Source organism: Ectopseudomonas composti (assembly GCF_001567565.1).
Lineage (GTDB): Bacteria > Pseudomonadota > Gammaproteobacteria > Pseudomonadales > Pseudomonadaceae > Aquipseudomonas > Aquipseudomonas composti_A.
The window spans coordinates 57,672-115,342 of the sequence record NZ_LSSW01000024.1 but is presented as its reverse complement, the minus strand read 5'-3'; the positions used below and the strand labels follow the sequence as shown (position 1 = coordinate 115,342).

Annotated in this window: 47 protein-coding genes (2 of these 47 cut by a window edge); 20 read left to right on the top strand and 27 right to left on the bottom strand. The window is 63.0% G+C overall.

What is annotated here, in order from left to right; all coding sequences use genetic code 11:
* The 6 genes from speB to PCLY_RS12500 all read right to left on the bottom strand — a co-directional run.
* A protein-coding gene (gene speB / locus PCLY_RS12525) for an agmatinase (protein ID WP_061239799.1) crosses the window boundary here: on the bottom strand, positions 1–447 show its 5' portion. Its footprint begins 513 nt before the window's first position; only the first 447 of its 960 coding nucleotides appear in the window; its start codon is at positions 445–447; the stop codon falls past the left edge of the window.
* A gap of 146 nt (positions 448–593) precedes the next feature.
* The gene (locus PCLY_RS12520) at positions 594–1,316 is read right to left on the bottom strand and encodes a class II aldolase/adducin family protein (protein WP_061239796.1); all 723 of its coding nucleotides are present in this window, start codon (positions 1,314–1,316) and stop codon (positions 594–596) included.
* Complete coding sequence (locus PCLY_RS12515) at positions 1,313–2,827, bottom strand: amino acid ABC transporter permease/ATP-binding protein (protein ID WP_061239795.1); 1,515 nt, start codon at positions 2,825–2,827, stop codon at positions 1,313–1,315. The genes PCLY_RS12520 and PCLY_RS12515 overlap by 4 nt, the downstream gene beginning before the upstream one ends.
* Before the next feature lie 125 nt (positions 2,828–2,952).
* The gene (locus tag PCLY_RS12510) at positions 2,953–3,759 is read right to left on the bottom strand and encodes an ABC transporter substrate-binding protein (RefSeq protein ID WP_061239791.1); all 807 of its coding nucleotides are present in this window, start codon (positions 3,757–3,759) and stop codon (positions 2,953–2,955) included.
* A 55-nt stretch (positions 3,760–3,814) separates the two neighbouring features.
* Positions 3,815–4,855, bottom strand: a complete 1,041-nt coding sequence (locus PCLY_RS12505) for an isopenicillin N synthase family dioxygenase (RefSeq protein WP_061239788.1) — start codon at positions 4,853–4,855, stop codon at positions 3,815–3,817.
* Between the two features lie 9 nt (positions 4,856–4,864).
* A complete protein-coding gene (locus tag PCLY_RS12500) occupies positions 4,865–5,707 on the bottom strand; it encodes a sugar phosphate isomerase/epimerase family protein (protein WP_061239784.1) in 843 nt (280 codons plus the stop codon).
* A 418-nt stretch (positions 5,708–6,125) separates the two neighbouring features.
* On the opposite strand from PCLY_RS12500, the gene PCLY_RS12495 reads away from it, so the two are divergent.
* From PCLY_RS12495 to PCLY_RS12485, 3 genes are all read left to right on the top strand, one after another.
* Positions 6,126–7,019, top strand: a complete 894-nt coding sequence (locus PCLY_RS12495; protein WP_061239781.1) for a LysR family transcriptional regulator — start codon at positions 6,126–6,128, stop codon at positions 7,017–7,019.
* Between the two features lie 117 nt (positions 7,020–7,136).
* Positions 7,137–8,702 carry a PAS domain-containing methyl-accepting chemotaxis protein gene (locus tag PCLY_RS12490; protein WP_061239777.1) on the top strand — a complete coding sequence of 522 codons (1,566 nt, stop codon included), beginning with the start codon at positions 7,137–7,139 and terminating at the stop codon, positions 8,700–8,702.
* An 85-nt stretch (positions 8,703–8,787) separates the two neighbouring features.
* Positions 8,788–9,381 (top strand): tRNA-uridine aminocarboxypropyltransferase, encoded by a 594-nt coding sequence (locus PCLY_RS12485; RefSeq protein ID WP_061240054.1) that lies wholly within the window; start codon positions 8,788–8,790, stop codon positions 9,379–9,381.
* A gap of 147 nt (positions 9,382–9,528) precedes the next feature.
* Here the strand turns inward: PCLY_RS12485 and PCLY_RS12480 are convergent, their stop codons facing one another.
* The 3 genes from PCLY_RS12480 to PCLY_RS12470 form a co-directional block, all read right to left on the bottom strand.
* Complete coding sequence (locus PCLY_RS12480; protein ID WP_061239774.1) at positions 9,529–10,887, bottom strand: HlyD family type I secretion periplasmic adaptor subunit; 1,359 nt, start codon at positions 10,885–10,887, stop codon at positions 9,529–9,531.
* Between the two features lie 12 nt (positions 10,888–10,899).
* Complete coding sequence (locus PCLY_RS12475; protein WP_156458596.1) at positions 10,900–13,050, bottom strand: type I secretion system permease/ATPase; 2,151 nt, start codon at positions 13,048–13,050, stop codon at positions 10,900–10,902.
* 87 nt (positions 13,051–13,137) lie between these two features.
* Positions 13,138–14,493, bottom strand: coding sequence for a TolC family outer membrane protein (locus tag PCLY_RS12470; RefSeq protein WP_061239769.1), 1,356 nt, complete (start codon positions 14,491–14,493; stop codon positions 13,138–13,140).
* 446 nt (positions 14,494–14,939) lie between these two features.
* Here PCLY_RS12470 and PCLY_RS12465 point away from each other — a divergent pair, with 446 nt between their 5' ends.
* Together PCLY_RS12465 and PCLY_RS12460 are read left to right on the top strand one after the other, a co-directional pair.
* Positions 14,940–24,425, top strand: coding sequence for a retention module-containing protein (locus PCLY_RS12465; RefSeq protein WP_061239767.1), 9,486 nt, complete (start codon positions 14,940–14,942; stop codon positions 24,423–24,425).
* Between the two features lie 69 nt (positions 24,426–24,494).
* The gene (locus PCLY_RS12460; protein ID WP_061239765.1) at positions 24,495–24,836 is read left to right on the top strand and encodes a hypothetical protein; all 342 of its coding nucleotides are present in this window, start codon (positions 24,495–24,497) and stop codon (positions 24,834–24,836) included.
* Positions 24,837–24,908: 72 nt separating this feature from the next.
* On the opposite strand, the gene lapD is transcribed toward PCLY_RS12460, so the two are convergent.
* From lapD to PCLY_RS12440, 4 genes are all read right to left on the bottom strand, one after another.
* Positions 24,909–26,855 carry a cyclic di-GMP receptor LapD gene (lapD, locus tag PCLY_RS12455; protein WP_061239762.1) on the bottom strand — a complete coding sequence of 649 codons (1,947 nt, stop codon included), beginning with the start codon at positions 26,853–26,855 and terminating at the stop codon, positions 24,909–24,911.
* Between the two features lie 10 nt (positions 26,856–26,865).
* Positions 26,866–27,546: a cysteine protease LapG gene (gene lapG / locus PCLY_RS12450; protein WP_061239760.1), complete on the bottom strand. Its 681-nt coding sequence runs from the start codon at positions 27,544–27,546 to the stop codon at positions 26,866–26,868.
* A 155-nt stretch (positions 27,547–27,701) separates the two neighbouring features.
* Entirely contained in the window at positions 27,702–28,100 is a 399-nt protein-coding gene (locus PCLY_RS12445) for a YbaN family protein (protein WP_061239757.1), read from the bottom strand.
* 15 nt (positions 28,101–28,115) lie between these two features.
* Positions 28,116–28,700, bottom strand: coding sequence for a UPF0149 family protein (locus PCLY_RS12440; protein ID WP_061239755.1), 585 nt, complete (start codon positions 28,698–28,700; stop codon positions 28,116–28,118).
* A 355-nt stretch (positions 28,701–29,055) separates the two neighbouring features.
* Between PCLY_RS12440 and recQ the strand changes: the two genes are divergently transcribed.
* The 4 genes from recQ (at position 29,056) to PCLY_RS12420 (ending at position 35,381) form a co-directional block, all read left to right on the top strand.
* The gene (gene recQ / locus PCLY_RS12435) at positions 29,056–31,188 is read left to right on the top strand and encodes a DNA helicase RecQ (protein WP_061239752.1); all 2,133 of its coding nucleotides are present in this window, start codon (positions 29,056–29,058) and stop codon (positions 31,186–31,188) included.
* Positions 31,189–31,288: 100 nt separating this feature from the next.
* The gene (locus PCLY_RS12430) at positions 31,289–32,449 is read left to right on the top strand and encodes a GGDEF domain-containing protein (protein ID WP_061239749.1); all 1,161 of its coding nucleotides are present in this window, start codon (positions 31,289–31,291) and stop codon (positions 32,447–32,449) included.
* A 132-nt stretch (positions 32,450–32,581) separates the two neighbouring features.
* Positions 32,582–33,013 carry a MarR family transcriptional regulator gene (locus PCLY_RS12425; protein WP_061239745.1) on the top strand — a complete coding sequence of 144 codons (432 nt, stop codon included), beginning with the start codon at positions 32,582–32,584 and terminating at the stop codon, positions 33,011–33,013.
* Positions 33,014–33,293: 280 nt separating this feature from the next.
* Positions 33,294–35,381: a FimV/HubP family polar landmark protein gene (locus PCLY_RS12420; RefSeq protein WP_463439812.1), complete on the top strand. Its 2,088-nt coding sequence runs from the start codon at positions 33,294–33,296 to the stop codon at positions 35,379–35,381.
* A gap of 54 nt (positions 35,382–35,435) precedes the next feature.
* Here the strand turns inward: PCLY_RS12420 and PCLY_RS12415 are convergent, their stop codons facing one another.
* Complete coding sequence (locus PCLY_RS12415; RefSeq protein ID WP_061239739.1) at positions 35,436–37,622, bottom strand: patatin-like phospholipase family protein; 2,187 nt, start codon at positions 37,620–37,622, stop codon at positions 35,436–35,438.
* A 71-nt stretch (positions 37,623–37,693) separates the two neighbouring features.
* On the opposite strand from PCLY_RS12415, the gene PCLY_RS12410 reads away from it, so the two are divergent.
* A complete protein-coding gene (locus PCLY_RS12410; protein ID WP_061239736.1) occupies positions 37,694–37,975 on the top strand; it encodes an Rdx family protein in 282 nt (93 codons plus the stop codon).
* Positions 37,976–37,994: 19 nt separating this feature from the next.
* Here the strand turns inward: PCLY_RS12410 and PCLY_RS12405 are convergent, their stop codons facing one another.
* The 3 genes from PCLY_RS12405 to PCLY_RS12395 form a co-directional block, all read right to left on the bottom strand.
* The gene (locus tag PCLY_RS12405; RefSeq protein ID WP_061239733.1) at positions 37,995–38,846 is read right to left on the bottom strand and encodes a DMT family transporter; all 852 of its coding nucleotides are present in this window, start codon (positions 38,844–38,846) and stop codon (positions 37,995–37,997) included.
* A complete protein-coding gene (locus PCLY_RS12400) occupies positions 38,843–39,178 on the bottom strand; it encodes a tRNA-binding protein (protein WP_061239730.1) in 336 nt (111 codons plus the stop codon). Before PCLY_RS12400 ends, PCLY_RS12405 begins: the two co-directional genes overlap by 4 nt.
* A gap of 160 nt (positions 39,179–39,338) precedes the next feature.
* Complete coding sequence (locus PCLY_RS12395; protein ID WP_061240051.1) at positions 39,339–40,085, bottom strand: helix-turn-helix transcriptional regulator; 747 nt, start codon at positions 40,083–40,085, stop codon at positions 39,339–39,341.
* A 134-nt stretch (positions 40,086–40,219) separates the two neighbouring features.
* Here PCLY_RS12395 and PCLY_RS12390 point away from each other — a divergent pair, with 134 nt between their 5' ends.
* Positions 40,220–41,038: a UDP-2,3-diacylglucosamine diphosphatase gene (locus tag PCLY_RS12390; protein ID WP_061239727.1), complete on the top strand. Its 819-nt coding sequence runs from the start codon at positions 40,220–40,222 to the stop codon at positions 41,036–41,038.
* Positions 41,035–42,075 (top strand): glycosyltransferase family 4 protein, encoded by a 1,041-nt coding sequence (locus PCLY_RS12385; RefSeq protein ID WP_061239724.1) that lies wholly within the window; start codon positions 41,035–41,037, stop codon positions 42,073–42,075. The genes PCLY_RS12390 and PCLY_RS12385 overlap by 4 nt, the downstream gene beginning before the upstream one ends.
* Positions 42,076–42,161: 86 nt before the next feature.
* Here PCLY_RS12385 and PCLY_RS12380 read toward each other — a convergent pair whose 3' ends face one another.
* From PCLY_RS12380 to PCLY_RS12370, 3 genes are all read right to left on the bottom strand, one after another.
* Positions 42,162–43,550, bottom strand: a complete 1,389-nt coding sequence (locus PCLY_RS12380) for an adenylate/guanylate cyclase domain-containing protein (RefSeq protein ID WP_061239722.1) — start codon at positions 43,548–43,550, stop codon at positions 42,162–42,164.
* Positions 43,551–43,708: 158 nt separating this feature from the next.
* Positions 43,709–44,296 (bottom strand): HD domain-containing protein, encoded by a 588-nt coding sequence (locus PCLY_RS12375; protein ID WP_061239719.1) that lies wholly within the window; start codon positions 44,294–44,296, stop codon positions 43,709–43,711.
* Between the two features lie 43 nt (positions 44,297–44,339).
* Entirely contained in the window at positions 44,340–44,657 is a 318-nt protein-coding gene (locus tag PCLY_RS12370) for an Mpo1-like protein (RefSeq protein WP_061239717.1), read from the bottom strand.
* Positions 44,658–44,791: 134 nt separating this feature from the next.
* Between PCLY_RS12370 and PCLY_RS12365 the strand changes: the two genes are divergently transcribed.
* Positions 44,792–45,805, top strand: a complete 1,014-nt coding sequence (locus tag PCLY_RS12365; RefSeq protein ID WP_061239714.1) for an AraC family transcriptional regulator — start codon at positions 44,792–44,794, stop codon at positions 45,803–45,805.
* A 14-nt stretch (positions 45,806–45,819) separates the two neighbouring features.
* On the opposite strand, the gene PCLY_RS12360 is transcribed toward PCLY_RS12365, so the two are convergent.
* A complete protein-coding gene (locus PCLY_RS12360; protein WP_061239711.1) occupies positions 45,820–47,274 on the bottom strand; it encodes a TrkH family potassium uptake protein in 1,455 nt (484 codons plus the stop codon).
* A 3-nt stretch (positions 47,275–47,277) separates the two neighbouring features.
* On the bottom strand, positions 47,278–48,732 hold the full coding sequence (locus PCLY_RS12355) for a TrkH family potassium uptake protein (RefSeq protein WP_061239708.1): 1,455 nt from the start codon (positions 48,730–48,732) through the stop codon (positions 47,278–47,280).
* Positions 48,733–49,026: 294 nt separating this feature from the next.
* On the opposite strand from PCLY_RS12355, the gene PCLY_RS12350 reads away from it, so the two are divergent.
* Positions 49,027–49,398 (top strand): YkgJ family cysteine cluster protein, encoded by a 372-nt coding sequence (locus PCLY_RS12350; protein WP_061239704.1) that lies wholly within the window; start codon positions 49,027–49,029, stop codon positions 49,396–49,398.
* A gap of 170 nt (positions 49,399–49,568) precedes the next feature.
* Positions 49,569–50,129 (top strand): nitroreductase family protein, encoded by a 561-nt coding sequence (locus tag PCLY_RS12345; RefSeq protein WP_061239701.1) that lies wholly within the window; start codon positions 49,569–49,571, stop codon positions 50,127–50,129.
* A 12-nt stretch (positions 50,130–50,141) separates the two neighbouring features.
* Here PCLY_RS12345 and PCLY_RS12340 read toward each other — a convergent pair whose 3' ends face one another.
* From PCLY_RS12340 to PCLY_RS12320, 5 genes are all read right to left on the bottom strand, one after another.
* Entirely contained in the window at positions 50,142–51,470 is a 1,329-nt protein-coding gene (locus PCLY_RS12340) for a sensor histidine kinase (RefSeq protein ID WP_061239699.1), read from the bottom strand.
* A 63-nt stretch (positions 51,471–51,533) separates the two neighbouring features.
* Positions 51,534–51,941 (bottom strand): Spy/CpxP family protein refolding chaperone, encoded by a 408-nt coding sequence (locus tag PCLY_RS12335; RefSeq protein ID WP_061239697.1) that lies wholly within the window; start codon positions 51,939–51,941, stop codon positions 51,534–51,536.
* A 137-nt stretch (positions 51,942–52,078) separates the two neighbouring features.
* Positions 52,079–52,756, bottom strand: a complete 678-nt coding sequence (locus PCLY_RS12330) for a response regulator transcription factor (protein WP_061239695.1) — start codon at positions 52,754–52,756, stop codon at positions 52,079–52,081.
* 3 nt (positions 52,757–52,759) lie between these two features.
* Positions 52,760–53,140: a hypothetical protein gene (locus PCLY_RS12325; protein ID WP_061239693.1), complete on the bottom strand. Its 381-nt coding sequence runs from the start codon at positions 53,138–53,140 to the stop codon at positions 52,760–52,762.
* Between the two features lie 216 nt (positions 53,141–53,356).
* Positions 53,357–53,656, bottom strand: a complete 300-nt coding sequence (locus PCLY_RS12320) for a YciI family protein (protein WP_061239692.1) — start codon at positions 53,654–53,656, stop codon at positions 53,357–53,359.
* A 276-nt stretch (positions 53,657–53,932) separates the two neighbouring features.
* On the opposite strand from PCLY_RS12320, the gene PCLY_RS12315 reads away from it, so the two are divergent.
* From PCLY_RS12315 to scpB, 5 genes are all read left to right on the top strand, one after another.
* Entirely contained in the window at positions 53,933–54,799 is an 867-nt protein-coding gene (locus tag PCLY_RS12315) for a PHP domain-containing protein (protein WP_061239690.1), read from the top strand.
* 13 nt (positions 54,800–54,812) lie between these two features.
* Positions 54,813–55,439: an L-threonylcarbamoyladenylate synthase gene (locus PCLY_RS12310; protein ID WP_061239688.1), complete on the top strand. Its 627-nt coding sequence runs from the start codon at positions 54,813–54,815 to the stop codon at positions 55,437–55,439.
* A 71-nt stretch (positions 55,440–55,510) separates the two neighbouring features.
* Positions 55,511–56,725 carry a tryptophan--tRNA ligase gene (locus tag PCLY_RS12305; protein WP_082768070.1) on the top strand — a complete coding sequence of 405 codons (1,215 nt, stop codon included), beginning with the start codon at positions 55,511–55,513 and terminating at the stop codon, positions 56,723–56,725.
* Positions 56,726–56,739: 14 nt separating this feature from the next.
* The gene (locus PCLY_RS12300) at positions 56,740–57,564 is read left to right on the top strand and encodes a segregation and condensation protein A (protein WP_061239684.1); all 825 of its coding nucleotides are present in this window, start codon (positions 56,740–56,742) and stop codon (positions 57,562–57,564) included.
* Positions 57,561–57,671, top strand: the start of a protein-coding gene (gene scpB / locus PCLY_RS12295) for an SMC-Scp complex subunit ScpB (protein ID WP_061239682.1). It continues 699 nt past the right edge of the window; the window shows 111 of its 810 coding nt (coding positions 1–111); its start codon is at positions 57,561–57,563; its stop codon lies beyond the right edge, outside the window. Before PCLY_RS12300 ends, scpB begins: the two co-directional genes overlap by 4 nt.

Below are 57,671 nucleotides of genomic sequence, written 5' to 3'. Positions count from 1 at the left end.
CACCAGTCCGATCTTGCCGTGTTTCTTGTGCAGCGCACGCAGGATCGGCAGGGTAATGGTGTGGTCGCCGCCCAGGGTCAGCGGCTTGATGCCGAGTTCGGCGATCTCGTCGTAGGCCTCTTCGATGATGCGCACGGCGTCGAGCAGGTTGAAGGTGTTGATCGCCACGTCGCCGATGTCGGCCACGTTCAGCGAGTCGAACGGCGCGGCGCCGGTGGCCATGTTGTAGGGGCGGATCATTACCGACTGGGCGCGAATCTCGCGCGGGCCGAAGCGGGTGCCGGAGCGCAGCGAAGTGCCGATGTCCAGCGGCACGCCGACGAAGGCGACGTCGAGCTGGCGCTTTTCCTCGGGGCTCTGGATATGCGGCAGGCGCATCATGGTGGCGATGCCGCCGAAGCGCGGCATCTCATTGCCGCCCAGGGGCTGGTGGAAGGTCTTGTCCATGGCTAGGCCTCAGGCTCGTTCTGGTTGTGGTCGGAGTCTTGACCGGCCAGGCGCTGGGAAAAATCGGCTGGGGCAAAAACTTACTTCAGGATTGTTTGAAGTAAGGCTGTAAGCCCCGGTTCATAAGGGTTGGCAGGGTGTGCTCATCAGTCGCGGTAGCTGGGGTCGAGGCGATCGAGCTTGCGCAACCAGGCCTGCCACAGCAGCTGGCGCTGCCATTCGGCGCCCTGTAACTGCTCGCAGGCGTGCTGCGCCAGGTGCGTGGGAATCTCGCTGCACGGCTGGCCAGCGCCGGTGGCGGCAAGCTGGATCTCGCAGGCGCGGTTCAGGTAATGCATGACGTAGAAGGCATCGGCGACGCTGGTGCCGACGCTGAGCAGGCCATGGTGGCGCAGCAGCAGGGCGATGTTGTCGCCCAGCGAGGCCTGGATGCGCGTGCGTTCGTCCAGGTCCAGCGCCACGCCTTCATAGGCGTGGTAGCCCAGGCGTCCGTGGAACTCGGTGCTGATCTGGTTGAGCTGCAGCAGGCCGGAATCCTGCGCGGCCACCGCCATGCCCGCCAGGGTATGGGTGTGGATCACGCAGTGGGCATCGTCGCGCGCCATGTGCACGGCGCTGTGGATGGTGAAGCCGGCGACGTTGTAGTCGGCGTGGCCCTCGACCACCTGACCGTGCATGTCCACCACGATCAGATCGCTGGCGCGAATCTCCTCGAAGAACAGGCCGAACGGGTTGATCAGAAAGCGCGGCTCGCCGTCGCCCGGCAGGCGCACGGAAAAGTGCGTGTAGAGGGTGTCGTCCCAGCCGAACAGGGCCGCCAGGCGATAGGCCGCGGCCAGGTCGCGGCGCAGGGTGGCGATGTCGTTCATGCGTTCTCCAGGCCTATGAAGCGGCGTACGCGTTGGTGGTCGCCGCTGCGGATGGCCTCGGGCGCGGCGTCGAGCTGAACCTGGCCGTTTTCCATGAACAGCACGCGGTCGGAAATCGACAGGGCGAAGTCCATCTCGTGGGTGACGATCAGCATGGTCATGCCTTCGCGGGCCAGATCGCGGATCACCGCGAGCACGTCGCCCACCAGCTCCGGGTCGAGCGCCGAGGTGGGCTCGTCGAACAGCATGATCTCCGGCTTCATAGCCAGGGCGCGGGCGATGGCTACACGCTGCTGCTGGCCGCCAGAGAGCTGGTGCGGATATTTGTCGGCATGGGCCAGCAGGCCGACCTTGTCGAGCAGCGCCAGGGCCTGGCGACGCAGTTCGGCGGTATCGCCCAGGCCGTGGTAGCGCGGCGCGAGCAGCACGTTGTCGACGATGGTGCGATGGGGGAACAGGTTGAAGCTCTGGAACACCATGCCGATGCGCCGCACGCCTTCGCGCTGGCGGCGGTTCTCGGGGCGGTCGCCGGCCAGGATAAAGCTTTCGCCGAACAGCACGATCTCGCCTTCGTCGATGCTTTCCAGGCCGTTGACCGTGCGAATCAGCGAGGTCTTGCCGGAGCCGGACGGGCCGATGATGGCGATCACTTCGCCAGGCTGCACGCTGAGGTCGATACCCTTGAGTACGTGGTGGTTGCCATAGTGCTTGTGGATGTTGCTCAGGTGCAGCGCCGCCGGGGTGCCGGGCTGACGAGCCTGGCGGCTGCCGGCGCTCACCTCTGGCAGGCTGCTGCGCAGCTCGGTCACCTGGGCGTCAGCGAGGGTGTCGGGTTTGCGCCGGGCCAGGTCGAGATGGCGTTCCAGATACTGCAGGCCCCAGCCGAACAGGCTGACGATCAGCACGTAGTACACGGCCACGGCGCCGAGGGTTTCCAGCACCAGGAAGTTCTGCGCATAGAGGCGCTGGCCGACCAGCAGCAGCTCGCTGAGGGAGATCACCGAGACCAGCGAGGTCAGCTTGACGATGGTGACGTACTCGTTGGTCAGGGTTGGCAGGGCGATGCGAAAGGCCTGCGGCACCACGATCAGCCGCTGTGCGCCGAGTCGGCCGATGCCCAGCGCACGGGCAGCCTCGCGCTGCCCCTTGGCTACAGAAAGCAGGCCGCCGCGGTGAATCTCCGCCATGTACGCCGCTTCGGTCAGCACCAGGGCGAACAGGCCGGCGTAGAACGGATTGGACAGCACCTTGCCACTGGCCGGGACCAGCTGCGGCAGGTTGTAGACGAAGATCAGCAGTACCAGCAGCGGCACGCTGCGAAAGAACCAGACGTAGGTTGCTGCCGGCGCGCTGAGCCAGCGGCTGCTGGCCTGCTTGGCGCTGGCCAAACCGAAGCCCAGCACCAGGCCGAGCAACCAGGCCAGGCTGCTGAGTTTTACCACCGTCCAGCACGCGGCCCAGAAGGCCGGCATGGAAAACAGGGAGAAGAAATAGCTCCATTCGAACGGCATATGGGGCACCTGCGACTCAAACCGAAAAAAGGCCACTGGCCGGAGCGAGCGCCGGTCAGCGGGGTGAAGCGTTCATGTCATGCAGCGCCCGTGGGTGAGCCATATGGCTCATCCACGGGTTGGTTTCACGCTTCTTCCAGGTTGTATTTCTTCAGCAGCTCGCTGTACTCGCCGCTGGCCTTGAATTCGTCCAGCGCGGCTTTCAGGGCGTCGAGCAACTGTTTGTTGCCCTTTTTCACGTAGATGCCCAGCACCTGCGGGTAGATCGAGCCCTTGGAGCTGATGGCGATGCGGCCCCGGGATTTTTCGACGATCAGCAGCGAGGCAGCGTCTATCTCCAGGTGCGCCTGGATATGGCCGGAGAGCAGCGCCTGGGAGGTTTCCGAGGTGGTTGGGTACTGGTTGATGGTGATGGCGCCGGCGCCCTGTTCCTTGCAGTAGCCGTCGGAAACCTTCTGCAGCGCCGGAATCCACGAGGTGCCCTGTTGCAGGCCGACGGTCAGGCCGCATAGCTCTTCGGGCGTCGCCGGTTTCTTCTCGGCGTCGCTGCGCACCATGATCGCTGCGCCGGTCTTGGCGTAGGGGATGGCGTCGGCCTTCTCCAGGCGCTCGGGGAGGATGTACATGCCGGAGATGATGGTGTCGAAGCGGCCGGCGTCGAGGCCGAGGATCAGGTTGGGAAAGGTGATGTCGCTGAAGCTCGCCTCCAGGCCCAGACGCTTGGCCAGGGCGGCCGACACTTCCGGGTCGAAGCCCTTCACCTGGTCGCCTTCGTAGTATTCGAACGGTGGGTAGGTAATTTCCATGCCCACCTTCAGCTCGCCGCTGGCGATGGTCTTGGGCGTTTCGGCGGCGTGGGCGCTGGTGAACAGGCCAGCGAGGGTGCAGGCCAGAGCCAGGGCGGTGCTGCGCAGCGGGGTAGGGTTTGCCATTGTGCGTATCTCCGGATCAGTTTTTTGTGTTGGCAGAGGGGCTTCTTAGGGAAGGTCACAGCGCGCTCGGCTGGTGCTTCAGGTGGCCGAAGCTGGATGGCGCGCGGGCGCGTTCGGGCAGCTGCAACTGGCCGTCCTCGACGCGCTTCTTCAGGTATTGGTAGGTCTGCAGCGCCTGGCTCCACATGTGCTCGCCGATGCTGATGGCCTCGTAAGCCTGCCCGGCAGCCTCGAACTGCGGCAGCGGGCGGATCTGTGTGTGGTAGTCGCAGGCATAGAAGAAGGGGAAGGAGTAGCGCTCCTGGCTGACCTTGCGCACGCGGTGCGAGGTGGCGACGAAGGTGCCGGCGCTCATCACCTCGAGCATGTCGCCGATATTGACGACGAAAGTGCCCTCGCGCGGCGGTGCATCGATCCACTGGCCGAGGTCGTTCATCACCTCCAGCCCCGGGCGGTCGGCGAGGAGGATGGTGAAGCACTCGTAGTCGGTGTGGGCGCCGATGCCGGGGGCGTCCTGGGCGTCGCCATCGAAGGGGTAGTGGATCAGGCGCAGCTTCGAGGGCGGGAAGTTGGCCATCTCGTCGAAGGTGTTTTCCGGCACGCCGAGGGCCAGGGCGAAGCCGCGAAACAGCGTGCGGCCAAGCTGGAAGATGCGCGCGTAGTAGGCCTGCACCGCCTCCTTGAAATTGGGCAGGGTTGGCCAGTCGTTGGGCCCCAGCAGCGGCGTGCCGGCCAGCACCAGCGGGTTGTCGGCGGGGACTTCGAAGCCGATGTCGAAAGCTTCCTTGTGGTCCGGCTTGCCGGTGCCGTAACGCTCCTCGCCCTCGGGCACGAAGCCCTTGTGGCTGGCCGAGGCGCCGATGTAATGGCGCATCTTGGCGTCCAGCGGCTGGGCGAAGTAGTCCTCGGCGGCGCGGTGCAGGCCATCGATCAGCGCCTGCTCGATGCCATGACCGCGGATGTACAGAAAGCCGACCTCACGGGCGGCGCGACCCAGTTCCTCGGCCACGGCCAGACGTGCGGCCGGGTCGCTGCTGAACAGGCCGGCGATGTCGACCACGGGGATTTCGGTGAAATGCTTGGCGTTGCTGTTCATCACGGCTCCTCAGCGACTGGTGAAACGGTGGAAGTGCTGGCGCTCGCAGCGCGCCATCCACTGGTTGAGCTGCCACAGGTCGGCCACCGGCACGTCGGTGAAGGGCAGGTGATGCAGGTAGCCGTCGGGGCCGAATTCGGGGGTCAGGGTGGTGCTCTGCAGGCCGCGTTTTTCCTGGCTGCTCCAGATGCTTTCCCAATGCCGCTGATGGAAGGCCAGCACCTCGGCGTACTCCGGTGCGCCGGGGTGCGGCACTTGCGGACCCTGGTCGTAGCCGACGCGGGCCTGGATGTGGTCGACCCGCTCGATAAACGCGGAAAGGTCGTCGGCGGGGTCGTCGAGCAGGCGCTCGCAGGTCACCAGCCAGTGGCTGATGTCACTGGTGAAGCGCATCTCGGGCACTTGGCGGATCACGTCGAGGGTGACCCAGGGGCTGTACAGCGAGCGGCCACGGTGAATCTCGAAGCAGACCTTCAGGTCACTGGCATCGGCTAGCTCGACGGCGCGGGCAAAGAAGTCGACCTGCTCGCTCAGTGCCCAGCGATCATTGCCGGGCAGCACGTTGACCAGGCGCGGGCCGAGTTCGGCGGCCCAGTCGAGCTTCATACGAAGGTCTTCGAGGTGCACCTGCGGGCTGTCGCTCTGACGTGGCAGCACTGGCGTGGAGGTGAACAGGGTGGCGATATAGGGGATGTTCTGCTCGCGCAGCAGGCGAGCATTGATGGAGCGTTGCGCGGCGGTCTCGGGAATTCGCGCTTCGAGTCCGTCGAAGCCGGCACCGAGCGCTTCGTCGAACGCTTGCTGCCAACTGCCGCGATAACCCCAGAGGGTGCGGAAGATTTCCAGTCGCATGGCCGTCTCCTGGAGAGGGCGAAGGTCAGCGGCAGATTGGCAAGGGGCGTGGTGTGCCCGGTGGCGTCCGGTTCGAGCCGGCGCCTGGTTATGGCTGCATTGTTGGCTCAGCGTGCGAAGCGGTTAAATCGCATCGAGCAAATACTTAGTTCAGTGATTGCTGAACTATTGGCGTGTAGCCCGGATGCAATCCGGGAAAATCGGCAGGTGAGGCCCAGGATTGCATCCGGGCTACGAAACCAGCGCTGCTGCGCAGAGGCGTGCGCACCGCTAGAAATGGACCACGTAGGAGCGGCTTCAGCCGCGAAAATCGCGGATAAATCCGCTCCTACACAAGCTCGAACGCGGGATTGCCGCAGATGCCGACGGTGCTTGTAAGGCGCTACACTGGCGCCCCGTTTATCCGCTGTGCGTCCTCATGTCCTTCGCCTTGCCTGACCTGAAACTGCTGAAGATCTTCGTTGCCGTGGTGCGCCATCAGGGCTTCGCGGCCGCGCAGCAGGAGCTGAACCTGTCCACCTCGGCGATCAGTACCTACATGAGCCAGCTGGAAGGCCAGCTCGGTATCGTGCTCTGCCATCGCGGCCGCGGTGGTTTCAGCCTGACCAGCAAGGGCGAGTTGTTCCACCAGGAAACCCTGCGCCTGCTCGGTGAGCTGGAAGGCTTCGAGCGCTATTCGGCGGCGCTCAAGGGTGAGCTGCGCGGCACGCTCAACCTCGGCGTGCTGGACTCCACCGTCAGCGATCCGGCCCTGCCGCTGGCCGAGGTGATCGGTGCCTACAGCCAGGAGCATCCTGGCGTGCACCTGCACCTGTCGGTGATGAGCCCTTACGAGCTGCAACTGGCGGTGCTCGACAACCGTCTGGATCTGGCCATTGGCGCCTTCTCCACGCGCATGAACGGCCTGGTCTACCAGCCGCTGTACCGTGAGCAGCACTGGCTGTATTGCAGCGAGCGGCATGCGCTGTTCGAGCAGCGCAGGATTCCCGAGGAGCTGATCACCCAGCAGCGCATGGTCGGGCGTGGTTACTGGAGTCAGGCCGAGCTGGCCCGGCACGGTTTCAAGCACAGTGCCGCCACCGTTGAATCGATGGAGGCGCAGCTGATTCTGGTGTTGTCCGGTGCCTATATCGGCTACCTGCCGGAGCATTACGCGCAGCATTGGGTGGATCAGGGCAAGCTGCGCGTGCTGTTGCCAGCGACCTTCGGTTATCAGGCTCCGTTCTCTCTGATCCTGCGCCGAGGACGAACTCGCGAGCCGCTGATTCAAACCTTTCGCGACCTGCTCAAGGCCCAACTGAATCAGATCTGAAACACTGTCGCCTTAATTATCCGAAAGACGTAGAAGCTACTGGTGGCGCGCTTTTAAGGCTGTGCTAGTACTTACTCATACGTCTGTACCCACTTCAATTCGAACAGGGAAGCCTCGATGCGCCAGAACCTGCCCGTGACTCAACGGGAAAGAACCTTCCCGGCAGATGAACGCCTGATCTCCACCACCGACCTCAACAGCAAGATCACCTACTGCAACGACGCCTTCGTCGAGATCAGCGGCTTCACTCGCGAGGAGCTGATCGGCCAACCTCACAACCTCGTGCGCCACCCGGACATGCCGCCCGCGGTGTTCGGCCATATGTGGGACACCATCAAGCAGGGCAAACCCTGGATGGGCATCGTCAAGAACCGCTCGAAGAATGGCGATTTCTACTGGGTCAGCGCCTACGTGACGCCCGTCTACGAGAACGGCCGGGTGTCGGGCTACGAGTCGGTACGCTCATTGCCAACCGAGGCGCAGAAGCGGCGCGCCGAAGCGCTCTACGCCAGGTTACGCGCGGGAAAATCTCCGGTGCCGAAACTGGAAGACTGGACCTATGATCTGGTGCGCTCCTGGCCGTTGATCATTGCGTCAGTGCTGATCGTTGCGGCGCATTGGCTGTTGTCGGGCTGGCCGCTGATGGCATTCATTCTGGTAACGCTGCTCGCGTTGGGGGTCTACCAGTTGTATCGGTCTAGCCAGGCGATTCAGCAGATACTGGCCGAGCACCCTAAAGCCTTCACCAGTGCTCTGGTGGCGCTGACCTACAGCGACAATCGCGGTGCTCAGGCTCTGCTGGACATGGCGATGATCAGCGAAGAGGCGCGATTGCAGACGGCACTGACGCGCCTTGAGGACGCCGGCGAGAACGTCAAGAAGCGTGCGACACAGGCCGCTGAACTCTCGAGCTCCGGTGCGCAGATGCTCGATCAGCAACGGGCCGAGACCGACCAGTCGGCTACCGCCATCAACGAGATGGCCGCGACCATTCAGGAGGTCACCCATAACGTGCAGAGCACCTCGCATGCCGCTGAAGAGGCGGATCGTCTGGCGCGCGAAGGGCGTGACCTGGCGGTTGGCAGCCTGGAGTCGATGCGGCAGATGGCCAAGGCGGTGAACGACATCGGTCAGGCAGTCAACGAACTGGCCAACTCCACGCAGTCGATCGGCAGCGTCGCCGATGTGATCACCTCGATCGCCGAGCAGACCAACCTGCTGGCGCTCAACGCAGCCATCGAGGCGGCCAGGGCAGGGGAGCAGGGGCGCGGCTTCGCCGTGGTCGCCGATGAAGTGCGTTCGCTGGCGTCACGTACTCGCCAATCTACCGAGCAGATTCACCAGATCATCGCTGACCTGCGTGCCGGGGCTGAGCGTGCCGTGGTGACGGCGGGCCGGGGCGAGGAGATTTCCCGTGGCAGTGTGCAGAGCGTGGAGTCGGTGCGCGATGCGCTCGAAGGCATCAGCTCGGCGGTGACGCGCATCACCGGCATGAGCCAGCAAATGGCTGCGGCCTCCGAAGAGCAGAGCCATGTGGCCGAGGACATCAGTCGGCAGATCACCCGCATCGCCCAGCTCTCCGACCACAGTGCCGGCCAGGCACATCAGGGTGCGGCCATCAGCCGCGAGCTGGAGGAAATGGCCGACTACCTGCACAGCCTGGCGGAGCGATTCAACCGTTGATCCGTCTGCAATCGGGGCACGTTGAACGCGGCCCCGATTGCAACTGCGCTACGCTGCCGCTCGGCGTTCTGGCACACTGCGCGGCATGCCTCGCCCTATCTGCTCCCGCTGCCAGCGCCCGCTCAGCCATTGCCTGTGCCCGCTGATCCCCAATATCGACAGCCGTACTCGCGTGCTCATCCTGCAGCATCCGAGCGAGGTCGGTCATGCCCTCAATACCGCTCGCCTGGCTGCACTTGGACTGCGCAACGCCGAGTTGCGGGTGGGCGAGGTATTCGATGATCTGCCGCAGTTGCTGGCGCAGCCTGGGTATCGGGCGTGCCTGCTGTTTCCCGGCGAAGAGGCCATCGCCCTGAGCGCTTATGCGCCCGAGGAGAAGCCCTTGCTGCTGGTAGTGCCGGATGGCACCTGGCGCAAGGCGCGCAAGCTGTTGCACCTCAATCCATTGCTGGCAGCGTTGCCGCGCGTGAGCCTGGCGGCCGTGGCCCCGTCGCGCTACCGCCTGCGCAAGGCGGCGGAAGAGGGCGCGCTATCGACCATCGAGGCGGTCGTCGCGGCGCTCGATACGCTCGAGGCACCACAGGATTTCGCTGCCTTGCTCAGGCCGTTCGATGCGCTGATCGAAGGGCAGATCGCGGCGATGGGAGAAGAGGTCTTTATCCGCAATCACCAGCGCTAACGAGCTGCGCCCGGCGAACGCTACGGTAGCGTTCGGCCGCGTGGCCCGGATGTAATCCGTGAGCGCGCCAATGCAATGCTCGCTGATAAGGGCGATGCAGGGGCATGCAGGGTATCGATTCGGCTACGCAACGTGCGCGGCAGGTATTCAACGTTCGCGCATGGCTTCGGAGCGGGCCTTGAGCACGGGCTTGAGCAGGTAGGCCAGCACGCTTTTCTCGCCGGTAATGATGTCCACCGTGGCGACCATGCCGGGAATGATCAGCAGCGGGTGTTCTTCGCTGCCTAGATGGCTTTTATCCGTGCGTACCTGAATCAGGTAGAAGCTGTTGCCTTCCTCGTCGGTGATGGTATCGGCGCTGATCAGCTCCAGGTTGGCCTTGAGGCCACCGTAGATGGTGTAGTCGTAGGCGGTGAACTTGACCATGGCCTTCTGCCCCGGATGCAAGAAGGCGACATCCTGCGGGCGTACCTTGGCCTCGATCAGCAGGCTGTCGTCCAGTGGCACGATTTCCAGCATGTCGCTGCCAGGCTGAACCACGCCACCGATGGTGTTGACCTTGAGCTGCTTGATCACCCCGCGTACCGGTGACACCACGGTGGTGCGGGTCACCTTGTCCTGAATGGCGACGCTGGTGGCGGTGATCTTCTGCAGTTCGGTGCGCACTTCGTTGAGTTCCTTGAAGGCGTCGGCGCGAAAGCCAAGCTCGGATTCCTGCATCTTGCTCTTGATCTCCGCCATGGCCGCTTCGGCACGTGGAATGGCCAGGTTGGTCGCCTCCAGGGCGCCACGCTGCTCCACCAGGCTGCGGCGCAGGCGCAGAACCTCCACTTGCGAGATGGCGCCGGAGGCAACCAATGGCTGTGACATGTTCAGCTCTTGCTGCAACAGGCCCAGGCTGGAGCGGTATTGCTGCGCCTTGGAGCGAAACTCGGCGAGCTCCTGTTCCTTCTGCCGCAACTGTTCGTTCAGGGTGCGCTGCTCGCTCCTGAGACGCTGCTGCCGTGAGCGATACAGGGCCAGTTCGTCTTCGGCCAGTTGCGGAGCGGTCTGAGTGATCTCTTCGGGCAGTGCCGGCTCGCGACCTTCGGCCTCAGCGCCGAGCCGCTCCAGGCGGGCCATCAGTGCCAGCCGGTCGGCCTCGGTTTCGCCGCGATTGGACAAAAAGCGCGTGTCGTCCAGACGCAGCAGCGTATCGCCCTTGTCCACCACCTGACCGTCGCGGACGAATATCTCGCTGACGATGCCGCCTTCGAGGTTCTGGATCACCTGTACCTTGCTCGAAGGGATGGCTTTGCCCTGACCAGTGGTGACTTCCTCCAGTACGGCGAAGTGCGCCCAAACCAGTGCTGCCAGCAGGCAGGCACAGACCGACCACACGGTGAAGCGCGTCAACCAGGGAGAGTCCTCGAGGATGGCGCCTTCCACTTCCGGCATGAACTCGGTGTCCTGGCGCTTTTCTCGCAAGCTGCCGAAATAATTGCCGAGACTCTGAGGCGTGTGCATCTGGCATCGCTCCTACAGGCTGGCCGGGCCGACACGGCCCTTGCGCAGAGCTTCGATCACCGACTCCTTCGGTCCATCGGCCACGACGCGGCCGTTGTCCAGCACGGCCAGGCGGTCTACCAGGCTGAGCATGGAGGCGCGATGGGTGATGATGATCAGGGTCTTGCCCTGCACATGGGAATGCAGGCGTTGACGCAGCAGGTCTTCGCTGGTGTTGTCCATGGCGCTGGTCGGTTCGTCGAGCACCAGAATCGGTGGGTCGAGCAGTAGCGCGCGGGCCAGCAGCACCGATTGACGCTGGCCGCCGGAGAGCAGTTGGCCGCGCTCGCCCACCGGGCGGTCGAAGCCTTGCGGATGTTGCCGTGCCAGGTCCACTACACCGGTCAACTCCGCTACTTCGAGCATGCGCGAGTCGTCGATGTAGCGCGCGCCCAGGGTCAGGTTGTCACGCAGGCTGCCGGCCAGCAGCGGCAGGTCGTGAGACACGTAACCGATCTGGTGGCGCAGGTCGGCGACATCCAGTTGGCGCAGGTCCAGGTTGTCGAGAAGGATCTGGCCCTCGTCCGCGCTGTAGAACGCCATCAACAGGCGGGCGAGGGTGCTCTTGCCCGAACCGCTACGGCCGATGATGCCGAGGCGTTCACCGGCGCCGAGACGCAGGCTGACGTTGTTCAGCGCCGGCGCATTTTGCCCAGGGTAGGTAAAGCTGATCTGGCGCAGTTCCAGGGTCCCTTTGAGTTGGGTGCGATCCAGTGGGCGCTGCTTTTCCTGGCGCTCCTGGGGCAGGGCCATCAGGGCGTCGGTGCTGGTCATGGTCAGGCGCGCCTGCTGATAGCGGGTGATCAGCCCGGCGATCTGTCCCAGTGGCGCGAGAATGCGGCTACCGAGCATGTAGCAGGCTACCAGTGCGCCGACGCTGAGGTTGCCGGCGATGATCAGGTACACCCCGCCGACGATGGTGGCCATGCCGGCGAACTGTTGCAGGAACAGCGTGCCGTTGGTGGCCAGTGCGGCCAGGAACTTGGCATGCCCGTCCAGGCGGGTCAGGGCACCGTGGGTCTGTTCCCACTGATGTTGACGTTCGCTCTCGGCGCTGCACGCCTTGAGCATCTCCAGGCCGCCCAGGGTCTCGATCAGCAGCGCCTGGCGCTGCGAGCCGAGTTGCAGGCTCTTCTGCACGGTGTCGCGCAGGCGCGCCTGGATGATGAAGGCGAACAGTGCGGTCAGCGGGAACGCCAGCATCGGGATGAACACCAGCGGGCCGCCGATCAGGCCGATCACCAGCAGCATCAACAGGGAGAAGGGCAGGTCGATCAGACTGGTCAGCGTCACGGCGGTGAGGAAGTCGCGCAGGCCCTGGAAGTCGTGGATGCTCTGGGCGAAGCCGCCGACGGTGGCGGGCCTGGCTTTCATCGACATGCCGGTGATGCGCTCGAACAGGGTGGCCGAGAGCACCACGTCGGTCTTCTTGCCGGCTGTGTCCAGCAGATGGGCGCGCAACACCTTGAGCAGCAGCTCGAAGCCGGTGCCGATCAACAGACCGATGGCCAGGACCCAGAGCGTCGCGGTGGCCTGGTTGGGCACCACGCGGTCGTAGGTCTGCATGACGAACAGCGGCACCATCAGGCCCAGCAGGTTGATCAGCAGACTGGCCAGCACGGCGTCGGCATACAGCCAGCGCGACAGCTTCAGGGTGTCGCGGAACCAGGCTTCGATGCGCGGTACCAGCGGGGTGCGGGCTTCTTCCAGTTCGTGTCGTGGGCGGGCGAAGAAGGCCTGGCCACTGTACTCGGCGGCCAGTTGTTCACGGCTGACCCACTGTTCGCCGCCATCCGTCTCACAAGGCAGGATCTGCGCCTGCTGCTTGGGCCCCCACTGGCGCAGCACGGCGCTGCGACCATCCTTGAGTAGTAACAGCACCGGCAGGTTTAGCGCTGAAATGCTGGCCAGGTTGCGTTGTAGCAGGCGGCCCTGCAGCCCCGCTCGCGCCGCGGCGCGCGGCAGCAACTCAGGGCTCAGACGTTGCGCCGGCAGAGGCAGGCCTGCAGTCAGGCTGCCACGGCTGACCGAGCAGCCATGCAGCCGGCAGAGGATCAACAAACCATCCAACAACGGATCGTCGTGACTGAGCCGTGGATCACTGGCCGGCTCTGGTCGTTCCATGGTGGTCAATGTCTACTACTCCTCAGGTCAGTTCAGCCCTTTGCTGCGCGTCGGGCCCGCGTATTCACGCGGACCTTCGGGGCGTAACTACTTCATTTCCGGCAAGCGGGCTTCGCTCTTCACTTCAGTGAGGGCTACTGCTTCTGCCGGGACTACGACCTGTTGCTGACGCAGCAGATCACCCATGGCCGCGACGACGCGGTACATCGAGAACTCCTCGCCGTAGCGAACCTCGGTGTAGCGGCGGTTGGCGGTGAACAGTTCGTTTTCGCTGTCGAGCAGGTCGAGCAGGGTGCGTTGGCCCAGACTGAACTGCTGCTGATAGGCCTCGCGAACCCGTGAGGTGTAGTCCGCGTAGTCACGTGCCTTGGGGGTTTGCAGGCGTGCGTTCTGCATGGCGTTCCAGGCCAGCGAGAGGTTTTCGTTGAGCACCCGCAGGGCGTTATTGCGGATGTCCATCGACTCGTTGATCTGGTGCGCGGCCGACTGTAGCCGGGCCTTGTCGCGCATGCCGTTGAACAGGTTGTAGTTCATCACCACCGCAGCTCGCCAGGTGTTGTAGTGGCCTTCGTCACCCTGCACGTTGTCATCGGCCGAGGTGGCCAGTTCCACGTCGAAGCGCGGGTAGAAGGGCGACTTGGCGACTTCGTACTGCTTCTCGGCGGCGTTGACGTCAGCCTGCGCTGACTTCAGGAAGGGGTTGTTGTCCATCACCGTCTGGCGGGCCGCGAGCAGGTCGTCCGGTATGTTGCCCTTGATCGTCACGGGGGATTCGAGTTGATCCGGCACGCGCCCGACCGCGCTGAAGAAGTTGGCTTCGGCGTCGGCCAGGTTGACCTCTTCGGTATAGAGATTGTTCTGCGCCAGAGCCAGGCGGGCCTCGGACTGATCCAGATCCGCAGTGCTGCCGACGCCTTGACGGCTACGCAGCCCGATCTGGTCGTTGATGCGTTGGTGGGCCTGCAGATTGTTGCGCGCCAGGGCAACCATCTCGCGGCGCATCAGCACGTCCAGATAGACCTCGACGGTACGCAGGGCAAGACTTTCGGAAGTGCCCAGCAGGCGGTAAGCACGTGAGTTGACCACGGCCTCGGTGCGGGCGACTTCGTTGGGCGTGTTGAAACCGTCGAACAGCATCTGCCGCAGGCGCAACTCCGCGTTGCGATAGTTGAGGGTTTCCGTGTTGTGGTCACCCAGAGCCCGGGTGCTGGGGCTATCGGTGTTCTGCCGGCCGTATCCGACCAGCAGGTCGACGGTTGGCAGGTAGCCACCTTTGGCGAATTTCACGTCCTCATCCGATGCCAGGCGGCTGTTGGACGCGGCATGAATCTCTGGATGGTTGTCCAGCGTGCTTTGGATCGCTTCCGTGAGGTTCATGGCGTATGCCTGACTGCAGACTGTCGCCAAAAGCATGGCGCTCCATAGTGGGGATAGGGTGCGCATTGGCGTTTCTCCTGACTGAAGTTCTTATCCTGTCGCCATAAAAATGGCGTTTTTATCTGTCAAACCGTTTCAGGCTTGTAACATCAGAGCTAAGAACAACTTTTGAGAAACCTAAGATGATTTTTTCACAACCCCTATTCGGAAAAAATCTTATGAAGTCTGCGAAAAGCAGCACATTGTTTGAAAGTGTTAGCTGCGCAAGTGCTCATTTTTCATGGGCTTCGCAGTTGCAGTGGGCAGTCAGGCATCAAAATCGGGGAATCATCTGATGGAGTAGTTCGACGCATGCTGTGGTGACATTTTATTGTCAGTAGCGTTTTTTGGGATTTTGCGCCGTTCCATTTCAGTCAGCTGTCAGGGCTCGCTCCCCGGCTTCGAAAAGGTGTTCTGACCCTTTCGGTAGGTACGTGTCGGCGGTGGTCGGCAGCTGTAGTGAGGATGGAATCATGGCTACTCTCATCGGTATCGTCAGTCAGGTCGTCGGCGAGGTTTTCGCGGTAGCGAGCGATGGATCGCGCCGGCCTGTCAGCGAGGGCGATCGCGTCTACTCGGGGGAGCAACTGGTGACCGGTGCGACCGGCGCGGTGGCTGTCTCCATGGCCAATGGACAGCAACTGACCCTCGGCCGCGATAGCAGCATCACCCTCGATGCTCAGATGCTTGCATATCGGGGTGAATCCCAGGCTCCGGTGGTCGAGGCGCCGCAGTCTCCCAGCGACGATGACCTGACGGATGTCGAACGCTTGCAGGCCGCGATCGAGGCTGGCGATGACCCGACTCAGCAGGGTGAGGCGACCGCAGCCGGGCCGGGCGCCGGTGCAGGCGGCGCTGGCGGTGCCGGTGGTGGCAACTCCTTCGTGCTGCTGACCGAAGTGGGTGGCGCACTCGATCCAGTCATTGGCTTTCCCACTGAGGGCCTCAACAGCGGCCCTGAATTTCCCGAGGCTGAGCCCATCGCGCTGGCCGAACCTGCAGTCGATGGCATCCCCACCGGTGGCACTGCGTCCAATCAGGTGGATGAAGAAGGCTTGCCCGACGGTATCGTTGGCGGCGTGAATGACCTGGATGGTGAGGCCACGCTGGTAACCGGAACACTGGGTTATGACTTCGGCCCAGATGGGCCCGGTACCTTTACCTGGTCAACTGTTGGTCTCGCTGCTCTTGGCGTCACTTCAGCCGGGGTAGCACTGACTTACAGCGTAAGTGCTGATGGCCTGACGCTCACTGCCTACGCGGGGGAAACCGTGGTTTTCGTCGCCCAGGTCACCAATCTGGCGACAGGCACTTATCAGTTCGAGTTGTTGGCGACGCTGGACCATGCAGCGCCAGAGGGCGGCAGTGACGAGAACGACATCCTCTACCTGTTCAACTACACCATCACCGACGGCAATGGCACACCTGCGACGGGTAGCCTGAGTATCCTGATCGATGACGACAGCCCGGTGGCGATGCTCTCGCTCAATGAGCAGTCCGAAGGTGTGTCACACGACGAGACCGCGGGTCTGCAGGACAGTGACAGACCTCTGGGAGAGCTGCCGGGGGCATTTGCCGCACTCGGCAGCGCGATGGGCTGGTCGAGAAGTACAGAGGCTGTGGTCAGCACGGCCGGTAGCAGCTACGGCGCGGACAATCATGCCGCAGCCAGCACGGTCATCAGCCTGGCCATCACCGGTGGCGACGGCATCGACTCCGGGCTCAAAACGACCCTTGGAGAAAGCATCTACCTGTTCAAGGAGGGCGACCTCATCGTCGGACGGGTGGGTGACGCTGACGGCGATGCTGCATTCGCGGTGATGATCGACCCAAGCTCTGGCGTGCTGAGCCTGGCCCAGTACCTGTCGCTGCAGCACCCGATTGGTGGAAGCAGCCATGACGAGGCCATCAGCCTGCTACTCGATGGCGGGGAAGGCGAGTCGGTCAACCTGATCCAGGCGGTGGTGACGGTGACTGACAGTGACGGCGACGTGGCCGTCAGTGAGGGTGTCGGTGTTGGCCAGCTGATTCAGTTCGAGGACGATGGCCCGCGGATTCTCTGCTTCGAGCTGGAGCGGGTCAAAATCGTCGCCGACGAGTCGGTTGGCCTGGGTGGGTCATTGAAGGATGAGTTTGGCGGCCATGCCTGGCCCATGGATGAGTGGGGCCAGGGTGCCGGTGTCATCGGCCATGCCGAGGTCAAGGGCGAAGAGTTGTTCCGTCTGCACGTAGATGGCGGCGCGGATGGTGAGGAAACCAGCAGACGCACCTTCGAGTTCATCTTCACGGAGGGCACTTTCTCCGGCCTGAGTGCCACCGATGGCGGCGCAATCAGCCTGTTTGCCGGTGACGACGGTGATGTGCTCGGCAAAGACAGCGATGGGCAGACGGTTTTCCGTATCAGCATCAATGAGGAAACCGGCGACGTCGAGCTTTGGCAGTACGAGGCGATCAACCACGGGTACGACCACAACGACCACGATGCGCTGAAGACGCTGGCCAAGAATGTCCTGGGCGTGAAGGTTACGGTGTACGACGGTGATGGCGACAGTACGAGTGAAACCGTCGATCTGGGCAAGGTGGTCGGTTTCGAGGACGACGGTCCGAAAGTCACCTGCTTCGAATTGCAGAAATGGGTCAAGGTGGTGGCCGATGAGTCGGTTGGCCTCGGAGGCTCGTTGAAAGATGAACTGGGCGGTCACGCCTGGCCTGCGGACGAGTGGGGGCATGGGGCTGACGTGATCGGCTATGCCAAGGTCAAGGGCGAGGACCTGTTCAAGTTGCAGGTCGATGCCGGATCCGATGGCGAGAACACCAGCAAGCGCAGCTTCGAGTTCAGTTTCAGTAGTGGCGCCTGGTCCGGGCTGTTCGCTACCGATGGCGGCATCATCAAGCTGTATGCCGACGGTGATGATGTGATTGGCCGCGATGCGGACGGCGATGTGGTGTTCCGCATCCGCATCGATGAACAGAGCGGCGATATTCAGCTGTGGCAATACGAGGCCATCAACCACGGTAACGACGGCAATGACCATGACAGCCTGCTCACGTTGAAGTCAGGCGCATTGGGCGTGAAGGTCACGGTCTATGACAAAGACGGCGACTATGATCGCTCGGACCGAGTCGACCTGGGCAAGGTGATCGGCTTCGAAGACGATGGCCCGAAAGTCACCTGCTTCGAATTGCAGAAATGGGTCAAGGTGGTGGCCGATGAGTCGGTCGGTACCGATGGTTCGGGCAAGGACGAGAAAGGCTATACCAAGCCCAACGACGAGGCTGGTCAACCTGACCATGTGATCGGCTATGCGCGAGTGAAAGGCGAGGACCTGTTCAAACTGCAGGTCGATGGCGGCTCGGATGGCGAAGATACCAGCCGCCGCAGCTTCGAATTCAGCTTCAGCAATGGCGCCTTCTCCGGGCTCTACGCTACTGACGGCGGCGCCATCAAGTTGTGGGCATACGGTGACGATGTCGTCGGCATCGACAGCAAAGGTGACGTCGTATTCCGTATTCGTATCGACGAGCAGGATGGCGATATCCAGCTGTGGCAGTACGAAGCGATCAATCATGGTTACGACGGTAACGACCATGACAGCTTGAAAAGCCTGGCCTCGGGCGTGCTGGGTGTGAAGGTCACGGTCTACGACAAGGACGGCGACTACGATCGCTCAGACCGTGTCGACCTGGGCAAGGTGATCGGCTTCGAAGACGATGGTCCGTCAGTCGATCATTACAGCACGGTGTACGTCGATGAGGATGGCGCGGCGGCACAGGGTGCATTGCCACTGCCCGATGCCAACGATGGCGGCCCGGGCGATTCCGGCTATGACGTTGCAGACACCGGTAGCCTGGGTATCGATGCTGGCTCCGATGGCCTGAAGAGCCTGAGCTTCAACGAAGGTGCAGCCAAGACCATTTCCGGGCAGCCAGTCACTTCTGGCGGGCATGCGGTGATGCTGGACTGGCAACCCGGAGCGGGTGGTGAGGGCGGTACGCTCGAAGGCTACTACATGACGGACTCGGGCAAGGTTACCGTTTTCACCTTGCAGGTCGCGGCCAACAATCAGGATTACACCTTTACTCTGAAAGCGCCGCTGGACCACAAGGTTGCGGGTACCGAGGACGAGTTGCTCCTCAAGCTAGGCTTCACCGTCAAGGATGGTGACAACGATGTTGCCAGCGGCATGGTGAAAGTGGTGGTCGATGACGACACCCCGATACTCGCTGATGTGGGCCCGGAACATTGCCTGACGCTGACTTACCAGGGCGGCGATGCCTCGTACGCCAACAGCTACGGCTATTACATCAAGGGGGATGGCGGACAGCCGGTCAGTGGCCAGGTCGTCTGGGGCAATACCACCTTGCTGAGCGTTGGCGAGTTCATCACCCTGCACGGCCTGGATCCGGATTCCGTAGGGTTCTTCATCATTCCCAATGGGGGCGCTAATGGTGTCGCTGACGGCACCGACGTGACCTTCCAGTTGGTCGACGGTCAGTGGCAGGCCTTCGTTGGCGATACCGCACTCGACGGCGCCGGTGGAGCCAACGTGGTGTTCGATGACCCGACCTTAAATCCCAGCGCCATGGAGCATGTTCAGGACAATGGCGCGCCCGGTAACCAGAACTGGGAAGACGTCAACGCTGGTGGCGACAACGACTACAACGACGTGAATATCCAGGCCACCTGGACCGCGAAGGCACCGGTGGGAGGCACGGTGCATGAAGACTTGCTGAGCGACCCTCACCCAGGCAACCCGGATGCGGGCAGCCAGACGCTGGTGGTGAGCACCGCTCTTGGTGCCGCCAGTCTGACCTCCCTGGTTGCCTTCGGTGCCGATGGCCCCGGCAGCTTCGGCTTGGTCGACACCGATACCGCCGCGATGCTGCTGAACGATCAGGGCCTTACTTCGGGTGGTGAGCCGTTGACCTATGTCGTCAGCGAGCAAGTCGTCGATGGCGAGGTGGTTAGCACGACGCTCACGGCAACGGCCGGCGCAGGGTATGAGGTGTTCACCCTGGTCATTCATGCCAACGGTGACTTCAGCTTCGAACTGCAGGGGCCGCTGGACCATCCACAAGCGGACGGCAACGACTCCGAGCTCTGGGCGAGTGGTGGCGTTACGGGCATTGACTTCACTGCCCTGTTGACGGCTACCGACGGTGACGAGGATCCCGTCCAGATACCGGCTGGTACCAAGGGTCTGTTCGTGATTAATGTCGAAGACGATGTGCCGACGCTGTGCGTGGATGTCGATCAGCAGGGGCTCGGGCAATTGCAGGCCACTCTGGACGAAACCCGTGGAGCGGTTGACCAATACGCCGACAATGACGATACCTCTCAGGATTACAGCAACGATGATGTGCCGCCCGCGCTGGCGCAGTTCACCACTCAAGTGGTTGGTGGCCTGGCAGCGTTGTTCGGCGTGACGGCTAGCGCTGGGGCGGACGGCGCGGCGTCGCAGAGCGCGGTACTGAGCTTCGCCGGGATTCCGGAAGAAGGCTTGGCTACCAATCTGCTGGCAACCGAAGGGGGGGCCATCAAGCTGATTATCGATCCAGACGACAGCTCAACCGTACTGGGCATCGATACAGCGGATAACACGGTCTTCAGCATCGCCATCGTGACCGTCGATGGTAAGCCTCAGTTGCAGACCACCTTGTTTGAGGCCATCAAGCACCCGGACAACGACCAGCGTTTCGATGAGGCCGTGGATCTGTTGCTGCAAGGAGACGGGGCGCTGAAACTGCAGTACGAGGTGACGCTTGTAGACGGCGACGACGACAGCGTAACCAAGACTGGTGAGATCGATCTGGTGAACGACGAGACATCCTACTTCTCGTTCCAGGACGACGGCCCGACGGCTGCTCTGATGTCCAATGTCGCTGTTCCTCTGGCCATTCTTGACGAAACGCGGCCGGTGGGTACGGATATCGGCGGTAGCCATGCGGCTTTTGGTGATGACTCGGTGACGGTTGATTTCACCGCCAATTTCGACACCAGCAACGCGGTTTATGGCTCCGACGGGCCCGGCGCGATCACCTACAGCCTGGAGTTGACCGGCACGGATGTCGCGACTGGCTTGTTTGGTCTGGATCCATCCGACCGCTCGGCAACGGACGGTGATGGTTTCGGTCGTGGCGAGGCCATTGTGCTCGATCAGCTGTCACCGGGAGTAGTAGTAGGGGTCGGCGCGATCAGCGGCGACACCTATTTCAGCATCGAGCAGGTGGGCAGCAACGGCGAGCTCAAATTCACCCAGGTGAAGAACATCTGGCATGCCGATGCGAGTGATGCCGACGACAGTGCGACGCTGACGCTGGCCAATGCCGACGCGCTACAACTGGTGCAGACGGTGACTGATGGCGACGGCGACAGCCATAGCGTTGGCCTCAATCTGGGGCAGGGCGTGTTCGTGATCGAGGACGATGGCCCCCAGGCCCAGGACAACTCGATCTGCGTCAGCGAAACCAATGCGCCGCCCTTCAACCTGGTTCTGGTGATCGACACCTCCGGCAGCATGGTGCCGCCGTCGTCCAATCGGCTGGCTCTGGCCAAGGCTGCCTTGGTCAACATGCTGCAGAGCTACGAAAGCCTGGGCGTCCCACTCAATATCTCGGTGATCGACTTCGAATCCAACGCTCAACTGGTGGTGACTAACGCGTCCGATGTCGACAGCGTCATCAGCACCATTCAGGGCCTGGGAGGTGGCGGCGGCACCGACTACAACGATGCATTGACTCTGGCGCAGAGTCATCTCAGCAGCAATATCACTAGCCCGAGTTTGGCGGGTTACGAGCACCGGGTTTACTTCCTTTCCGATGGCGAACCCAACGAAGGGGGTGTGCCTGCGGGCTGGGAGACATTCGTCAATACCAACGACGTCGAGGTTTTTGCCGTAGGTCTGGATGTCTCGGGCAACGCGGCGGCGATCAACGCGCTGCAGCAGGTCGAGGATAATGACGAGGCGCCGACTCTGGTGAACTCTGCGACCGACCTCAACGCAACCTTGCAGGCTACGGTACCGACGCCGGTGACCGGCAACGTCGTCAGCGATGTCGATCCGGTGAGTGGCGTGGATCACCTGAGCAGCGACGAACCCGTGCTGGTGACCCAGATCAGTTTCGTGGTCAGTGATGTCAGCCCATACCAGAGTGGCAGCAACCCGGCCGACGCGATCAGTGGCAACACGGTGACCTACTACGTCCAGGCTGGCACCACCGGGGTGATCGTCACCCCATTGGGCGGCAGTCTGGTGGTCAGGGCCGATGGCAGCTACAGCTACACGCCGCCGCTGAACGTCTCTGCCGACAGTCTGGAGCAATTTACCTACACCATCGTCGATGGTGACGGTGACAGCTCCAGCGCCAATCTGAACATCTGTGTGCTCGATACCAGCCCGCTTACTGCGAACCTGGTGCATGAGGACGCGCTGAGCCCCAATGGCCTGGCCAACGACGGGCCTGCGGTCACCCAGGCAACAGGCGACCTGTCCGGAGTGGTTGCCGATAGTGCCGGCGTCAGCTTTGGGCTAAGCGGGGGAGCAATCGCAGGGCTGACTTCCAATGGCGTACCGGTGACCTTCAGCGTTCAGGGCAACATGCTGGTCGCCAGCGCCGGGGCGGGTAACCCAGTGTTCACCTTTACCCTGCAGAGCAACGGCCAGTATGAGCTCAACCTGCTGGGGCCAGTCGATCACCCTGCCGGTGGCGACGATGAGCAGGTGATGGTGCTTGATCTGAGCGGCTTTATCACGGCCAGCAACGGCTCTGGCAGTGTGCCGCTGGTGCGTGACTTCCAGATCGCCATCGAGGACGACATGCCGGTTGCCCAACCGCAGACTCTCACGGGGCAGGTCTCCGGCGGAGTGGATACCAACCTGATGCTGATTCTCGATGTGTCAGGCAGCATGACCTCCGGTGCCGGCTTCGATGGCCTGAACCGTCTGGAGGCGGTGAAACTGGCAGCCATCGAGTTGATCGAACGCTACGAGGCTCTGGGCGAGGTGAAGATCACCCTGGTGACCTTCGCAGCCGGTGGCTATGAGCAGAAGGTCTGGGTGGACTTCCAGGAAGCCAAGGCGGCGATTCTGGATCTGACTGCCGGTGGTGGCACTTACTACGATTCGGCGGTGGCCCAGGCCCAGACCAGCTTCGTCAAGGATGGTGCACTTGGCGGTGCGCAGAACGTTTCCTACTTCCTCTCCGATGGCAACCCGGACCCGTCCAACCGTGATCTGTCCACCACCGAGCGGCAAGCATGGGAGAACTTCCTCAACACCCAGGATATCCGCTCCTACGCTCTGGGCTTCGGGGGATCGACCCTGGCGGCGTTGAATCAGGTGGCCTATGACGGTACTGGCTCCGGCAGCGACGACAACGGTGTACTGATCACCGATATGAGTCAGCTTGGCGCGGTGCTGGGGGCTACCGCGACGGCACAACCCATAGTCGGTAACCTGGCCGAGCCATCCGGTGTCTCGACCTTCGGCGCCGATGGCGGCTTCGTGCTGTCCATCACCGTCAACGATACCGTTTACACCTACGACCCGTCGGCTGGCGGCTCGATCAGCGCGGGACCGGGAGCCAACACCTGGAGCTTCGACACCTCGAGCAACGAGTTGCAGGTGATCACCGATCTGGGCGGTCGCATTCGCGTGGACATGGACAGCGGAGCGTTCGTCTATACGCCGCCAGTGAGTGCTGGCTTGGTCAGCGAGAGCATCGACTTCGTCCTGCAGGACAACGACGGTGACAGATCCGGTTCGAGCCTCGACCTGAGTGTCGATCTGCGGCTTCAGACTCTGGTCGCGCGCGACGATACGGTGCTGACCAACGACTCCAGCCAGGTCTGGATTCCCAAATGGGCGCTGTTGGTCAACGATACCGGCCCGTACGGTGCCCGCCCCAGTTTTGGCAGCATCTCCCTGGCGACCATTGCCGGCCTGTCGCTGATTGCTCAGGCCGGGGAAAATCTGACCTTCAACGATACCGGAGTCAGTGGTGGTGGTTTCAGTTACACGGCCAACGCCGGCAGCAGTAGCGATGATGCCTGGGTCAGCGTGACCTATGACTCGGGTACCATCAACGGCACCTACCAGAACGAAATCCTGATCGGCCGCGACGCAAGCAAAGACAGCCTCAAAGGCGGGGACGGCGACGACATCCTGATCGGGCGTGGTGGTAACGACGAGCTCGAAGGTGGTTACGGCGACGACCTGCTGGTCGGTGGTGCGGGGGGCGATGTCCTCGATGGCGGCGAAGGCAACGATACCGCCAGTTACCTGGATGCCGGTTCGGGCGTGCAGATCACGCTGAGCAACTCGGGTAATGCCAGTGGCGGAAACGTTGGCGGAGGCGCCTCCGGCGACAACCTAAGCAGCATCGAAAACCTGATCGGTTCGAACTTCAACGATCACCTCATCGGCGGCAATCAGGACAACGTGCTCAGCGGCCTGTTAGGCAATGACACACTGTATGGGGGCGGCGGCAACGATGTGCTGATCGGCGGTCGTGGTAACGACATCCTGAGCGGTGGATCGGCGAACAACAGCAGTGGTCAGGACACCTTCGTCTGGCTCAATGGCGATGCCGATGGTGGTGTCGATACGGTGCTCAACTTCGTGCGCAACTTCAATGGCTCGAGCAACGGTGATCGCCTGGATCTCGCCGATCTGCTGGTTGGTGAGCATGGCTCCGCCGGCGATGTTGGCAACCTGCTCAACTACCTGCAGATCACCTCCAGTCAGCTATCTGGGGTGGGAAATAGTGCGTGGGATACCACGATCAAGGTCAGTGCCATGGGCACGGGCGATTTCAGCAGCCCCGATCAGACCATCGTGTTGCAGGACGTCAACCTGCTGGGTGACAGCAACGTGGGTGGGTACGGTGCCGGGGGCAATACCGGCAGCGTGATACTGGCCATGCTCAACGACGGTACGTTAAATGTAGATACCGTCTGACCTTCACTTATATGATCGACCCGCTACCTTCTCAGGTAGCGGGTTTTTTTTGGCCAGGAGAGAGCAGGCATGGTCTATGTACAGCGTGACGCCGCCGGGCGTTTGCTGCGAGTCGAGTACGAACCCTTCGAGGGCATGACGGAAAACCTGGCAGTCGAAAGCGAGGAACTGCACAACTGGCTGACGGCCAGGGAAGAGGTCAAGGCCCGCCTGGATGGCCTGAAACAGTCGGACCTGGAGTTGGTGCGGGTACTCGAAGACGTCGTCAGCGTGCTGGTGGAGCGTGGCGTCATCCGTTACACCGATTTGCCTGAAGCGGCGCGGCAGAAGCTCGATCAGCGCGCGATTGCTCGTGCCGAGATCGAAGGGCTTAGCGGCCTGCTCGGCGACGACGAGCACCATCTGGTCTGATTTCCGGCGCTGCATCGCCTGGCCCGCAGCGCAAAAGGGCCATGCCGTTGCGTCTGATCGGGGCGCCGTTATCTAGCGATCACTCCAGGGCGTAGGGGCGCCGATCAGTCGGCCCATGGCCCCGTGGATGCCAAGCTCTGCCAGTACTGCGAGTTCTCCCTGCGTTTCCACCATCTCGGCGATCAGTGGCAGGTCGATGCTGTTGGTTGCGCGATAGATCGCTTCGATGAACAGTCGCTTGTCGCTTTCCTGGTCGATGGCGCGGATGTAGGTGCCGTCGATCTTTAGATAGGCCAGGCCCAGGTGCGTCAGGTTGCCGATCAGGCTGAAGCGACCACCGAAGTGCTGCAGGCCCAGGTTGAAGCCAAGCTCCCGAATGCTCTGACTCAAGTCTTCCAGCTCTGCTGGGGGCGGCAGATAGTGTTCGTCGATCTCCAGCGTCATCAGGTGTGCCAGCTCGGTATGACGCCCGAGGACTTCCAGCAGGCGGGCCTTGTCCTTGGCGTTACGTAGCGTGGCGGCAGACAGGCTCAGGGCCAACGGCCGAGGATGTCGCGCCAGATGCTCCAGGCTGTGTTCGAGCATCGCCAGGTCGAAGCGCGCCGACCAGCCCAGGCGCTCGATCCAGGGCAGGAAGCGGCCGGCGGTGATGGCTTCACCTTGTGGGTCGAGCAGGCGTGCCAGCACCTTGTGCTGCATCACCGTGCCCCCGTCGCATTCGGCCACCGGCTGGAAATACAGTTGCAGCTTGCCCTGGTTCAGTGCGTTGTCGATCCAGCCACGCCAGTCGTGCAGGCCCTCATTGCTCTGGGCCGCGAAGTCGTCCAGGCGTGCCCAGCATTTGTCCGTATGGCTTTGCGCCTGGGCCAGGGCCTGGTCGGCCCGGCCGATGACGGCAGTGGCCTGCTCGCCGGGGCGAAAGGCGGCAATGCCCAGGTGCGCGACTGGCTCGCAATCACTGGCTCCGGTCTGTTTCAGGCTCTGCAGCGCATCGCTGATCTCGTTTGCCAGGTGGTCAGCATCGTCGCCGCTCAGTCCTGGGGCGAGCAGGGTGAATTCGCCGCCACGGTTGCGCGAGGCCAGCCACTTGCTGCGCCCCGGGCCGCCCAGCAGGTTGCGCAGTTGCTCGCCCAGTGCCTCGATCAGGGCGTCTGTGCGTTGCCCCCCCAGGCGCTGGTTGAGACCCGCGAGATCGTTGACACGCAGCAGCAGCAGGTAGCCTTCTGCGTTCTGTTCGTTGACCAGCAATTGATTGCTCAGGCGAATGTCGAACTGGCGGCGGTTGGCCAGGCCGGTGAGGCTGTCCTGATAGGCCTCTGCACGCAATTTCTCGCTGCGCGCCGCTTCTTCGGCGAACAGCGTCTTCAGTTTGTCGACCATCTGATTCATGGCCAGTACCACGCGCTTGAGTTCCGGTGTGCGTGGCACGCGGGGCAGGGTGAGGAATTCGCGGCGGGTGATGGCCTGGGCCTGCTGCACCATGTTGTCGAGCGGGCGCAGTTGCGTGCGCAGCAGCCAGCCACCGAGCACCGCGCTGACCAGGCCACAAAGCAGCAGCCAGAGCAGGCTGCCGATGGCGCCGTCCCATAGCCTGGCCAGGGCGAATTGCGGGTGGCTGAGCACTTCGACCCGCGCAGCCTGTTCCCAGCCACGCATGATCAGTGCATCGCCTCCTTCGGGCTCGAGGCTCACCAGGTCGACGAACCACTGTGGGACATTTTCCGCTCGCACCTCGGTGCGGCGTTCGACGAGGACCTTGTCGTCGGGAATGCTGACCACTCGGATGCTGGCGAAATAGCCGCTGTCGAAGATCGAACTGACCATCAGCTCGAGCATGGCCGGGTCGTCCACGTGAGGCGTCATCGACAGGCCCAGTGCCGTAGCGGCGTCCTGGGCATGCGAGCGCAGCTGGCTGAGCAACTGCTCGCGAGAGGTCTCGACGCTGGCCACGAAACTGCCGGTAAAGGCGACGACCAGAAACAGGCAGATGGCGAGGAACAGTTGTTTCAATAGTGACATGTGTCTTCTCCTAGCCTTCGCCCACGGCGAAACCTTCGGCGTGCATTTTTTTCAGGATGTCCTGCCAGCGCGAGAGCTTCTTGGAGTCGCTCTTGCGGGCATTCGAACCCGGCAGATAGAGGCCTTCGGCGTTGAAGGCGTAGACCGGCAACAAGTCCTGGCGCTGCGAGGCGGGGCGAATGTCGTTGATCAGGTTGTCCAGCACCAAGGGCTCGGCGCTGGGGCTGGAGTAATAGGTCAGCACCATGTGCGCCTGGTTGTAGTTCAGTGCCTTGACGTAGGTGATGCGCAGCTTCTCGCTGGGAATGCCGAGGCGGCGCAGGGTGAAGTACTTGGCGATGGAGTAGTCCTCGCAATCGCCGGCGCCTTTGACCAGCATTTCTACTGGCGTGGCCCAGTAGTCGTTCTCACGCCACAGCCGGGTATCGTCGACGAAGCGCACGGTGCGGTTGAAGAAGCGGTTGACCTCATTGAGCTTGTCGGTTTCGGCCAGCGCGCTGCTGGTCTTGATCAGCTCTTCCCAGTCGAGGATGCGTTTGCGCGCCGGGCCGAGTTCGCCATAGCGGCTTTCGGCGTTCTTCAGGATGAGCGTGAAGTCCCAGTTGCCCAGCGCCAGGCCAGCCAGCAACAGGCCGCCGATCCAGAGGATCGACAGATGCCACCGCCCTCCCTGAATACGCCGCCGTCGCATGGGATCGTTGCCTCCAGACCTTGTCCGCAGAGTCTAGGCGAGGTGTCGGCTTTTTGCCGGGCGTAGCGCTGCAGTGGAGGGCGCTGTCAAAAGGTTGTCGAAGTGCCTGCCACGGGCGGCCGTGTGCAAGCCGGAGGCCGCCACTTACGCAGGCCTCAGGGATTGGGCAACGTCTTCTGGCGCAGGATGTAGATGCTGACCAGGACGGCGCTGGTCAGCATGAAGGTGCGGGCCCAGAACATGGGCACCAGGTAGCAGGAGAAGGCAATGCTTGCCCACATCAGGCTCAGGGCATAGACCTTGGCTTTGCGCGGAATGCCCTGGCCATCCAGGTAGTCACGAATCCATGGGCCAAGCTGTGGATGCATCACCAGCCACAAATAGAAACGCCGCGAGCTTCTGACGAAACAGGCGGCGGCCAGCAGCAGGAAAGGGGTGGTCGGCAGTACCGGCAGGAAGATGCCGATCACGCCCAGCGCGACGCTCAGCCAGCCGAGAGCCAGCAGCGCATAACGTACGCTGCGATGACGGCTCTCGCGGATTTCGTGGGGCATGAGCGAATGGCTGGGTCAGTGGCGCGGCTTGAGCAGGGCGGGCTTTTCTTCCGGAGCCTGGCAGAGCAGGAAGAGGGCGGTGAGCAGCTCGGGAATTTGCTCGATCATGCTGTCGACCAGATCGTGGTCGCGGGCGATTTCGGCGAATTCCTGCTGCTCGTCGAACAGGCCGGAGCCGACCATGATCGGCAGCAGCAGCTCGCTGACTTCGTCTTCGGCGTCTTCGAACCACACCGCCTCGCGCAGGAACACGCCTTCCATGAAACCGATGCACCAGCCGCGCAGGTCGGAGTCGTCAGGCTCTTCACCAAGGTCCAGGTCGCAGGGCAGTTCAGGCTCTTCTTCGCCTGCCAGCTGTCGGGAGATATGGGCCTTCAGGTGGACTAGCGTGTTCTCGATCTCTTCGCGTTCGGCGTCGCTGCGGTAGTGCGGCGGCTCGGCGAACAGTGCATCGATCCACTCACGCTCCGGTACTTGAACCGGGCAGATGGCCAGGGCGGTCAGGTAGCCATGGGCGGCCACGTAGTCCAACGCCTCTTCGTGCAGCTCATCGGCATCGAGAAAGGCTTGCAGGCGGGACAGTTGCTCAGCGAAGGACATCGTGGGGTTACCTTGAGGCTTAGGGATAAACGAGGGTGGATTCTAGTCCACCGCTGCCCCTGCGGCCAGCGCGGCGCGCGCTCAAGGCTGCGATTGGGCGGCTTCGGGGCGCCCTGAGAAGCTGGGCGCAGCAGCCTGCGCGCCAAGGCAAGAGATAATGCGCAGCTTGCGAGTCATGAATCGGCCTCCGATGCGCTTCGCTCACCCCCTTGGAGGCCGCGCCAGGGCGGTTCAGCCTTGTGCTGCGCACTCGCTTCAACACCGTGACCGGTCGTTAGAGCTGCCCTTTGGACGGGTAGGTGCCCTGTCGTCGTTCATCCTGCGGCATAATGCGCGGCTCGATTTGGAGGCCTTCATGCTCGACCACGCCCAGCGCATTCTCAAAGACGTTTTCGGCTACGACGCCTTTCGCGGCAACCAGGCCGCGATCATCGAGCGTGTCGCGGCAGGCGGCGACGCGCTGGTGCTCATGCCCACCGGCGGCGGCAAGTCCCTGTGCTTTCAGGTGCCGGCGCTGATGCGTGAGGGCCTGGCGGTGGTGGTTTCGCCGCTGATCGCGCTGATGGACGACCAGGTCGCGACCCTCGACGAACTGGGGGTGGCGGCCGTTGCGCTGAACTCCACACTGAGCGCCGATGAGCAGCGAGAGATCGCCGAGCGCATCCGTCGTGGACAGATCAAGATGCTCTACCTGGCGCCCGAGCGCCTGGTGCAGCCACGCATGCTGAGCTTCCTGCAGGGCCTGGACATCGCCCTGTTCGCCATCGACGAGGCGCACTGCGTGTCGCAGTGGGGGCACGACTTCCGTCCGGAATACCTGCAGCTCGGTCAGCTGGCCGAACTGTTTCCCGCGGTGCCACGTATCGCCCTGACCGCCACGGCGGACAAGCGCACCCGCGAGGAGATCGTCCAGCGCCTGCACCTCGACAATGCCGAGCGCTTTCTGTCGAGCTTCGACCGCCCGAACATCTTCTATCGCATCCAGCCCAAGGATCAGCCGCGCAAGCAACTGCTCGGCTTTCTCGCCGCGCGCAAGGGCGATGCTGGCATCGTCTATTGCCTGTCGCGCAAGAAGGTCGAGGAGGTCGCCGACTTCCTCAGCAGTCAGGGTTTCCCGGCCCTGCCTTATCACGCTGGCCTGCCCAACGAACTGCGTGCCTATCACCAGAAGCGCTTTCTCAACGAGGAAGGCCTGATCATGGTGGCGACCATCGCCTTCGGCATGGGTATCGACAAACCCAACGTGCGCTTCGTCTGCCACCTGGATCTGCCCAAGTCGCTGGAGGCCTACTACCAGGAAACCGGGCGCGCCGGTCGTGACGGCTTGCCGGCCGATGCCTGGATGGCCTACGGCCTGCAAGACGTGATCTTCCTCAAGCAGATGCTCAACAACTCCGAAGGCGATGAGCGCCACAAACGCATCGAGCAGCACAAGCTCGACGCCATGCTCGCCCTCTGCGAAGAAACCCGCTGCCGTCGCCAGGCGCTGCTGGCCTATTTCGACGAGGAGCTGCCCCAGCCTTGCGGGCATTGCGACAACTGCATCGATGGCGTCGAGACCTGGGATGCCACCGAGCCGGCGCGCCAGGCGCTGTCGGCCGTCTATCGCAGTGGCCAGCGTTACGGCGTCGGCCATCTGGTGGACATTCTGCTGGGACGTGACAACGAGAAGATCCGTGCGTCCGGCCACCAGCACCTGGCGGTGTTCGGCGTGGGCAAGGGGTTTTCCGAGGTCGAGTGGCGCACGCTGTTCCGCCAGTTGGTCGCTCGCGGCCTGGCCGATGTCGACCTGGAGGGGTTCGGGGGGCTGCGCCTGGACGAGAGCTGCAGGCCCTTGCTGCGTGGTGAAGTCAGCCTGCAACTGCGCCGTGAACCGAAACCGGCGCAGGCGGCCAAGGCCTCCAGTAGCGCGGCCAGCCAGTTGGTTCGTGGCCACGAGCGGGAAATGTGGGAAGCGCTGCGCGCCCTGCGTCGCAAGCTCGCCGAGGAGCACAGCGTGCCGCCTTACGTGATCTTCCCCGACGCCACGCTGCTGGAGATGCTGCGCAGCCAGCCCAGCTCGCTGAGCGAGATGGCCGAGGTCAGTGGTGTCGGTGCGCGCAAGCTGGAGCGTTATGGCCAGGCTTTCCTGGAAGTGCTCAATGGCAGCGCCAGCAACGAGGCGCCGGCGCCGGTGGCCGATTTGCGCCACGAACTGGTCAGCCTGGCCCGCGCCGGGATGACGCCGGCACAGATTGCCGGGCAACTGGGTTGTAGCGAGAAGAACGTCTACAGCCTGTTGGCCGAGGCAATTGCCCAGCAGCAACTAACGTTGGAGCAGGCGCTGGATCTGCCGGAGGCGCTGCTGGGCGAGATTCAGGAAGCCTTCCTCGATGGCGAGGGCGAGCTGCCGGCGGTCAGTGAAGTCGCGCCACTGTTCGCCGGGCGCGTCGAAGAGAGCGTGCTTTACTGCGTACGTGCAGCGCTGCAGGCCGAATTCGAAATATAGGCCCGGCAGGCCGTATGCAGGTCGTTGGCCGGCATGATTCTGGCGGCAACTCGCTGACGCAGCTAAGGTGTGTGGCAGATCGCCATTGAACGAGGTTACGGTGCCTAACCATCACGCATGGCTCGATGAGGTTCGTCCGAGTCCTTACGCTGACCAGCTGAGCTTGGGTTTTCGCAGACTGCGTTTTTCCCAGGCACTTGAGCGCGAGTACCGTGCCCATATGCTGGAGGACAGTTTCGACCTCAAGCGCATCGCGCTGAGTGTCGCGACGGTCATCTGGCTAGCCTTGGCTGCGCTCGACATGCTGGTGGTGCCGGCGTCGCACCTGGGCTGGGTCATTGCGATACGCGCACTGGTGTTGCTCACCTTGCTGGTATGCGCGGCGCTGATCCTGCAGCGCCGGCACACTCATCTGCTGTTGCCGCTGAGCATGGCTTGCATCCTTGTGTTGGGGGTGGGGGCTGCGTTGATCGTCGGCATCGCTCATCGCGTTGCCCCCGGCTATCCCTACGAAGGCCTGCTGCTGGTGAGCATGGCCGCCTACTTTCTGGTAGGCCTGCGCCTGAGCCAGGCCCTGGCTTGTTCGCTGGTGATCCTGCTGGCGTATGTCGCAGCGGAATGGTTCGCCGGTCTGCCCTTGCCGAGGCTGATCAACAACGTGTTGTTTCTCGGGTTCGGCAACCTGATCGGTGCGGTCGGCTGTTACCTGCTGGAGTACAAGTCGCGCGAGCATTTCCTGGTCAGCAGGCTGATGCGCCTGCTGGCCTACCACGACAGCCTCACCGGGCTGCACAACCGCCGCAGTTTCAATAGGCAGTTCGAGCGTTTGTGGCGGCAGGCGCAGCGTGACGGCAAGTCACTGGCGCTGCTGTTATGCGATATCGATCACTTCAAGGCGTACAACGACTGTTACGGCCACCAGGCCGGTGACGTCGCCTTGCAGCGTGTCGGGGCGCTGATCGAACAGTCTGCGCGGCGGCCGCTGGACATCGGGGTACGCCTCGGTGGTGAAGAGTTCGCGTTGCTGCTGTTCGACATCGGCGCCGATGAGGCCAAGCAACGTGCCGAAGTGTTGCGCCAGTCCTTGGAGCAGGCCGCTATCGCCCATCGCGGCTCCGACAGCGCAGCGGTGCTGACCATGTCGATCGGTGTGGCCTGGCTGAGCCCTGACGGCCAGCCCGAATTGAACCTGCTCTATGAGCAGGCTGACCGTGCGCTGTACGAGGCCAAAGCCTTTGGCCGCAACAAGGTGGCAGCCTGACGAGCAGGAGCGCCGCGGGCAGCCAGTCGCATTCTGCAACGCTCACGACGCAATCTGCGCTTGCCCTATGCACCGGGTTATGGCTAGCTGGCTAATAATTAGTTTTTGACCTTTATATGAGCCCGCTTGCCCATGTCTTACCCCGATCAACACCGTTTTGCCATGCAGGTTGCCCAGCTTTCGCGCGCCTGGCGTTCCGAACTCGACCGACGCCTGGTTGGCCTTGGCCTGTCTCAGGCTCGCTGGCTGGTGCTGCTGCACCTGGCGCGCTTCACTGAAATGCCGACCCAGCGCGAACTGGCGCAGAGCGTCGGGGTAGAGGGGCCGACCCTGGCGCGTCTGCTCGACAGTCTGGAAGGTCAGGAGCTGGTGATCCGCGTGGCGGTGCCAGAAGATCGTCGCGCCAAGAAGATCGCGCTACAGCCCAAGGCGCAGCCGCTGATCGAAAAGATCGAGGCCATTTCCACCCAGCTTCGCCATGAGGTCTTCGCCGGTATCGACGAGGATGACCTGCGCCGCTGCCAGCAGGTTCATGCGCGAGTGCTCGGCAATCTGATGAAGTAAATCCATCGTCGCGGTCAAAATTCAGGTGATCTTTTGATCAGGGGCATTTTGTGCCCAACTTTTGACTGATCGAGCTTGATGGCATCGTGCTTTGGTCGGCAAACTGGCGTCCAATCCGCTACTTTGTGAATTAGTAGCCATAATGCAATCGAAGGCGGCCTCGACAAGGAGCTTGTCACCCGTTCTCGGAAATTATCAAGGGCGCCAGCCTCCCGGCCAAGGGAAGCTCAGACAGGAAGTCGAGGAGGTGGCGTTCGAGCCGGATAACCCTGGAGGTCACATGGCTCGGGTGCGTCAGTTAATGTTGGGTTTGGCGTCGGGCTCCGCTCTCTATTCGGGAATGGCTCCGGCGCTCGGTCTGGGCGAGATCACGCTGCATTCGGCGTTGAATCAGCCCTTCGAGGCCGAGATCGAGTTGCTCGAGGTGGGGGATCTGGGTGCGCAGGAACTGCGTGTTGGCCTGGCGCCTGCCGAGGTATTCAACCGCTCGGGTGTCGAGCGTTTCTACTTTCTCAATGACCTGCGCTTTACCCCGCTGTTGCGAGGTTCGCGCAGTGTGATTCGTGTGGTCTCCAGCCGCCCGGTGCGTGAGCCGTATCTGAACTTCATCGTCGAAGTGGCGCGTCCCAACGGCCAACTGCTGCGTGAATACACAGTCCTGCTCGATCCGCCTGGTTCGTCTGCTTACACCTCAGTGGCTGCGTCGAGTGCCGCGCCTGCCACGCAAGTGGCTCCGCGCACCCAGGCTGCGGTTTCGTCGGTCAGAGCGGTTACCCCGCCGAGCGCTTCGGCAGGGCATCGTCATCCGGTCGTGCGTGGCGATAGCCTTTGGTCCATTGCCGCGAGTTTGCGCGAGCAGGGCAGCACGCTGTCTCAGCAGGCATTGATGGAGGGCATTCTGGCCCTCAACCCCAGCGCCTTTGCCGGGGGCGATCCAGGTCGCCTGCTGGCTGGTGCCGACCTTTTGCTGCCAGACGCCGCTCTTGCGAGTACAGCCCAGCCCGCTGTCGCTGTTGCTGCTGCGGTCGATGCCGAAGCTGCACCTGTCGCCGCGCAAGGCAGTGTCGAAGGGCCTGTGAGCGCGCCGCTTGCCGCAGTGGAACCGGCGCCGCCACAAGGTGACAGTCTGGAACTGCTGGCCGAGAAGCAGCGTCAGGTCGATCTGGAACTGGCCAATCAGGCTGCGGAGAACCTGCAACTGCAACAAGGGCTGGCGCAACTGCAACTGCAACTGCAGCAGTTGCAGGAGCAACTGGCGCAGAAGGACGCTCAGTTGGCTGAGCTGGCTGCGCGTACCCCGGTCGAGCCGGTTGCTGCGGCGCCGGTAAGCATTGACCAGCCTGTCGCCGAGCGAGGCTGGTGGTCGACGCTTTTGGCCGGTGGCATCGGACTCTTGCTGCTGCTCGGCGCGCTGTTCTGGGCGGTGCGGCGGCGGGGTCAGAAGACCGAGCCCGTGGTGCAGGTTGAGCCCAAGGCTCAGCCGCCACAGCCGTCGGCTCGTCCTCAACTGGCGGCGGTCGCTGCTCCAGCTCCCCCCGCGCCTGTACCCAGGGTCGTGCCGGCTTCAGCTCCGGTGCGCGCACAAGGTCCGGTCGATCCACTCGAGGCCGCCAACGTCTATATCGCCTACGGCCGTCTCAGCGAGGCGCGCGGTGAGCTGAACAAGGCGCTGGCCCAGGCGCCGCAGCGCAGTGATTTGCGTTTCCGTCTGCTGGAAGTTCTGGCAATGCTCGGCGATGGCGCTGGTTTCGCTCGTGAGGAGGCGGTGCTGCGTGCGGAGGCCTTCGATGGCGCGCGCATCGATGCGCTGAAAGCGCGTCATCCAGGGCTGCTCACCCAGCAGGCGTCGAGCGAGCCTGTCGCGCCGCAGCCTGCAGTGGCAGAACCGCTGGCCGATCAGGATTTTCAGCTCAATCTCGACGACCTGTCACTGGACGCTGACTGGGATCTGGTCAGCCCGTTCCCGACAGCCATCAAGGCCAAACCCAAGGCGGCTGCCGAACCAGAGTTCGATGCGTCGTTCTCCAGCAATCTGCAGGAGCTGCCGGAGGTGTTCGAACTGCATCATGAAGATGAGCAATTGAGCGCTTTTGGCGAGATGGAAATGGTGCTCAGTGACGAGACGCATGAGCTCGATGACAACTTTCTCGACGCGTTCGCCGGGGATGCCGATGCCACTGCGGCGCTGCAGGGTGATCTCGATCAACTGGCGACTGACCCCGAGCACATGACCAAGCTGAATCAGGCCCTGGCCTATATCCGGCAGGGCGACATTCCCACCGCTTGCGACATCCTCAACGAAGTGATCGACCACGGCGATGACGAGCAGAGAAAGGCTGCCCGTCAGTTGCTGGCAGAGATCGCCTGAGCGGCGTTTACCGCTGTAGCCGAGCAGGCCGCGCACATGCGCGGCCTGCTCGTTTCAGAAGCTCTTGCCCAGGTTCAGATACAGCGCTTTCTCTCGCTGGTCGTTGAAGCCGTAGCTGAAATTCAGCGGGCCGAGCGGGGTATCCAGGCCGAGGAAGATGCTCGCGGCATTGATATAGCCACTGTCGAAGGCGTTGTCGTTGTTCCAGGCACGGCCGCGCTCCAGCGACAGGCCCATATACAGCGGAAAGTTCAGCGGCAACATCGAGTTCTGCGTCAGGCGCCGGTAATAGATCATCCGCGCCAGCGCCATGTTCTGGCCGCTCACCGAGTCCTGACGAAAGCCCGATAGCTCCTGAGCGCCACCGAGAATGAAGCCCGAGGTGACCACCTCCGTTTCATCCAGGGTGCGTCCATAGCGACCGCCGAACAGCCAGGTGTTGGGGCCATGGCTGTAGGCCTTGTCCAGTTTCAGCTGCCACTGACGATAGTCGTCGTCCGAGCCCAAGCCGCGGTCATACTTGCGCAGCATCAGGCCGATGTCCTCACCGGTACGCGGGAAGTCGAGGTTGTCCAGGGTGTCGAAGGAGTACAGCAGCTCGTAATAGCCCTCGCTGAAGCTGAAGCTGGGCAGATCGCGTTCGCCAACCCGTACGTTCGCTTCGCCCCAGGCCTGGCCGACGCCGAAGCGGATCTCCCCGTTGTTGGCGATCTGCCGGCCCAGGTTGAGGCCGTAGCCGTAGCGTTCCAGGCGGTATTCGGCGATGGGATCGTTGTCCAGAATCGCTTCGACGTTCTGCGCTTCGCCGACCAGGTAGGGCGCCACGAAGTAGCGCGAGCCGGCGTCCAGCGGTTGGTAGAACTCGCTGTAGAGTTCCTGGCGATCGCCCAGTTGCAGGCGGGTCAGCCATTCGGCGCCCAGTTCGTTGATGCCGTTGATGCGGTAACTGGCGCCGATATTGAATGCGCTGTCGCCGCGCATGTCGTCGGACAGGTTGAGTCCCAGGCGCAGGTAGTCGGTACCGGTGCGCTTGCCGCGCGCATCGATCACCAGGGCGCTGCCACGCTGATCCAGCGGCTCCACGCGATACTGCACGCGCTCGAAGTAATCCAGACCGTACAGCGTGCCCATGTCCTTCTGCAGGCGATCGACATCCAGCGGTTCGCCCAGGGGTTGGCGAATATGGCGGCGAATCACCGCGTCACCGACCTTGGAGTCGTTCTCCACGTGGATTTCACGTATCACCGGTGTGCGCTGTTCACGCGAGCGGGCCATGGCCAGGGCCGGGTTGCCGGCACTGCTGGTTCGCAGGCGGGCCAGATGTTCGGCCTGAATCTGCGTGGCACGGTAGCCAGCATCCATCATCTGCCCGCCACGGTTGAAATCGGCAACGCCGAAGCCTGCCAAGGGCGGCTGGATCAGCACGTCGTTGGCGGTCAGCGTCGCCAGCTGCGCTTCGGAGTTCTTGCGCATCATCAGGTTGATCGACTGGTTCATCACGTCGACCACGGTCAGCAGATCCTTGGCCGGTTTCAGCGGCATGCCGAGGTCGACGACGATGACGTGGTCGACGCCCATCTGCCGTGCCACATCGATCGGCACGTTGTTGAGCATGCCGCCATCGACCAGCAGACGGCCGTCGACCTCCACCGGGGCGAACACTGCCGGGATCGACATGCTGGCGCGCATCACCTGGGGCAGGTGGCCGGTGCGCATGATCACCTGTTCTCCGCTGACCACGTCGGTGGCCACGGCGCGATACGGAATCGGCAGATGATCGAAGTCGCGGGTGGCGCTGCGGTGCACCAGCAGGCTTTCCAGCAGCAGCGCCAGGTTCTGCCCCTGGATCACTCCCAGTGGCAGGCCCAGGCTGCCATCGTCACGGAAGCTGAGTTTCTGCTTGATCAGAAAATCGCGGTCGTCCTGCTTGCGGCGAAAGGGGATGTCCTCGCGTGGCGGTGAATCCGACAGCGCCTGTTGCCAGTCCAGTTCCAGCGCCAGATGCTCCAGCTCCGCCACCGAATAACCTGCGGCGTAGAGCCCACCGACGATAGCGCCCATGCTGGTGCCGGCGATGGCGTCGATACGGATGCCTTGTTCCTCCAGCGCCTTGAGCACACCAATATGCGCCAGGCCGCGGGCGGCGCCCCCCGAGAGCACCAGGCCAACGCGGTCGGCGGCAACCACGGGCAGACTGGAAAGGGTGAGCAGACAGATCAACGAAAGGAGCAGGCGACGCATGGCAGTTTCCGGCAGGCACAGGGACAAAGGCCGTTATTATAGGCACCAAGCCCCATCCTAGAGCCGCTGTCATGTCCGATCAGAAGCCTGAAATCGTCATCACCTATTGCACCCAGTGCCAGTGGCTGCTGCGTGCCGCCTGGCTGGCCCAGGAACTGCTCAGCACCTTTGCCGATGAACTGGGACGCGTCAGCCTGGAACCGGGCACCGGTGGGGTGTTCCGCATCCTCTGCGATGGCCAGCAACTGTGGGAGCGCAAGGCCGACGGTGGCTTCCCCGAGGCCAAGGTGCTCAAGCAGCGGGTGCGCGACCTGATCGATCCGGGGCGCGATCTGGGCCATAACGACCGCTAGGGTGTGCGCAGCGCTGGTTTCAGCGCGCCATTCGTGCTGAAACGAAGATGGCGCTGACGATCAGCAAGCCACCGGCCAGCATGCGCAGCGTCGGCTGTTCACTGAACAGCCACCAGGCGAACAGAATCCCGTAGACCGGTTCCAGCGCGAAAATCACCGCCGTGGTGCGCGCCTTGAGCACGCGCAGGCTGGCAACGAACAGGCTGTGGGCCAGCCCCGTGCAGAAGATGCCGAGCATCGCCAGCCACAGCCAGTCGAGGGTGCGCAGGCCGGGGAGTTGGGGCCAGGCCAGCGGCAGGAAGCAGAGCATGACCGTGAGGTTCTGGTACAGCGCGGCCTTTATCGGGTCGAGGCCGCGGGTGCTGGCACGGTTGAGCAGCGACAGCAGGGCGAACAGAAACCCCGACAGCACGGCCCACAGCAGCCCGACGGTGGCGCCGCTGTCGAGGCTGAATTCGGGCGTGACCAGGATCAGCCCGACGCACACCACACCGACCATGGCGAACTCGCTGGGGCGGGTGCGCTCGCGAAACAGCAGGCCTTCCAGCAATACGGTGAACGCCGGGAAGCTGGCGAAACCCAGGGTGGCGATGGCCACGCCGGAAACCTTCACCGACTCGAAGAAGGTGATCCAGTGGGTGCCCAGCAGCAGGCCGCCAAGTGCCAGCAAAGCCATTTGTCGCAGGTTTGGGCGAACCGCGTGACGGCTGCGCCAGAGCAGCGCGGCCAGGCTCAGGGCCATTACCGCGAAAAAGGCGCGGCCGCCTGCAATCATGTTCGGCGTGGTGGCCGCCAGTTTGCCGAAAATGCCTGAAAGGCCGAATAGCAGGGCGCCCAGATGAATCGCCAGCAGGGCATTACGTTGGGTCATGCCAGGCGCGCACCGTTGGGCAATGGTTTATCGAAGCCGGCCAGGACGACACGGTTTTCACTGTCATAGACACCGGTCACCAGCACCTCCGAGCGCACCCCGGCGATACGCTTGGGGGCGAAGTTGCACACGCACAGCACCTGACGACCCAGCAGCTCTGCGCAGTCATAGTGGGCGGTGACCTGGGCGCTGGAGGTCTTGATACCCAGTTCACCGAGATCCACCTCCAGGACGAACGCTGGCTTCACGGCTTTTTCATTGGGACGAGCGCTGCGAATGGTGCCGACGCGCAGCTCCACTTTCTCGAAGTCCTGCCATTCGATGGTTTGCATGGGGTTCTCCCTCTCGATGATGCCGCGCAGTCTAGGTGGCGCAGGTTGCCGCTGTCTGTCGCGGGAATGAGGGGTTTTGTCGCCAGACTCTCGGCGCCCAAGGATCTGGCCGGGGCCCCGGATCGATCTGACGGCGGATGCAGGGGGATCGATGAGATCGCTAGCGCGTACGACGCAGCTGTCTTGGGGTCATGCCCAGATGACGGGAGAGGGCCGCGGTGAAGGCGCTCTGCGAACTGTAGCCAACCTGTGCGGCGATTTCGCCAACGGCCAGATCGCTGCTGCGCAACAGGTGCTCGGCCATGTGCAGGCGCCGCTGGCGGATGTGCTCCATGGGCGTGCGGCCGGTTTCAGCCAGAAAGCGGGCATGCAGACGTGCCACCGAAAGACCGGCCAGGCGCGCCAGGTCTGCCACCTGCAGCGGATGGGCCGCGTGCTGCTCGATATAGTGATCGAGCGCAGCCATCGGCAAGCCGGGCGGCTCACTCCGTTGGCGGTTGCAGGCCAGGCTGCCGAGCAGCAGCGCCGCACCCTGGCCGGCGATCACTGCATCGTTGATCGGGCTGCTGGCCAGCCAATTGAGTAATTGACCCTGCGCCGGGTCGAGTTGCAGGGCGTTGGGCTTGTCCAGCAGGCGCTGGATATCGCTCGCATGGTGGCCAAGCTGACGCTGCAGCCAGTCGTTGGCCGGCAGGTCCAGCACCAGGCACTGGCTGCCGCGCGGGCTGCCGCAGGTATGCCGCGCTTCGGCCGGCACCACAGCCAGATGATGGCGCAGTACCCGACTACCCTGGCCGTCTACCTCGAATTGCAGCTCTCCCGTCAGGCCGAATACCAATTGCGCATGGTTGTGGCTGTGGCTGAGCACGTCGTGGCTGTAGTGACGCAGGGACAGGATCGGGTGCATGGCGGTTTCCTCGGCAACCGCCGCAGTGTAACGCCAGGGACCTTGCAATGCGGTGTCATGCAATGGTCTTTTTCCTGTCACAAGGTCTTCACTGCCACGCCTCAAGCTCGACTAAACCCAGCCGGAGGCCGCCCATGACCAGCGCCCAGCTCGCCAAGCCCAGCCGCAAACAACGTGTCCGTACCCTGTGGATCTCCGACGTGCACCTCGGCACTCGCGATTGCCAGGCCGAGCACCTGGCAGCCTTCCTCAAGCGCTATCACGCCGATCGCATCTACCTGGTGGGTGACATCATCGATGGCTGGAAGCTGCGCGGCGGCATCTACTGGCCACAGGCGCACACCAACGTGATCCGGCGCCTGCTGACCATGAGCAAGCGCGGCACCGAAGTGATCTATGTCACCGGCAACCACGACGAATTCCTGCGCCGATATTCGAGCCTGCTGCTGGGCAATATCCAGCTGGTGGACGAGGCGGTGCACGTCACGGTCGATGGGCGCCAGTTGCTGGTGATCCATGGCGATCAGTTCGACGTGATCACTCGCTATCACCGTTGGCTGGCGTTTCTCGGCGACTCGGCCTACGAGTTCACCCTGACCCTCAATCGCTGGCTCAATCACTGGCGCAGCCGCTGGGGCTACGGCTACTGGTCGCTGTCGGCCTACCTCAAGCACAAGGTCAAGAGTGCGGTGAATTTCATCAGCGACTTCGAAGAGGCCATCGCGCATGAGTGCGTCAAGCGCGGCTTGCAGGGCGTGGTCTGTGGTCACATCCACCATGCCGAAATCCGCCAGGTGAGCGGGGTGGAGTACATGAACTGCGGCGACTGGGTGGAGTCCTGCACGGCGCTGATCGAACACTGGGACGGGCAGATCGAACTCTATCGCCTGGCCGAGGCGCAGGCGCGACAGGCCAGCGAGGAGCAGGCCGTCGCCCTCGAGACGGGCGCATGAGGATACTGATCGTCTCCGACGCATGGACGCCCCAGGTCAATGGCGTGGTCACCAGTCTGGCGGCATTGGTTGGCGAACTGCGCGGGCTGGGACATCAGGTCAAGTTGTTGTCGCCCGCCGATTTTCGCGCCGTACCGTGCCCCACTTACCCGGAAATTCCGCTGGTGTGGGACCTGTGGCGCGTCGGTGCGGTGATTCGCGACTTCCGTCCTGACTGCGTGCATCTGGCCACCGAGGGGCCGCTGGGGTGGGCGGCGCGGCGCTGGTTGGTCAAGCGCAGGCTGGCCTTCTCCACGGCGATCCATACGCGCTTTCCCGAATACGTCAGCACGCGCTGGCCGTGGATCGCACCACGCTTCGGTTATGCCTTTCTCCGAGCTTTCCACCGCCCCAGCCAGGCCGTGCTGGTAACCACCGAACGCCTGCGTGAGGAATTCGCCAGCTGGTCACTGCAGCGCCTGCAACTGTGGCGCAAGGGGGTGGATACCCAGCTGTTTCGGCCGGATGAAACGCGCCCTCGGCCGGCACGGCCGGTGTTCCTCTACGTCGGGCGTATTGCTCCGGAAAAGAACCTGCAGGCCTTTCTCGATCTGGATCTGCCTGGCGACAGGTGCGTGGTGGGTGATGGCCCGCAGCGCGAGGCGTTGCAGCTGCAATATCCGCAGGTGCGTTTCCTCGGTTATCGCCATGGCCAGGCACTGGCCGAGATCTACCAGCAGGCCTCGGTGCTGGTCTTCCCCTCGCGCACCGATACCTATGGCCTGGTAATGCTGGAGGCGCTGGCCTGCGGTACGCCGGTGGCTGCGTTCCCGGTGGCCGGTCCGCTGGATGTGCTGCAACAGGGCATCAATGGCGTGATGGACGAGGATCTGCGCGCTGCCTGTCTGGCTGCTCTGGAGCTGGATCGGGAGCGTTGCGCTGAGCTGGCGGCCGTGCAGTCCTGGCGCGCTTCGGCGCTGGAGTTTCTGGCGATGCAGCCGTTGATCGACGGCGAGCCGATGGTCGTGGCTGAGGCGTTGCCGGATACCGCGTTGTAGGCAGTTGTTTCGCGGCTGAGGCCGCTCCTGCGTTCATGCAAACGCCGGCCGGGCTTCAGTCGGAAGCGCCTCCAGGGGCGTCGGCCTCAGAGAATGACCTTGTCACGCAGCTTCTCGGCCGCCTGGTTGAGCGCCTGGATCACCCGCTCCTTGTCGAAGTTCTGAATGCCGTTGGTGTCCAGGTACATGGAGAAGCCCGGCAGCTCGTGCTCGACGTAGCTGGAGGTGGCGCCGAGGTCGCGACGGAAATCCACCACCTGGTAGATTTGCACCGGGCGGCTGAAACCCTTGACGGTGATCTGGCCTTTGTCGCGGCACATGATCACGTCCTTGATCAGCGAATAGGTCTCGTGGGAGATCAGGATTTCACCGGCTTCGGCCGCGCTTTCCAGCCGGCTGGCAAGGTTCACGTCGCGGCCGATGATGGTGTAGTCCATGCGCGTGTCAGCGCCGAAGTTACCCACCGTGCAGTAGCCGGTATTGAGGCCCATGCGGATTTCCAGCGGCTTGGTGATGCCCTGGGCGCGCCACTGCTGGCGCAGTACTTTCATGTGCTTGCGCATGGCGATGGCCATGGACACCGCTGCCACCGCATCCTTCTTGGCGCCGTTGCTGCTGGGGTCGCCGAAGAACACCATGACGCAGTCGCCGATGAACTTGTCGATGGTGCCGCCGTATTTCAGGCTGATCTTCGACATCTCGTTGAGGTAGGTGTTGAGCAGGTCGGTCAGCGCTTCGGCCTCCAGCTCTTCCGACAGCTCGGTAAAACCCTTGATGTCGGAGAAGAACACCGTGAGCTTCTTGCGCTGGGTTTCCAGGCGCACGCTCTTCTTGCCGGTGAAGATCGACTCCCAGACCTGCGGTGACAGGTATTTGGCCAGGTTGCGCGCCAGACGCGCGGCCTTTTCCTGCTCGCGCTTGATCTCGCTGCGCACCTGAGCCAGGCGCAGGCCCTGCTGGTTGACGAAGTAGGCGGTGATGCAGATGTACAGGGTGGCGAAGAGGATGCTGACCAGCGCCACCAGAGTCGGCGTCTCGGTATTGGGATGAACCCCAACCAGCGCGGCGCACAGCGCCATGCCGCTGGCGGCGACCAGCAACGCCAGGCCCAGGTAGCGCATGCCGCCGATGACCAGGGCACTGAAGCACAGGATCAACAGGAACATCAGGCTGGGTACCACAGAGAAACCCAGCAGCACGCAGGCTGCGCCGGCATGCAATGCATCGAAGAACAGCAGGGCGAGATCGGTTTGCGCGGGGTAGTCGCGTTTGAAACGTCGACTCAGGTTGTGCGCCAGATGAGGGTAGAGCAGGGCGTAGGGCACCATCCACAGGATGTCGTAGGCGAAATGCCCCACATAGGTGCCGGCGGCGATACTGGCGGCTGTGGCGATATAAGCCAGCACGCGCGAATAGTATTCGCGCAAAGGCGGCGTCGGCAGCCCGTTGGCACGGCTGGTGGTTGCTGGCTTCATCTGCTGGAACTGTCCCTGCTGGATTTCTGGCGTCTCTGCTGGACGCCTGGCTGGTCTGCAAGACCTGAGCCAGAGGCTCGCTGGGCGGGGATCATAACCAAGGGGGTGGCGGCCAGCCAAGCACGGCCGCCGAACGGTGGCGTAACAGTGGCCAGCGGTCAGGCGCCCGAGCGCTCCATCGCGGCCAGGTAAATGGAGTTCTTCGGCTGGGCGAAGACGCGCTGCAGCATGGGTTCGAAGAAGCTCAGCGGCAGGCTTTGGTACTCCGGGTCGAAGGCGGCGGCGTCGTACTTGGCGCAGAAATCGATGGTCGCCTGGTACTGCGGATGGTCCTTGAACTGCTCGCGCAGATGACGATCCATGCCCAGGTGATGGAGGAAGTAGTAGCCCTGGAAAATGCCATGTTTCTCCACCATCCAGTGGTTCTCGGCACTGACGAAAGGTTTGAGGATGGCCGCAGCGATGTCCGGGTGGTTGTAGCTGCCGAGGGTATCGCCGATGTCGTGCAGCAGCGCGCAGATGACGTACTCCTCATCGCGGCCGTCGTGATAGGCGCGGGTGGCTGTCTGCAGCGAGTGGGTCAGGCGGTCCACCGCAAAGCCGCCGAAATCGCCGTCGAGCAATCGCAGGTGAGCGAGGATGCGCGCAGGTAACTGGGCGGCGTAGGCGGCGAAATCCTGGGCGATGATGGCCCAGTCCTCGGCCTGGCCGTCTTGCATATGGGTAAAGCGGGCTCGGCTGTTCATGGTCGTTCTCGTTCTTATTGTTGTGGTGGATTGGCGTTGTGTGTCAGAAGCGAATCCGGCCGGTGAAAGCGTCCTTGAGCATCACCCAGTCACCCATCAGGCTGTACAGCGGGTAATCGAAGGTTGCCGGGCGGTTCTTCTCGAAGACGAAATGGCCGACCCAGGCGAAGCCGTAACCGGCCACTGGCATGGCCAGCAACCACAGCCATTGCTGGCTGAGCAAGGCATAGGCGAGGATCGTCAGCACCAGCAGGCTGCCGACGTAATGCAGGCGGCGGCACACCGGATTGCTGTGCTCCTGCAGGTAGTAGGGGTAGAACTCGGCGAAGCTCTGGTAGCGTTCGGTGGTCGGGGCGGTCATGGCGCACCTCCTGTCATTGTCACTGTCGAGTCTAGGTCGGCTGTCTCCCTGGGCCACTGACTTAAAGTGCCAGTCTAGTATCCTTGCGCCGCCAAGCCTGTCCTGGCTGGCCGATTGATCATAAGAACAAGACGATGAGCGAAAGAACCACATCTTCGACCTGGGCATTGGCCATCGTGCAGGCGCTGGAGCTTGGCGGCGTCGATTGCGTCGCCCTGTTCGCCGAGCTAGGCATGGATTACGCCGCGTTGAACGACCCGGATGCGCGCTACCCGCAGGATGGCATGACCCGCTTGTGGCAGCGTGCCGTGGCGTTGTCGGGCAACCCGGCCATCGGACTGAACATGGCGCAGGTGGTACGTCCGGCGTCCTTTCATGTGGTGGGTTATGCGCTGATGTCCAGCCGCAACCTGCGTGACGGCTTCACTCGCCTGGTGCGTTATCAGCGCATCATCGGTGAGGGCGCGGATCTGAATTTCCTGGCGCAGCCCGACGGCTACGCGCTGACCCTGGCCATTCATGGTGATCGCCTGCCACCCGCGCGGCAAAGCGCGGAAGCGTCGATGGCCTACTGCCTGGCGTTCAGCCGCTGGATGACCGGCAAATTGATCCGGCCGCGTGAGGTTCGACTGCAAGGCCCGGCACCTACTGATCTGGCGCCCTATCAGCAGGTGTTCCAGGCGCCGTTGAAATTCAACGCCGAGCACTACGGGCTGATCTTCGAGCGTGCTGACCTGGAGGCGCCGCTGCCCAGTGCCAATGAGGCGCTGGCGCAGCTGCATGATCGTTTTGCCGGCGAGTACCTGGCGCGCTTTTGCAGCAGTCGTGTCACCCACCAGGCGCGTCAGGTGCTGTGTCGCCTGTTGCCGCAGGGCGAGCCGCGCCGTGAAGTGGTGGCGCAGGCGCTGCATCTGTCGCAGCGCACCTTGCAGCGGCGTTTGCAGGAGGAGGGCACCAGCTATCAGCAGTTGCTCGACGACACCCGTCGAGAGTTGGCCGAGCAGTATCTCGGGCAGGTCGATCTGACCCTGCTCGAAGTCGCTTACCTGCTCGGCTTTGCCGATCCGAGCAACTTCTTCCGGGCTTTCCGTCGCTGGTTCGGAGAAACGCCAGGCGAGTATCGGGGGCGGCGCGGGCTTGCCGGTTGAGCTTCAGCTGTCGATCAATGGCGCCAGAAGGCCGGGAACAGTAGCACCAGCACGGTGAGGATTTCCAGGCGGCCGAGCAGCATGCCGAAACTCAGCAACCATTTGGCCATGTCGGGAATCGCGGCATAGTTGCCGGCGGGGCCGACCATCTCGCCCATGCCGGGGCCGACACCGGAAACCATCGCCGCAGCACCGGTCAGGGCGGTGATCCAGTCCACCCCACACATGGCCACGGCCAGTGCGAGGCTGGCGATGGTGATGGTGTAGAAGAAGGCGAAGGCCAGGATCGAGCGGACAATGTCTTCATCCAGACGGTGGCGGTTGTACTGCTGCTTGATCACCGCGCGTGGGTGGATTAGCTGCTTGAGGTTGGCCTTGAGCAGGATGTAGGCAACCTGGAAGCGGAAGATCTTCAGGCCGCCGGCGGTGGAGCCGGAGCAGCCGCCGACGAAGCCTAGGTAGAAGAACATCATGCTGGCGAACGGGCCCCACAGGTGGTAATCGCCTACGGCAAAGCCGGTGGTGGTCATGATCGAGGTGATGTTCACTGCGACCAGGCGCAGCGCATCGAGCCAATACAGATCGGTGGTGAGCCATTTCCAGCCAGCCAGGACGAACCAGCTGCCCACCAGCAACAACAGGAACCCATGTACCTGCGCATCGCGAAACAGTGCGCGGTAGTTGCCGCGCAGGGCGCTGACATAGAGCACGAAGGGCAAGCTGCCGAGCACCATCACCACGATGGCGACCCAGTGGATCGCTGGCTGCTCCCATTTGCCCAGTGACGAGTCCGAGGTGGAGAAGCCTCCGGTGGCGATCGCCGACATGGCGTGGTTGATCGAGTCGAACAACCCCATCCCCGCCAACCAGAAGGCCAGAACGGCGAATGCGCTGAGGCCGACGTAGGCCAGCACCATGTACTTGGCGACCATGTGCGAGCGCGGCATGACCTTTTCCGAGCGATCCGACGACTCGGTCTGGAACAGGCGCATGCCACCGATACGCAGGATCGGCAGGATCGCCACGGCCATGCCGATGAAGCCGATACCGCCCAGCCAGTGCAGCAGCGAGCGCCAGATCAGGGTGCCGGGAGACATGTGGTCGAGGCCGCTGAATATCGTGGCGCCGGTGGCGGTGATGCCGGACATGCTTTCGAAATAGGCGTCGGTAACGCTCGCGCGTTCGGCGAAGATGAACGGCAGCGCCGCGAAGATCGACACCATTACCCAGCTCGACACCGTCAGCATGTACATGTCGCGTGGGCGCAGTTGCGTCTGCTGGGGCCGGCCCTGGGCGATCATGGCGACGCCGACGATTGCGGTGATCAGGCTCGACCAGAGAAAGGCATCGATGCCCTGCGGCTGTTCGAAGATCAGCAAGGTGATGACCGGCACCAGCATGCTCAGCGCCAGGGTGACGAGGAAGATGCCGTTGATGAAGGCAAGGATGCGCAGACTGGCTAGAGGCATCGGTCAGTGTTTCCAGAAACTGCGGGTGATCAGCACCAGCACGGTCAGAATTTCCAGGCGGCCGAGCAGCATGCCGGCACTGAGCAGCCACTTGGCCGAATCCGGCAGGCTGGAGAAGTTGCCGGCCGGGCCGATGATCGGGCCAAGGCCGGGGCCGACGTTGCAGACGGCAGTGGCGGCACCGGTCAGCGCGGTGACCCAGTCCAGCCCGGTCAGGGTCAGGGCCAGGGCCAGTACGCCGATGGTGATGGTGAAGAAGAAGGAGAAGGTGATCAGTGAGCGAACGATCTCTTCATCCAGATTGTGGTTGTTGTACTGCTGCTTGATCACCGCGCGTGGGTGCACCAGCTGCATCAGGTTGGCCTTGAGCAGCACGTAGGCGACCTGAAAGCGGAAGATCTTCAAACCACCGGACGTTGAGCCGGAGCAGCCGCCAACGAAGGTCAGATAGAAGAACAGCAAGATGGCGAAGCTGCCCCAGGTGGTGTAGTCGCCGAGCGCGAAGCCGGTGGTGGTGACCACCGAGGTGACGTTCACCGCGACGATGCGGAAGGCGTCGAGCCAGGCGTACTCCGAGTTGATCCACAGCCAGGTGCCGAACACCAGCCAGGTCAGCAGCAGAAAGCCGATGAAGCCGCGAACCTGGTGATCCTTGAACAGCGCCTGACGATTGCCGCGGACGAAGGCCACGTAGAGCATGAACGGCATGCCGCCGAGCAGCATCAGGGCTACAGTCGTCCAATGCACGGCCGGTTGCGACCAGTGTGCCAGGGACGAGTCAGAGGTGGAGAAGCCGCCGGTGGAAATCGCTGACATGGAGTGGTTGATGGCGTCGAAGGGGCTCATGCCCGCCGCCCAGAATGCCAGGAAACCCAGCAGGGTCAGGGCGAGGTAGATCAGCAACAGGTACTTGGCGGCCATGTGCGAGCGCGGCATCACCTTCTCGCCCCAGTCCGACGACTCGGTCTGGAACAGGCGCATGCCACCGACGCGCAGCAGCGGCAAAATCGCCACGGCCATGCCGATGAAACCTATGCCGCCGAGCCACTGCAGCATCGAGCGCCAGATCAAAATACCGGGTGACATGCTGTCCAGGCCCACCAGCACGGTGGAGCCGGTGGTGGTGATGCCGGACATGGTTTCGAAGATGGCGTCGGTGTAACTGATGTGCGCGATCAGCATCAGCGGCAGCGCGGCGAAGGCGCAAACCACGGTCCAGCTGCCGGTCGTCAGCAGGTACATGTCACGCGGGCGTAGCTGGGCATTCTCCGGGCGGCCGGGTATCACCAGCGCAAGGCCGGCGATCAGGGTGATCATGCCGGACCAGAGAAAGGCACTGAGATCTTCCGGGTGTTCGAAGATCAGCAGCGTCAACATGGGGATGCCCATGCTGAGCGCCAGGGTAATGAGAAATATGCCGATGATGAAACCGATGATGCGCAGCGTCGGCAAGGCCATGTAGAGGGCTCTGGCGGATTGTAAAAGTGCGCCATTCTACCCGCGGACGGGCGGCTGTAAACCGCCGCATCCGGGCTGTATGAAAACGTGACGAGCGAAGGTCAGGCCAGGCAAGAACAAGCGAGAAAGCGCAGTTTACGAGCTGTAAATGAGCATTTTAAGCCTGTTTTTAACGCAGCATGGCCGAGCGCAGTAGTTTTCACACGAGCCCGGTGAGGGGGCTTTACAAGCGCATGACCAAGCATAGAATAGCCGCCAGTTGCCGGCGTCCGCCGGTTTCCGAGTTCTCCTCAAATGTCCGAAGCTAATCCCTGCCTCACGTGCGGCGCCTGCTGCGCGTTTTTTCGTGTGTCCTTCTTCTGGGGCGAGTGCCAATCCGCGGGCGGTAGCGTTCCGGACGAGCAGGTCATCCAGATCAGCCATCATTACGTTGCCATGCGTGGCACCGAGAGCAAGCCGGCGCGCTGTACCCAGTTGTTGGGTGATGTCGGCTGTGGCGTGCGTTGCACTATGTACGAGCAGCGTTCCAGCAGTTGCCGCGAGTTCGAGGCGTCCTGGGAGAACGGTGTGCACAATCCGCGCTGTGACGATGCACGCAAGGCCCATGGCCTGCCGCCGCTGACGCCGCCGGTGCAGCCGGTGATCACGCCTGATCGGGTCGCCTGACGGTGGCTGCAGGCTGGCATGTGGCCCGGATGCAATCCGAGGCCGGCAATCGGGATTGCATCCGGGCTGCGGCTTGACGGGCTTCTGACATCCGCTGCGTTCATTACTCAGCTTGCGGCGTGCGGCTTGCAGCATTGAGAATGCACCTTCTTTGTTTTTGGAGGTGGCCGATGGAGGCTCTCGACGCTCTGCTCAACCGTGTTTCCGTTCCTCGGCTGGTCGAACCGGCTCCGGATGCCGCGCAGCGTGATCTGCTGTTTCGTGCCGCTCTACGTGCCCCTGATCATGGTCAACTGCGGCCCTGGCGTTTTCTGACGGTCGAGGGCCAGGCGCGTGAGCGCATGGGCGAGTTGTTCGCCGAGGCCCTGCAGGTGGCCGATGCCCAGGTGTCGCCCGAGGCGCTGAACAAGGCGCGTGGCATGCCACTGCGCGCACCATTGCTGGTGGTGGTGATCGCCCGCGTTCAGGCGCATCCCAAGGTGCCTGCGTCCGAGCAGGTGATCGCGGCTGGCTGTGCGGCTCACGGCATCCTGCTGGCGGCGCATGCCCAGGGTATCGGGGCGGTCTGGCGTACCGGAGACATGGCCTACAACGCCCATGTGGGCAAAGGCCTGGGCCTGGCTGCGGACGAGCAGGTCATTGCCTATCTCTATCTCGGCACGCCGGAACGTGAGTTGCGCCGTGCCCCGCAAGTGCTCGTCGAGGACTTCGTCAGCGCCTGGCAGGGCTGAGCGAATAGCGCTTCAGCCTGCCTGCTGTGTGGCCGGCAGGCTGAGCGTGGCGATGAAGCCGCCCTCAGGATGGTTGGCCAGCAGCAGCTCGCCACCATGGCGTTGAGCGGCCCTGCGGGCGATGGCCAGCCCGAGGCCGTGGCCGGAATTGCTCTGGCCGGGCGCGCGAAAGAAGGGTTCACCCAACTGTTGCAGGTGCTCGCTGGCTACGCCCGGGCCATGGTCGCGCACGCTCAGTGCGACATCCGATCCCTGGCGCTGCACGCTGATGATGACCGGTCGATCCGCCGGACTGAAGCGAAAGGCGTTGCGTAGCAGGTTGTCCAGTGCGCGTTCCAGCATCTCCGGCCAGCCTTCCAGGCGTGCCCCGGGGTCGAGATCGATCTGCAGTCGTTGTTGCGGGGCGGTCAGACGCGCGTCGTCCTGAAGGTTGTCGATCAAGGCGCTCAGGTCGACGCTTTGTGCTGCGCCCGGGTCTGCATCCAGACGGGCCAGGGCAAGAATTTCACTGATCAGCGTTTCCAGCCGATCGCATTCCTGGCTTAGCCGTGGCCAGAGTTTTTCCCGTTCCGCCGCATCGGCGCGCTCGGCCAGGGCCAGAGCGATGCGCAGGCGTGCCAGGGGCGAGCGCAACTCGTGAGACACATCGCGCAGCAACTGGCGCTGGCTGCCGATCAAGCCCTGCAGGCGCTCGCCCATGCGGTTGAAGTCCTTGGCCAGCAGGCCCAGTTCATCGCGGCGGGTGGCCAGGCGAGCCAGGCTGTTCTGCTGGTAGGCGGTCTGGCCGAGGTCATGCACGGCACCGCGCAGGCGATCCAGCGGACGGGTGATCGACAGCGTCAGCATCAGGCTGAACAGCGTCAGTACCACCAGGGCGATGGCGATAGCACTGAGTGGCCAGAACAGGCTGCCACGGTGCCAGGCTGCCAGCTCCGGGTGTGGGATCCGGTAGATGAACAGGTAGCTTTCGCCGCTTTCCGGGCTGGTGTATTCGGCCGTCAGGCGGCGCCATGGCAGGCGCCGGTCATCGCCGTGACGGGCCTCGAAGGCTGCTGCGCGTGATGGGAAGGTGCCTTTGACCAGTTGCTGGCCGCTCTCGCCAAGTACCTGGGTGTCGATGCGGTACTTACGCTTGCGTTGCTCGAGGAAGTCCTGTGCGGCTGCCGGCCCCTGCTCCTCGTAGCGCTTGACCCATTTGCTGTCGAGGCCGTCCAGGCCTGGGTGCAGGCTCAGGATCCAGGCGTCCTGGTTGAGCGCGCGCCCGAGCAGCAGCGACAGGCCTGCGACCAGGGCGATGGCCAGCCAGAAACTCGCCAGAATGCGCCAGAACAATGAACGCACGGTGATTCCTCATGCAAAAGCCGCCGGGCTCGGAGAGCGCGGCGGCGGGTCAAAGAGAGTGGATCAGTTGGTCTTGCTGTCCTTCTCGGCCTTCCAGGCCTTGAACTCGGCCATCTCGGCGCGACGGGCCTGCATTTTCTTCTGGTGCTCGTCGAAGGCTTTCTGCTGCTCGGGGTTGAGCAGGTCACGCAGCGCCTTGTGCTGATCGGCGCGGGCCTTGTCCAACTCCTTCTTCATGGCCTGTTTCTCGGCTTCCGGCAGCTTGTCCAGGTAGCGCTTGGTGATGTCGCGATGGGTCTTCATCTGCTCGCCCATCAGTTTGCGGAATTCCTGGCGCTGCTCCTGGCTCAGGTTGAGCTCCTTGAACATGCCGTGGTCGCGCTCATGGTGGCGTGGGCCTGCCTCGGGCATGGCGAAGGCCAGAGTCGGCAGCGTGGCAGCGAGCAGCAGGGCGGTGAGGGTCTTGCGCATGGGGATTCTCCTTGTCTCGAAACCGGTAACGACCGGATGGGCTCATTATGCGGCGGTCAAGGTCAAGGGCAGTCAGGCGTGGGTAAAGCTTGGGTAAAGACGATGTTGCGGCTTATTTACGCTGCACGCAGGTGTGCTCACTGCGCGTAGTAGTAGCCACGCCCGCGCAGGGCGAGAATGCGCGGGCGACCGTCAGGGTGCGGGCCGAGCTTCTTGCGCAGGTTACTCACGTGCATGTCCAGGCTACGGTCGTAGAGCGTCAGCTTACGGCCCAGCGCCAGTTGCGCCAGGGCCTGTTTGTCCACCGGCTCGCCCGGTTGCTGCAGCAGGGCTTCGAGCAAACGGCTTTCGGAGAGTGTCAGGGGGATGTCGTGCTCGCCGATGCTGACCACGCCGCGATTGGGGCTGAAGCTGAGGTCGCCCAGCTGCAGCTGGCTGCTGGCCGGTGCGGGCGCGGTGCGGCGCAGCACGGCCCGCAGACGCGCGGTCAGCTCGCGCGGATCACAGGGCTTGGCCAGATAGTCATCGGCGCCCAGCTCCAGCCCGAGGATGCGGTCCAGCGGCTCGCCGCGGGCGGAGAGCATCAGCACTGGCAGCTCCGGATGCTCGCCGCGTAGCTGCTTGAGCAACTCCAGGCCGCTGCCGTCCGGCAGCATCACATCGAGCACCACGGCGTCAGGTGCCTGCGTGAGGAGGGCCTGGCGGGCCCCCGCAGCCTCGTGGCAGGCGGTGACCTGAAAGCCCTCCTGGGTCAGCCAGCTGGCCAGCAGCTCGCAGAGTTCCTGGTCATCATCGATCAGCAGCAGGCGGCTCATGGCTCAGTTGATCCACTCGCGGCGGGTCTTGCGGCGACCGCGCAGCAGGGCGCCGAACACCACCGAGACCAGGCTCAGGGCAGCGCCGAGGGCAAACCAGGTCTGCTCCTCGCTAAGCAGTCGCGGCTGGCTCTGTGCCTGGCTTTCCTTGAGTTGCACACGCAAACGCTGGTTTTCCTGGCGCAGGCGTTGCAGTTGCACGGTACTGCTCTCTTGTTGCTCGTTGCGCAGTTGCTCGCTTTGCGCCAGACGTTGCTCCAGTTCCTGGCGCTGATTGTCGACGCTTGCCGCCGGAGCCTGTGGCTGGGCGAGTTCTTCTTCTGCCTGTAGCGACGCGCAGCTCAGCAGCAGGGTGACCAGCAGGGATAGCGGGATCGAGCGCATCGCGATTCCTTTTATGCAAGAGCAGCGTAGGTGGCGCTCTGTCGGAGGATATTTACAAATTGCTGCGTTCGGCCAGGCTGCGTGGAATCAGCCTGAAAGTGCTCATGTACAACTCGTACACCGCGCTTTTTCGGGCCAGCCGTCGTCTGAGTTGAGACCGCTGGTGGTTGCGCCTTGCCTTGCCTGGCCTGCGCTGGCTGCTTTGTAAACAGTCCCTCAGGGCAGCACTTTCTTGAAAGGTTTGACCACGACATTGGCATACACGCCGGCTGCGCGATAAGGGTCGGCATCGGCCCATTTCTGCGCGGCTTCGAGGGATTCGAACTCGGCAACCACCAGGCTGCCGCTGAAACCCGCTGGGCCTGGATCGTTGCTATCGACAGCCGGATGCGGGCCGGCCAGCAGCAGGCGACCTTCCTGCTTCAACTGCTCCAGACGGGCGAGATGAGCGGGGCGGGTAGCCAGGCGATTTTCCAGGGAGTTTTCGACGTCGGTGGCGATGATGGCGTAGAGCATCTCAATCCTTATTGGGGGTCGAAGCGCGGAGGGAAGAAGCATTTGGGTGCCGCTAGAAACCTTAGGTGAGGCAGTCAGCACAATACCGATGGCGGCCCCGCAAAAACAGACGAAGAAGCGCAGTTTACGAGCCGTAATAGGCACTTTTAGCCGGTTTTTAACAGGGTGATGGCCGCGCAAGCGGTTTTTAGCGGTATCCATTTACGCCACACAGCAACAGCCTTGGCGCTAATGTGGGGCATAATAACAAACATCAAACTCAACGAAAGCGCCGCCATGATTGTCGATTTGCACTGCCACAGCACCGCCTCCGATGGCGCCCTGGCCCCCTCCGTACTGGTGGGACGGGCGTATGAGCGGGGTGTGCGGCTGCTGGCACTGACCGATCACGACACCCTGGAAGGCCTCGATGAGGCGCACCGTGCTGCCGAGCCGTTGGGTATGCAGTTGGTCAATGGCATCGAGTTGTCCTGTACCTGGGGTGGGGCGACCATTCATGTATTGGGCTATGCCTTCGAGCGCGACGCCCCGGCGCTGCGAGCGGCCATCGAGGCGCTGCATCACGGGCGCTGGCAGCGTGCCGAGGAGATCGATCGCCGGCTGGCGGCCAAAGGCATGCCGGGGGCGCTGGAGGGCGCGCGAGCCGTCCAGCAGGAACTCGGTGACAGCGGTAACGCGCCGGCGCGGCCGCACTTCGCCGAGTTTCTCGTGCGTGCCGGTCATGTGCGTGATCGTGCCGAGGCATTTCGCAAGTGGCTGGGCTCGGGCAAGTTGGGCGACGTCAAGCAGCATTGGCCTATGCTGGAAGAAACCATTGCCACCTTGCGTTCGGCCCGCGCCTGGATCAGCCTGGCGCATCCGTGGCAGTACGACTTTACTCGCAGTAAGCGTCGACGCCTGGTGGCCGAATTCGCGGCGGCCGGTGGCCATGCCCTGGAAGTGGTCAATGGCATGCAGCCGGCCGAACAAGTCGGAGGCCTGGCGATTCTGGCGCGTGAGTTCGGCTTGATGGCCAGTGTCGGCAGCGATTTCCATGCGCCGGGCGACTGGTCCGAGCTGGGCATGTACCGGCCTTTGCCCGATGACCTGACCGCGCTCTGGGAGCGCTTCGAACATGAACAGCCATCCGCTGTCACTTCATGAGCAGGGAGCAAGTGTGAGTCAATTTTTCCAGATTCATCCGGAAAACCCACAGGCACGCCTGATCAAACAGGCCGTGGAAATCATTCGCAGCGGCGGTGTGGTGGTTTATCCCACCGATTCCTCGTACGCACTGGGCTGCGCCATCGGCGACAAGAATGCGGTAGAGCGCATTCGCCGTTTGCGTCAGCTCGACGACAAGCACAACTTCACCCTGGTTTGCCGCGACCTTTCGCAGATCGGCCTATTCGCCAAGGTCGACACCGCCTCCTTTCGCCTGCTGAAGAATCACACCCCGGGGCCCTACACCTTCATCCTCAACGCCACTCGCGAGGTGCCGCGCATGCTGCTGCACCCCAAGCGTCGCACCATCGGCATCCGCATTCCCAGTCATCCCATCGCCCTGGCGTTGCTGGAGCAGTTGGGCGAGCCGTTGATGAGCGTCAGCCTGATCATGCCGGGCGATGAGCTGCCGATGTCCGACCCCTATGAAATGCGCCAGATCCTCGAGCATCACGTCGACCTGATCATCGATGGTGGCTTTGGCGGGCTGGAGGCCTCTACCGTGGTCAATCTAGCTGACGAAAGCCCTGAAGTCGTGCGCGTCGGTTGCGGCGACCCGACGCCCTTCAACGATCTCTGACGCAGCGTTTTCCGTTGTGGCTGCGGCTACCCTATACTCCGCGATCTTGTCTGGATTATGGATAGAACGGTTTGAGCTTTAACGACTCCGAGCGTCGGGTGCTATCAGGGATGCGTCCGAGCGGTCGTCTGCATCTCGGGCACTACCATGGTGTGCTGAAGAACTGGGTCAAGTTGCAGCACGAGTACGACTGCTTCTTCTGCATCGTCGACTGGCATGCACTGACCACCGACTACGCTGAAGCCGGCCAGCTTTCCCAACACGTCATGGACGTGGCGGTGGATTGGCTGGCTGCAGGGGTAAGCCCCAGCTCCGCGACGCTGTTCGTGCAGTCGCAGGTGCCGGAGCATGCCGAGCTGCATCTGCTGCTGTCGATGATCTGCCCGCTCAGCTGGCTGGAGCGTGTGCCGTCGTACAAGGAGCAGCAGGAGCGCCAGAGCGGCAAGGACCTTTCCACCTATGGCTTTCTCGGCTACCCGCTGCTGCAGGCGGCGGACATTCTGCTGTACCGTGCCGGGCAAGTGCCGGTGGGTGCCGATCAGCTCCCGCATATCGAATTTGCCCGCGAAGTGGCGCGACGGTTCAACCACCTATATGGCAGCGAACCGGATTTCGAACTGAAGGCCGAAGCTGCCATCGGCAAGTTGGGCAAGAAGGTCGGCAAGCTCTACTCCAACCTGCGCAAGGCCTACCAGGAGCAAGGTGATGCCCAGGCGCTGGAGACGGCGCGCGCCCTGCTCAAGGAGCAGACCAGCATCACCCTGGGTGATCAGGAACGTCTGTACGGTTACCTTGAAGGCGGCGGCAAGGTGATCCTGGCTGAGCCACAACCGATGATCTCGGAGTATTCGCGAGTACCGGGGCTGGATGGGCAGAAGATGGCCAAGTCCACCGGCAACGCCATATTCCTGCGCGACAGCGACGCCGAGATCGAGGAAAAACTGCGGCGCATGCCCACCGATCCGGCGCGGGTGCACCGTGACGATCCGGGTGAGCCACAGCGTTGTCCGGTCTGGCCGCTGCATCAGCTGTATTCCAGCGACGAGCAGTTGCATTGGGTGGTCGAGGGCTGTCGCGCCGCCTCGATTGGCTGTCTCGATTGCAAGAGCGTGCTGTGCTCGTCTCTGCAGGCCGAGCTGATACCACTGCAGCAGCGCGCCATCGACTACGAGGACAGCCCGGACCTGGTGCGCAGCATCCTTGCCGAAGGCGCCGAGCACGCGCGTGACGAGGCGCGTGAAACCCTGGCCGAAGTGCGTCTGGCCATGGGCCTAAATTATCGTTGAAGGAGCGCCCGTCGATGAGTGAGCCCGCCACGCCAGCCGCCGACAGCCAGGCCGGTGCCCAGCAGGAGCTGCCGTTCGCCCTGGTCTATGGCGAGGCCGTCACCGAGCTGCCGCTGGACCTCTACATTCCCCCGGATGCGCTGGAGGTCTTTCTCGAGGCCTTCGAGGGGCCGTTGGATCTGTTGCTCTATCTGATTCGCAAACAGAACATCGACATCCTCGACATCCCGGTCGCCGAGATCACCAAGCAATACATGGGCTACGTCGAGCTCATGCATTCGGTACGTCTGGAACTGGCTGCCGAATACCTAGTAATGGCCGCCATGCTTGCCGAGATCAAGTCGCGCATGCTGCTGCCGCGCTCGGCCGAAGCTGAGGAAGAAGAGGACGACCCGCGCGCCGAGTTGATTCGCCGCCTGCAGGAGTACGAGCGCTTCAAGGCGGCTGCCGAGGGTATCGACGAACTTCCGCGCGTCGGCCGTGACGTCACCGTCCCCAGGCTCGATGCTCCCGAAGCCAGGGCGCGCAAGCTGCTGCCGGACGTCAGCCTGGAGGAAGTGCTGCTGTCGATGGCCGAAGTGCTGCGCCGCGCCGACATGTTCGAAAGCCACCAGGTTACCCGTGAGGCCCTGTCCACCCGCGAGCGCATGAGTGAGGTGCTGGAGCGTCTCAAAGGCGGAGCGTTCGTGCCTTTCGTCGAACTGTTCGCGGCCGAGGAGGGGCGGCTTGGTGTGGTCGTGACCTTCATGGCGGTGCTCGAATTGATCAAGGAATCCCTGGTCGAGCTGGTGCAGAATGAGCCATTTGCCGTCATTCACGTCCGAGCCCGTGCCGAATGAACCTCAACGACCCCAAAGACCTGGCCCAATTGCTCGAAGCCTTTTTACTGGCTTCCGGCAAGGCACAGTCGCTCGAACGCCTTTTCGAACTCTTCGAAGAGGGTGAG

Bases quoted from the DNA above. Each gene is read 5' to 3' on its own strand.
- PCLY_RS12520 (WP_061239796.1), bottom strand. From the start codon at position 1,316: ATGAACGACATCGCCACCCTGCGCCGCGACCTGGCCGCGGCCTATCGC.
- PCLY_RS12515 (WP_061239795.1), bottom strand. From the start codon at position 2,827: ATGCCGTTCGAATGGAGCTATTTCTTCTCCCTGTTTTCCATGCCGGCC.
- PCLY_RS12510 (WP_061239791.1), bottom strand. From the start codon at position 3,759: ATGGCAAACCCTACCCCGCTGCGCAGCACCGCCCTGGCTCTGGCCTGC.
- PCLY_RS12505 (WP_061239788.1), bottom strand. From the start codon at position 4,855: ATGAACAGCAACGCCAAGCATTTCACCGAAATCCCCGTGGTCGACATC.
- PCLY_RS12500 (WP_061239784.1), bottom strand. From the start codon at position 5,707: ATGCGACTGGAAATCTTCCGCACCCTCTGGGGTTATCGCGGCAGTTGG.
- PCLY_RS12495 (WP_061239781.1), top strand. From the start codon at position 6,126: ATGTCCTTCGCCTTGCCTGACCTGAAACTGCTGAAGATCTTCGTTGCC.
- PCLY_RS12490 (WP_061239777.1), top strand. From the start codon at position 7,137: ATGCGCCAGAACCTGCCCGTGACTCAACGGGAAAGAACCTTCCCGGCA.
- PCLY_RS12485 (WP_061240054.1), top strand. From the start codon at position 8,788: ATGCCTCGCCCTATCTGCTCCCGCTGCCAGCGCCCGCTCAGCCATTGC.
- PCLY_RS12480 (WP_061239774.1), bottom strand. From the start codon at position 10,887: ATGCACACGCCTCAGAGTCTCGGCAATTATTTCGGCAGCTTGCGAGAA.
- PCLY_RS12475 (WP_156458596.1), bottom strand. From the start codon at position 13,050: ATGGAACGACCAGAGCCGGCCAGTGATCCACGGCTCAGTCACGACGAT.
- PCLY_RS12470 (WP_061239769.1), bottom strand. From the start codon at position 14,493: ATGCGCACCCTATCCCCACTATGGAGCGCCATGCTTTTGGCGACAGTC.
- PCLY_RS12465 (WP_061239767.1), top strand. From the start codon at position 14,940: ATGGCTACTCTCATCGGTATCGTCAGTCAGGTCGTCGGCGAGGTTTTC.
- PCLY_RS12460 (WP_061239765.1), top strand. From the start codon at position 24,495: ATGGTCTATGTACAGCGTGACGCCGCCGGGCGTTTGCTGCGAGTCGAG.
- lapD (WP_061239762.1), bottom strand. From the start codon at position 26,855: ATGTCACTATTGAAACAACTGTTCCTCGCCATCTGCCTGTTTCTGGTC.
- lapG (WP_061239760.1), bottom strand. From the start codon at position 27,546: ATGCGACGGCGGCGTATTCAGGGAGGGCGGTGGCATCTGTCGATCCTC.
- PCLY_RS12445 (WP_061239757.1), bottom strand. From the start codon at position 28,100: ATGCCCCACGAAATCCGCGAGAGCCGTCATCGCAGCGTACGTTATGCG.
- PCLY_RS12440 (WP_061239755.1), bottom strand. From the start codon at position 28,700: ATGTCCTTCGCTGAGCAACTGTCCCGCCTGCAAGCCTTTCTCGATGCC.
- recQ (WP_061239752.1), top strand. From the start codon at position 29,056: ATGCTCGACCACGCCCAGCGCATTCTCAAAGACGTTTTCGGCTACGAC.
- PCLY_RS12425 (WP_061239745.1), top strand. From the start codon at position 32,582: ATGTCTTACCCCGATCAACACCGTTTTGCCATGCAGGTTGCCCAGCTT.
- PCLY_RS12420 (WP_463439812.1), top strand. From the start codon at position 33,294: ATGGCTCGGGTGCGTCAGTTAATGTTGGGTTTGGCGTCGGGCTCCGCT.
- PCLY_RS12415 (WP_061239739.1), bottom strand. From the start codon at position 37,622: ATGCGTCGCCTGCTCCTTTCGTTGATCTGTCTGCTCACCCTTTCCAGT.
- PCLY_RS12410 (WP_061239736.1), top strand. From the start codon at position 37,694: ATGTCCGATCAGAAGCCTGAAATCGTCATCACCTATTGCACCCAGTGC.
- PCLY_RS12405 (WP_061239733.1), bottom strand. From the start codon at position 38,846: ATGACCCAACGTAATGCCCTGCTGGCGATTCATCTGGGCGCCCTGCTA.
- PCLY_RS12400 (WP_061239730.1), bottom strand. From the start codon at position 39,178: ATGCAAACCATCGAATGGCAGGACTTCGAGAAAGTGGAGCTGCGCGTC.
- PCLY_RS12395 (WP_061240051.1), bottom strand. From the start codon at position 40,085: ATGCACCCGATCCTGTCCCTGCGTCACTACAGCCACGACGTGCTCAGC.
- PCLY_RS12390 (WP_061239727.1), top strand. From the start codon at position 40,220: ATGACCAGCGCCCAGCTCGCCAAGCCCAGCCGCAAACAACGTGTCCGT.
- PCLY_RS12385 (WP_061239724.1), top strand. From the start codon at position 41,035: ATGAGGATACTGATCGTCTCCGACGCATGGACGCCCCAGGTCAATGGC.
- PCLY_RS12380 (WP_061239722.1), bottom strand. From the start codon at position 43,550: ATGAAGCCAGCAACCACCAGCCGTGCCAACGGGCTGCCGACGCCGCCT.
- PCLY_RS12375 (WP_061239719.1), bottom strand. From the start codon at position 44,296: ATGAACAGCCGAGCCCGCTTTACCCATATGCAAGACGGCCAGGCCGAG.
- PCLY_RS12370 (WP_061239717.1), bottom strand. From the start codon at position 44,657: ATGACCGCCCCGACCACCGAACGCTACCAGAGCTTCGCCGAGTTCTAC.
- PCLY_RS12365 (WP_061239714.1), top strand. From the start codon at position 44,792: ATGAGCGAAAGAACCACATCTTCGACCTGGGCATTGGCCATCGTGCAG.
- PCLY_RS12360 (WP_061239711.1), bottom strand. From the start codon at position 47,274: ATGCCTCTAGCCAGTCTGCGCATCCTTGCCTTCATCAACGGCATCTTC.
- PCLY_RS12355 (WP_061239708.1), bottom strand. From the start codon at position 48,732: ATGGCCTTGCCGACGCTGCGCATCATCGGTTTCATCATCGGCATATTT.
- PCLY_RS12350 (WP_061239704.1), top strand. From the start codon at position 49,027: ATGTCCGAAGCTAATCCCTGCCTCACGTGCGGCGCCTGCTGCGCGTTT.
- PCLY_RS12345 (WP_061239701.1), top strand. From the start codon at position 49,569: ATGGAGGCTCTCGACGCTCTGCTCAACCGTGTTTCCGTTCCTCGGCTG.
- PCLY_RS12335 (WP_061239697.1), bottom strand. From the start codon at position 51,941: ATGCGCAAGACCCTCACCGCCCTGCTGCTCGCTGCCACGCTGCCGACT.
- PCLY_RS12330 (WP_061239695.1), bottom strand. From the start codon at position 52,756: ATGAGCCGCCTGCTGCTGATCGATGATGACCAGGAACTCTGCGAGCTG.
- PCLY_RS12325 (WP_061239693.1), bottom strand. From the start codon at position 53,140: ATGCGCTCGATCCCGCTATCCCTGCTGGTCACCCTGCTGCTGAGCTGC.
- PCLY_RS12320 (WP_061239692.1), bottom strand. From the start codon at position 53,656: ATGCTCTACGCCATCATCGCCACCGACGTCGAAAACTCCCTGGAAAAT.
- PCLY_RS12315 (WP_061239690.1), top strand. From the start codon at position 53,933: ATGATTGTCGATTTGCACTGCCACAGCACCGCCTCCGATGGCGCCCTG.
- PCLY_RS12300 (WP_061239684.1), top strand. From the start codon at position 56,740: ATGAGTGAGCCCGCCACGCCAGCCGCCGACAGCCAGGCCGGTGCCCAG.